The following is a 57,671-nucleotide window of genomic DNA, read 5'->3' as shown; positions in this document are numbered from 1 at the left end:
ATACTTCCCTGTACCAGAAGTAGTAGGTGTTAAATTAACAGGTGAACTTCCAAACGGTGCTACAGCAACTGACCTTGCTTTAAAAGTAACTCAAGTTCTTCGCAGTCATGGGGTTGTAGGGAAATTCGTTGAGTTCTTCGGACCAGGAGTATCAGTACTGCCACTTGCAGACCGTGCAACAATTGCAAACATGGCCCCTGAATACGGTGCTACTTGCGGATTCTTCCCAATTGATGATGAATCACTTGCATACATGCGCTTAACAGGCCGTGAAGAAGAGCATATCAATGTAGTAGAACAATACTGCAAAGCAAACGGTTTATTCTTCGATCCAGCGATCGAGCCAGTTTATACAGATGTAGTTGAAATCGATCTTTCAGTCATTGAAGCAAATCTATCTGGTCCAAAACGTCCTCAAGATTTGATTCCACTTTCTAAAATGAAAGAGGAATTTGTGAAAGCTGTTTCTGCTCCACAAGGAAACCAAGGCTTTGGCTTACAAGCGGATGAGCTTGACAAGTCTGCAACTGTTAATTTCCTAAACGGTGACGAAACTACTATTAAAACTGGTGCCGTCGCAATTGCTTCAATCACAAGCTGTACCAATACATCTAACCCATACGTTCTAGTGGGAGCTGGACTTGTTGCGAAGAAAGCAGTTGAATTAGGAATGGAAGTTCCTAAATTCGTAAAAACTTCCTTAGCACCAGGATCTAAGGTTGTAACTGGATATCTTCGTGATTCGGGATTACTTCCTTACCTAGAGCAAATCGGCTTCAACCTCGTTGGTTACGGTTGTACAACATGTATCGGTAACTCCGGCCCATTAAAGGAAGAAATCGAAAAAACAATCGCTGAAAACGATCTTTTAGTTACATCCGTACTTTCCGGTAACCGTAACTTCGAAGGACGAATTCACCCGCTTGTTAAAGCAAACTACCTTGCTTCACCACCATTAGTTGTTGCTTACGCTCTTGCTGGTACTGTAAATATTGATTTTGCAAACGAAGCAATTGGTAAAGATAAAGATGGAAATGATGTATTCTTCAAGGATATCTGGCCATCAACTGCTGAAGTTAATGATGTTGTTAAACGTACAGTAACTCCTGAACTATTCCGCCGGGAATATGCAAACGTGTTCGGTGACAACGAGCGTTGGAATGATATCAAAACAAGCAATGAGCCTTTATATACTTTTGATGAGGATTCTACTTACATCGCAAATCCGCCGTTCTTTGAAGGCTTATCACCAGAACCAGGTATCGTCGAGCCATTAGCAGGACTACGTGTGGTTGGTAAATTTGGTGATTCAGTTACAACTGACCACATTTCACCTGCAGGAGCAATTGGTAAAAATACTCCAGCTGGTAAATATCTGCTAGAAAAAGGCGTTGCAATCCGCGACTTTAACTCTTACGGATCCCGTCGTGGTAACCACGAAGTAATGATGCGTGGAACGTTCGCAAACATTCGTATTCGTAACCAAATCGCACCAGGAACAGAAGGTGGGGTAACTACTTACTGGCCAACTGGCGAAGTGACATCTATTTACGATGCTTGCATGAAGTACAAAGAAAACGGTACTGGATTAATCGTTCTTGCTGGTAAAGATTACGGAATGGGTTCTTCACGTGACTGGGCTGCTAAAGGTACAAACCTTTTAGGTATTAAAACAGTTCTTGCTGAAAGCTTTGAACGTATTCACCGTTCAAACCTTGTGTTAATGGGTGTGCTTCCACTTCAATTTAAAGATGGCGAAAGCGCTGAAACACTTGGCCTGACAGGTAAAGAAACCATTGATGTTCAAGTAGACGAAAATGTAAAACCACGTGACCTTCTAAAAGTAACTGCAACGGACGAAGCTGGTAACAAGAAAGAATTTGAAGTTCTTGTTCGTTTTGACTCTGAAGTTGAAATTGATTACTACCGTCACGGCGGAATTCTTCCAATGGTTCTACGTGAAAAATTACAAGCTTAATATTGAAGAACACCATGCCAGCTGGCATGGTGTTTTTTATGGGAGAAATGATTGACAAATCTAATGATCCTCCAATAAACTAATACTAACAAACGAAAAGGAATGGTAAAGAGGCATGAAGTTATAATCTTATTTTTCAGACATGATTCGAATAACGAAAAATGTTGAACCTGAAGAATAGGATTCGTCTGTCCTTTTTTATGTCCTGATCGTATATGCCAATAAAACCTTTAAAAGGTTTATTTGTTGATTCATATTAACGGCAAATTGTGATCATTTCTAAGACATAATCTCTCTTCAGGTTCAATTGAAGGGAGTTTTTTTATGCAATCAAATCAAAAAACAGTCATTAAAGTAATCGGCTTAGAAAAAAGCTTTCATTTAAGAAAGGTATTCGAAAATATCCAATTTGATATAAAGGACGGGGAAAGGATTGGCCTTGTCGGGTACAATGGTACAGGAAAGACAACTCTAGCCAATATCCTTTTTGGAAAAATAACACCCGATAAAGGGATCATAGAAAAATCAAGCGAGTTAACAATAGGCTATCTATCGCAGTCGATTGATTATGAGATAAGTGATTTTCATCAGTCATTATCAGGAAGCACAACGAAAGAATTATTTCAGCATGCTAATGAGTTAGGTCTTCAAAAGGTCTATGACTGGGAGGAAGACCGATTAAATCATTTAAGCGGAGGGGAAAAATTAAAACTGGCACTCTCGACGGTTTGGGCATCAAAACCTGACTTCTTAATTTTGGATGAACCGACAAATCACTTGGATTTTCATGGGATTCAGTGGCTGGTAACCGAACTAGAAAAATTTCAAGGACCTGTCTTAATTATCTCTCATGACCGTCATTTTTTAGATAAAACAGTGCATCGTATTTTCGAAATTGAACATGGCAAACTCCACTTTTACAATGGAAACTATAGTGACTATCGTGATGAAAAACAACATCGGGAGGAGAATCAGCGCCATCAATATAGCGTCCAGCAACGGCAAATAGAAATGGTTGAATCACAAATGGAACAATTAAAGTCATGGTCGGAAAAAGCCCATCGTGATTCAACCAAAAAGGGATCAGGACCCAGTAAAAGACAGAATGGTATTAAGGAATACCATCGGGCTAAGGCTAAAAAAACAGACAATCAAGTAAAATCAAAAATGAAACGTCTGCAAAATGAGCTTGAAAAAAAAATTGATAAGCCGTTAGATGAAGTCCAAGTAAGGTTCCAGTTTGACACTCAAGGGAAGAGAGGCAAACGGATTGTCGAGGCCAAACGCCTAAATAAGTCGTACGAGGATCGAACGCTCTTTCATAGCTCTAACTTCTACATTAATCATGGAGAGCGAATGGGACTCTTAGGGGAAAATGGCTGCGGGAAAACGACATTAATTAAGATGATCCTAGATCAAGAGACGTATACAGATGGTAATCTATGGAAGAGCGACTCGATAAACGTTGCTTATTTAAGTCAGGATGTTGATGATTTACCTGACGATAAAACGGTGATGGAGGCTTTAGGTTTCACAGATAGGGAAGATGTGTTAAAAGCACGGACCTTGCTCGCCAATTTGGGCTTACAAGACGCGTTCGTTACTAAACCAATTAGGACTTTGAGTTTGGGCGAACGAACAAGAGTAAAGCTAGTCGATATGTTAATGAAAGAATACGATGTTCTTATCCTAGACGAACCGACGAATCATTTGGATTTGCCGAGCAGGGAGCAGCTGGAAAAGACATTAGCAGAGTTTAAAGGGACAATAATAACGGTTTCCCATGATTATTATTTCTTAAATAAATTATGCGACCGGCTGCTAGTATTTGAAAACCAGCAAATTAAACGGGTAGAAATGACACCAGAGGAATATTTTAATAAAAAAGTAAAGAAAGAGGATAATCAAGAAGAAGCATTATTAATCATTGAAAACAAGATCGCGGTGATTTTGGGAGAATTATCATTAATCGATCAAAAAGATCCTAAATATCTTGTATTAGACCAAGAATTTAAAGAACTTCTTAAGCAAAAACGGAATTTAAGCAATTAACAACGAAAGAGAGCAGGGATATCTGCTCTCTTTTGTTGTTTTCCCTCGATAATTGATGGTTTATTTGTGAAATAATCGGATTTATTTGCGGAAATAGCCTGTTTATTTGCGAGAAAATGACTTTTATTTACGAATCCAAAAGTTGATTATTTTTCATTTAATATGGTAAGCAGTTCTTTCTCTTTTTCCGCTCTCATCCCCGATTTCCACTCATATTCCGTCAAATGGCGAGTTTTCTCCCACTCATAAATATCAGCGATACTTTCCTCAAGCTTTCTAAAGGAAAGTCCACTCTGAATCGCTTTATCCACGTTGATGGAGAAAGCACCTTTCCAAGGCTCTTTAGTCTCAGGTGATAAAGGATAATTCTCTGGTACCCAGAGAGGCATCTCTGTCCAAGGGGCCACTTTTTGATCCAAAAGGAATTTCTCATCTGTCCAAACCACTTCTGCATTTGAATCAGTCACTTTGATACATGCGTCGATAAACTCTTTCATCGTTAGAGAATAATCAGGCCCTGTTGCATTAAAGGTTCCTGTGGAATCCTGCTCTTCCATATCGAGGATCCAATTCGAAAGGTCTTTATTGTCAATAACCTGCACACGTCGATGAGGGCTCCCGGGCACCATAACCTTGCCGCCTTTTGCTATTCTGTTAATCCAATAGGGAACACGGTCGGTATAATCATTCGGCCCAATTAACTGACCCGCCCGCACGTTTAACACTCGTCCAGGCATATTACTTTCAGCTATCTGTTCACATAACGCTTTAAAATGTCCATAATAATCATAAACCGGCTCGTCTGAATCCATTGAAAGTTTATTTGCTTCCTCAAGTGACATTTCTAAAACAGAGTAGCTTTCATCTAAATTTTCTGGAACCCAGTCTTGGTAAACGGATATACTCGAGATGAATGTATAATGTTTTACGCGATCCTTCAATAAATTGGTTGTATTTTGAACCGTATATGGAATAAATCCGCTTGTATCCAAAACAGCATCCCAGTGTCGGTTTTGAAGCGCTTTCAAATTACCGAACCGATTACCAGTAAGGACTTCAACGTCTTTTATTCCTGGATTTTGAATTCCGCGATTAAAAATCGTCACTTCATGATTTCGCCTCAAAGCCTCTTCCACAAAAGTTCTCCCCAAAAAGCGACTTCCACCTAAAACAAGAATCTTCAAAAGAATCCCCTCCAGTCTTGTTTATATTTTAACAAATTTTCGCGCAATTTAGTTAATATTTAAGAATTCCATCTTATAAAAATGAAAGTATTGCATATGTCATGGATATTGTTAAAATTACATAGGTAGAAGTTGAAATTTAATACATAATAGAGGTTATCTAAGCAGAAGGGATGTTTCTCCATGGAAAACACATACTTACAATCCGTTTCTTATGAAAACGGAGTCCTTAAAATACTTGATCAATCCAAAATTCCAAATATAACAGAATTTCTTGAAACGACCAAAATTGAAGACGCCTGGGATGCAATAAAACAATTAAAAGTCCGCGGTGCCCCAGCGATTGGAATCGCGGCAGCATATGGTTTAGTGCTTGGTATAAAAGATGCACCTGAAAATTCCTTTGAAGATTTTTATGCTCATTTTAAAAAGCAATCCGATTATTTGGCCACTTCACGACCTACCGCAGTTAATCTATTTTGGGCACTAAAACGAATGAATGACAGAGCCTTAAAAGAAAAAGAATTACCGATCCATCAAATCAAAGAAGCACTAGAAAATGAAGCACATACTATTCGCAATGAAGACGAAGAAGTTTGCCGTACGATCGGGGAGCATGCATTAAACCTTTTAAAGGATGGGATGGGAGTTCTCACACACTGCAATGCGGGCGGCATCGCAACAGCAAGATATGGAACAGCCCTTTCTCCGCTTTATTTAGCAAAAGAAAAAGGCTGGGATATAAAGGTGTTTGCGGATGAAACAAGACCGCTTTTACAAGGTGCTCGTTTGACAGCTTGGGAGCTTATGCAAGCTGGCATTGATGTCACCCTAATCACAGACAATATGGCAGCAATGGTCATGCAAAAAGGCTGGGTTGACGCTGTTATCGTCGGTTGTGATCGCGTAGCGGCAAATGGTGACGTCGCCAACAAGATTGGTACATACGGTGTAGCATTATTAGCGAAGGCCCATAATATTCCGTTTTACGTAGCGGCACCGCTCTCTACCCTTGATTTAGAAACTATGACAGGTGCTGATATCCCAATCGAGGAGAGAGATGCTTCCGAAATAACTGAAGGATTTGGAAAAAGGACAGCCCCTGAAGGTGTGAAAGTATTTAACCCCGCATTTGATGTCACTCCTAATGACTTGGTTACAGCCATAATAACCGAAAGGGGTATAATAAAAGGAAATTATCAGGAAGAGCTTCACAGACTTTTTATATCCTAAAGAAAAGAAAGCAGTGAACCTAATCGATGAAATTGTCAAAAAAAATATTTTAGCTGAATTGAAAAAACATCTATAAAAACATGTAATCTTTGTGAATTGTCACAGTTTCGGCATATCCAAGTTTTGTTTCACCTAAGTTTATAGTGTAAAATCGAAGTAGCAGAGTATGAAGTAAAGGAGGATTCGGGGATGATTAAAAAAGTAATTGCTGCTGTAATATTAGTTACTTTACTTACAGTAGCGATTGTTCAGGCAATGGATAAAAAAACAGAAACTCCCGAAACTACAAGTCAAACAACAGCTGGTAATGAAGGACTCGCTATAGGAGCAAAGGCACCTGATTTTGAACTTAAAACATTAACAGGTGAGACCGTGAAACTCTCCAATTTAAAAGGAAAAAAAGTTATGCTTAACTTTTGGGCAACATGGTGTCCGCCTTGTAAAGCAGAAATGCCAGCTATGGAGCAATTTTCCAAGCAAATGGAAAAGGATATCGTAATTTTAGCGGTTAACATTGATCCACAATTAGATGTCCAAGGATTTGTTGATGAAAATAAAATTACTTTTCCAATCCCTCTTGATGCCGATGATAAAGTAAATGAAAATTATCAAGTACTTTCCATTCCAACTACTTATTTTATTGATAGTAAAGGGATGATCCAGAATAAATATGTCGGTGGAATGAAACTTGAAGATATGAAAGATTTTACAAATAAACTAAAATAAAACAAAAGACGTTGGATTCCTCCAGCGTTTTTTTCTTTTATAATAAATATTTAAAAAACGATATAATTTTCAAAAAGTTGTAATAATTGCAACCGTTTCCGGGCATAATAACTGTTACAATAGGAAATAAGGACGGTGATACCGATGAGAAAACCTAGAAAACGCTCGTTTGCAGAGCTTGTATCTGAAAATAAATCACAACTTTTAAAAGATCGTGCTGCAATTGAAAAAATCGAACAACGCTTGGAAGAAAAACGTCTCGGTAAAGCAGAATAACTAAAAAAGATTACCAATTATGTTTTCCAACCTTATGGAGAAAATGAAAGTAAGGAGGGATCATGACATGGGTAATCCGAAAAAAGATAGCAAACATTTTGTACCTAGCCATACTGGCACACAACCCCGAGGGTTTAATGGGAATAAGGGGAAGAAAATGAATGATACATCAGGGCAGCATGCCCAAGTAATTCAAACAAAAGGTGAATAGGTATAGATTATAAGACTCAATAGGCGAAAGCCTCTGGGTCTTTTTTGTTTAAAAAATTTTTTTAGTTTAATTTTTGGAGTCAGTAACAAACTATATTTGTACCAATTACACCATAGGAGGAATTATGATGGCCTATAATAACAAACCGAATCCAGATGATCGCAGCGATAACGTTGAAAAGCTTCAAGCCATGATTCAAAATACGGAAAATAATATCGAAGCAGCTGAAGAATCTTTAGCATTAACAGACAGTGAGACACAACGTCAGGAAATTGAAGCAAAGAATGAACGCCGACGTGAAAGCATCGACTCATTCCGTTCAGAAATTAAGGATGAGGCGCATAATCAAGAAAGCTAAAAAAGTGGGAGACCTGTTCATTATGGACAGGTCTTTTTGTTTAGTTATGGAGCGACTGTTATGGTAAGATAGAAGGGAAATTTTGAAAAAGAAGTGATAACCTTGAGACAACTAGTAAATCAACTTACACTACATGATAAATTAAAGCAATGGGAAATTGAATTGAACGAAAACGGGTCCATTTCAAATGAAAGTGCATTAATTTCCGCTCTTACGTACGAATCCAATCCTGTCATCCTATCAAAGTTATTAACACTTGCCGCATTGTCACGGATTGGTCGAAATAAAAAGGATAAAATGGCAGCGGTATGGCTTGAAAGAGCGCTTAAACTATTTCCTGATAATCAAGCCGCAAAAGAATATATGATGCAATCGGATTGGAAAAAGATGGAGGGTTTACTTTCGCAGCTTACCTTTCCTGCAATGAGAGAAACAGATAATCGAACAGCCAAAAAGAAAACAGCGGAACAATACATAGAAGTGTGTCAGAACTTTTTAACGGATGCCGATGAGATTCACCAGGTTTTAGAAACGAAAAGAGAGCTTTCCTCAACATTAGAAAATAAGGATTTATTCCAAAAACATCAGCTTCTTTCCGGGTTGTTGTCTTCTGCCATAGACGAAACAGGAAACTTATTAAAGGCAGCTGAGGAGTACGATCAATCGATTACAGGTGTTTTTCATACTTCCACCTATTATGATGACTTGAAATTGCACTTATCTAATTTAGAGGAAATTAAAGCTACTTGGCAAAGGGAATTTATTGAAGAAGAAACTGAGAGTCTTCCTGATCGAATCAACGCCTTGGATCAACTGAATGAAATGATTGGGATGGAGTTTGTTAAAAATCGGGTCAATGATTTTTACCGATTTTTAAAGTACCAAAAACAGCGGAAGGAGCTCGGTTTTCAAATAAAGGACGAATTGAGCTTGAACATGATCTTAACCGGTAATCCGGGTACAGGAAAAACAACACTTGCCAGGCTACTTGCGAAAATTTATCACGAATTAGGTGTCTTGCCTCGTGAGGAAGTAATTGAGACGGATCGTTCGCAGCTTGTTGGTTCATTTGTCGGCCAAACAGAAGAAAACGTCCGAACGGTTGTAGAGCGCTCTATTGGCGGGGTGTTATTTATTGATGAGGCTTATAGTCTAAAACGTGAGGGGCAGACAGGCAACGATTATGGTCAAGCGGCGATTGATACACTGGTTTCGCTTATGACAGGAAATGAATATGGCGGGAAATTCGCGGTTATTATGGCAGGCTATCCCGAGGAAATGCGCTCCTTTCTAGATGCTAATCCAGGTTTACGAAGCCGTTTTCCTCAGTCCAATCTCATTCATTTGCCAAATTATTCGACTGAAGAGTTAATAAGCATTGCAGAACATGTGGCATCAGATAATGATTACTTCCTTAGCGAAGAAGCAAAAATCGAAATCAATCATCGTCTTGATCGTGAACGGGTGGATGATTCCTTTGGAAATGCAAGAACAGTCCGCAATATTGTCTTAGATGCGATTTTTAAAAAGGGCTCTGACAAGGAAGTAAATGATGATAACATCTTAGATTATATGTTACTGAATAAAGAGGACTTTCTTTTAGACAAAGAGGAAAGTGTAGAGTCTCCTTATGAAAAATTGGATCGACTAATTGGGTTAGGCTCATTAAAGGTTGAGATGCGGTCCCTTTTCAAGTTTGTAAAAATGCAGCAGTACCGGATGAAAAATGGGCTGCCGCCAGTACCTATTCAGCTTCATGCTGTTTTCACAGGAAATCCTGGTACAGGAAAAACAACCGTAGCTAAGATTTATGCGGAGCTTTTAAAGGAATGTGGCATTTTAAAACGTGGGCATCTTATCGTAGCAAGCAGGGCAGATTTTGTAGCCGGATATGTAGGTCAAACGGCAGGGAAAACAAAGAAAAAAATTAAGGAAGCGCTCGGTGGTGTCTTATTTATTGACGAGGCCTATTCCCTTTTCAGTTCGACAACAGGTGATTTTGGTAAAGAGGTCATAGATACACTTGTTGATGAAATGACCAAGCATAATGAAAACCTAGTCGTTGTCTTGGCAGGTTACCCACATGAAATGGACTTGCTCCTAGAAAGCAATCCTGGTCTTCGCTCCCGCTTTAAAAAGTTCTTTTTATTTCTTGATTATTCACCAGAGGAACTGCTTGAAATCATGGCGGTCTATGCTAATAGTTTTCAATACCACCTAACAGGGGAAGCAAAAGTGCTGTTACTCCAAAAGATGGATGAAGAATCCTTCAAAGGGAATGGCCGTTTTGCAACAAACATGGTGGATGAAATGATTCAAGCACAGGCCTCAAGATTAATGGATGTTGCAGAAGATGAAGATCTTTTTGAAAAGTCCCTGCTGCTTGAAGTAGCAGATGTAATAAAGGCAATCAATAAAATGTAAAATATGATCACGAAAGGGTCGTGACCCGTGGAAAATTTATTTATTTCGACTAGAGAAATTCAGCTCTATTATGCTGATACAGATATGATGGGTGTTATTTACCATGCTAATTATCTAAAGTTTTTTGAACTTGGCAGAACAGGATTAATTGAAGATATTGGATACAATTATCTTGCCATGGAGGAGTCAGGCTATTTTGCTCCTGTTTATGACGTTCAAGTGACCTACAAAAAACCGTTACGCTATGGTGATAAAGGGTTTGTAAAAACATGGGTAGAATTAAATAATGGCATCAAAACTGTTTATGGATATACGATTGTAAATGGCGATGATGAAATATGTGCAGAAGGAAAAACAACCCATATTATTGTTAAAAAGGATAATTTTAGACCGTCTTCATTCAAAAAGGCATTTCCTGAATGGTATTTAAAATATGAGGAAATTAAGAAAAAGGACTAAAATTCTTACATTTATCGACGAAATAATTTATACATTGAGGTGTCTTGATTGGCCTTTGGAATTAAAAAACAGCAAATAAGCGAATGGAAAAGAAAAATTGACAACGGAGAAATTGCGTTTTTAACCCATTATTGGCTTGATGATCGCTTTCCAGGTTCAAATACAGTCACTAAGGTGGGCTGCAATGACCTTGTAAAATTAGCAGTTTGGGGCCAAAAACATGGGTTAAGGAAAGAATGGATCCATTATCGGAAGGATGGTTATTCGCATTTTGATTTAATAGGTGAGCGACAAAGAGTTATTTTACAAAAAGAAGGTTTGTTTGAACATATATGGCAAAAAGAAATCCGTCCACTTGAAGAGTAACCACTCTAAGAGTGCGGATTTCTTTTTCGATTAGGAATTTCGGAAAACTTAAACGGGAATCATATCCCATCCGGATACTATTAATAGGATCGTGATCAAGGTATGAACAATGAAAGCTGGAATGATACTTTTAGATGAAAACGTAAATAATCCAAATATTAATCCTAGAAAACTATAAAGAATTGATATTAAGATTGAAAATCCAAACATGGTCGTATGTAAGCCAAAAGCAATGCTGGTGACGATCAAACCTAATCGTTGATTGGTTATCGTAATCAGTTTATAAAGAAGTATTCCGCGCCACAAAACCTCTTCTAGCAATGCATTGATGATTGAAAACAATAAAATGAATAGCAAAGGATGCCATTGAACTTCATCTTTTTTTATCAAAAGTATCCCAATAATAGCCAGTATTGAAAGAAGGCAAAGGATAAGAAAAAATTTTCTTAATGAAAAAGCGATGTTAAAAGGGAGTTGAATTTCTCCTGATAGTATAGGTTTTTTTAAAAATGGACTAATTTCTAGTTTAAATTTCTTAATAACATAGCTAATAATAATGATTGGAATTAATAATAACAACTGACTAGACATGACAAGCGAATAAGGTGATAAACGAAAACTTTCTATGAAGTTATCCATATACACTAGCAATAGATTACCTAAAAAAAATGATATGACCATCCAGGCAAATAAGCGTTTCTCTTCCTTAAAAAAAGCAACTAATAATTATAAAGTAATCAGAAAAACAAAAAAAGGAGTGTAATAACCTCTTGCAAAAAAATAGGTCATGGTTAAAAATAAAAGACTTAACAAGATACCTTGTCGATTAATACCTTCCATCCGCTTTGTTCCTCCTACCATTCTTTTATGAGTAAAAAGGCCCCGCTTTACCGGAGCCATTGTTGCATATGTGTTTGAATTTCTTTAAATTTCGCATTAGCATTTCGAAGACCAAATGATCCTGCTTTCTCTAATGGAACCACACGGAAATTATGATTCTTTTTACTTGCGACATAGGTTGGGTAAAAAGCCGGGTTAGAAAAATCAATGGTGGTTCCTTTTTCTGATACATGTTTTGTAATATCAATGGTGGTTAAACCGCCTATATCTTTATAGTCGCCATGTTGGGCGGAAATAAAATTCCCTAATGAATAAATGACAAACGTTCGTTTGCCTTCTGCTGTTTTTATCCATTCCATTGGCTGCAGGACATGGGGATGAGAGCCAAAGATGATGTCGACTCCTTCATTAGCAAGAAATTTTGCTAGGTCTTTTTGTTCTTTTGTCGGCATTCGCTTGTACTCATTACCCCAATGGATGCTCATGACCACTACATCTGATTGTTTTTTGGCGCGATGAATTTCTTCTTTCATTGATTCGCGATTAATCAGGTTGACGAGAAAATCTTTTCCGTCTGGTATGGGGATTCCGTTCGTTCCGTAGGTATAGGAGAGAAATGCAATCTTAATCCCATTTTTATTTAGTATCCTCAAATTTTGGCGGTCCTTTTCATCAAGGAAGCTTCCCACATGTGGCAGTCCAATACTTTCTAAATAAGCGGCTTCCGACTTAATCCCTTTTTCGCCTTTATCCAACGTGTGATTATTGGCGGTTGATACGATATCGACCCCAGTATGGACGAGTGCATCTGCTACCTCGTATGGGCTATTGAACCTTGGATAACCGGAAAGACCCAGTGCTTGTCCCGCCAACATACTTTCTTGGTTGGCCGTTAAAACGTCTGGCTTTTCTAATAGTGGTTTCACATTTTCAAACATAGGTTCAAAATGATAGGAAGCTCCATTAAAGGCATCTTTATAAACTTTGTCGTGAATAAGAATATCCCCTATGGCACCAAGTGTTACTTTTTCTGTTATCTCGTGATTGATCAATAGTAAAGAACGTGGCTTATGCACTTTTGAAGGATAAACTTTTTCGTCTTCATCTGAATGTTGACTTTGTTGAATTAAGAGATATGAAGCTAATCCGACACATGCAACAATAATTAAAACTGAAGGTATAATAGCATTCCGTTTCATAATTACTCCTTAATAGGCGCTTGTTTTTTATGTAATCCCTTTTTTAGACTGTTAGTTATACTATATTATATACTTCTATAATTTTAAAACTATTTAATAAATTAAAAAGGAACCGCTATAGGTTCCTTTTCATTATAACCATTTAATTTTCGGTTCCGTTTTATTAATAATTCTTTTAATATTGGCCCGGTGCCGGTATATCACAAACGATGCTAGCAGAAATACTACGATGAGCAAGGGGATGTCCCATTCACGAATAATACCAGTAACAATGGCAAACAGAACAGCTGTAATTCCTGCGATCATCGAAGATAAGGAAACATATTTTGATAGGTATAAGCTGATAAAAAAGATAACAAGGACCGTGATAAACATATAAGGTGCATAGAACAATACGACACCACCTGAAGTAGCAACGGCTTTTCCGCCACGAAACCCGGCAAAAATCGGATAGGTATGACCGATAACAGCCAATACTCCAGCTAGTAATGGATTCACATCGACATGAAAAAGATAGGGCAGGGATGCTGCTAATGTCCCTTTCAGTATATCAGCAAGTGTCACCGCTATTCCCGCTTTAACACCGAGTGTCCGAAACGTATTTGTTCCGCCTAAATTTCCGCTCCCATGCTGGCGAATATCTGTTTTATAAAATACTTTTCCGATAATTAAACCAGAGGGGATTGAACCTAGTAAATACGCAAGAACCAAAACTAAAATAATTTGAACCATTAACAAATTCTCCTTCAACAAAAAGATCCAGTCCTTCTATTTTACCATGTAATATAGAAAAAACACCACGCTTTTCCTTTTCTGTCCAAAGTAAGTACAAATAGAGTCAATTTTATTACGAAAAAAAGGAGAATTTTCAAACCCTTTGTTAATCCATTGAAAGCAAAGTATAGGGACAATATAATTTAGATAAAATCATATAAAACATATAAAATGGCATATGGATATCCGAATGAATATAGCCAAGTTGTCCTTAATCTTTTTACAAATACTAGGGATGCATTTGTTCAAAACGCAATAAATAATCGAAAAATACTTATCAAAATAGATGAAACGGATAAAGAAATATCGGCTGAATTTATCGATAATGCTGGTGGAATTGAACCCTCACTGCTTGAGAAAATCTTCGAACCTTATTTTACTACAAGACATCATGGCACCGGTTTAGGACTTTATATGGCCAAGAAAATATTGGAGAACATGGACGGAAGTGTCTTGGCAGAAAATACTGGTGATGGAGCTCGATTCTTCCTTATCGTTCCAAAGGTAGCAGCCGCGGTCAAACCGAAATTTTTATCCAGTTAAAGAATATTTTATGCAGCCTCTTCTACCAGGGGTTTTTCTGTTAAGAACTTTTTATTATGTATTTTTTGAAAATATAGGTAAAATAATGATAAAAGGGAGTGAGACATATGAGCATTGAAAATCCAGGTCGTAATGAAATTGGGACAATATTAAAAGAGGCAAAAAGAATCGCTGTTGTTGGTTTGAGTGATAATCCTGAACGAACATCCTATCAAGTTTCTGCTGCTATGCAAAAAGCGGGTTATGACATTATTCCAGTGAATCCTACTGTCGATCAGGTTCTTGGTGTCAAGGCAGTTGCATCTCTGAAAGATATTGAAGGACATGTAGACATTGTTAATGTTTTCCGCAGGTCAGAACAATTGTTCGATGTAGCCAAAGAATTTGATGAGATCGATGCCGAAGTATATTGGGCGCAGCTTGGACTAGAAAATGATGAGGCGTATGAGTTTTTAAAAAACAAGGGCTATACGGTTATTATGAACCGCTGCATTAAAGTCGAACATGCGTTAACAAAAGCATAATGTTTACCATAAAACTGCTAATTATTAGCAGTTTTTTTCTTTCAATCCCCCAAAAACCGCTAGATAATATTATTACAAAAATAGGTTGTTTCAAATTACGTATTTGCCAAATTAAAATAAATCGCTACAATATAGCATAGACGCCGCAAGATTTATGATAAAATAAGAAGCGGCAAACATTGGTTCTATTTTAAAATATAAAAAGATAATAAAAAGATGACTAATCAATTAGTTCATGAAGCAATTAGAAGGATACTTCTTTTTGTAGGGAATGAAAGGGGTATTTTAGTGGCAAGGAATCAGCAAGCTTTTGATTATAATGATGATGCCATACAGGTACTAGAAGGTCTAGAGGCGGTTCGAAAGCGTCCAGGAATGTACATTGGCAGCACCGATTCACGCGGTCTTCATCACCTCGTTTATGAGATTGTCGACAATTCTGTCGATGAAGCACTTGGAGGATTTGGTGATCAAATCATTGTAAAAATACACAAAGATAATTCAATTAGTGTTAATGACCGAGGGCGCGGCATGCCTACTGGTATGCACAAAATGGGGAAACCGACACCAGAGGTTATTTTAACAGTGCTTCATGCCGGCGGAAAGTTCGGCCAAGGCGGATATAAAACAAGCGGCGGTTTGCATGGTGTTGGTGCATCGGTAGTAAATGCATTATCTGAATGGTTAACTGTCACGATTAAAAGGGACGGTTTCGTATATGAACAGCGCTTTGAAAATGGCGGAAAGCCAGCAACCACTCTCGAAAAAATCGGCAAAACCAATCAAACGGGAACAACGATTCATTTTAAGCCAGATCCGACCATTTTTTCGACGACTACTTACAATTTCGAAACATTATGTGAGAGGTTACGAGAGTCAGCCTTCTTGCTAAAAGGATTGAAAATCGATATTATCGATGATCGTAATGATTTCCATGAAGTCTTTCATTATGAGAATGGGATTGAAGCCTTCGTTGCTTATTTAAACGAAGAAAAGGATGTCCTTCATCCGGTTATCAGCTTAGAAGGATCTCAGCATGGAATAGAAGTGGATTTTGCGTTTCAATTTAATGATGGCTATTCCGAAAATGTCCTCTCCTTTGTCAATAATGTCCGTACAAGAGATGGCGGTACCCATGAAGCAGGGGCAAAAACAGCAATGACAAGGGTATTTAACGATTATGCCCGCAAGGTTTCATTCTTAAAAGATAAAGACAAAAACCTTGATGGTGCAGATATCCGCGAAGGTTTATCGGCAATAATCTCCGTTCGAATCCCGGAAGAACTACTTCAGTTCGAAGGACAAACAAAGGGGAAATTAGGAACTAGTGAGGCTAGGTCAGCAGTCGATGCTGTTGTTTCTGAACATCTCTCCTACTTTCTTGAAGAGAACCCTGATATTAGCTCCCTTCTTATCAAAAAATCGATTAAAGCCTATCAAGCTCGAGAAGCTGCTAGAAAAGCGCGTGAGGATGCTAGGAGCGGTAAAAAACGTAAACGTTCGGATGCCGTTTTGTCTGGTAAACTAACACCTGCCCAATCACGTAATCCGCAAAGAAATGAACTATACCTGGTGGAGGGTGATTCTGCGGGAGGTTCCGCAAAACAAGGGCGTGACCGCCGCTTTCAAGCCGTACTTCCACTTAGAGGTAAAGTAATCAATACGGAAAAAGCAAAACTCTCTGACATTTTTAAAAATGAAGAAATCAATACGATCATCCATGCAATTGGCGGTGGGGTCGGTACGGATTTTAATGTAGAAGATATCAACTATGATAAAATTGTCATTATGACGGATGCTGATACCGATGGAGCACATATTCAGGTCTTATTACTTACCTTCTTTTATCGATATATGAAGCCGCTCCTAGAAGCAGGCAAAGTGTTTATTGCCCTCCCGCCGCTTTATAAAGTGAGTAAAGGGACAGGCAAAAAGGAAATTATCGAATATGCTTGGAGTGATGATGAGCTCCAGGGTGCCCTGAAAAAAGTGGGCAGAGGCTATATTATTCAGCGTTATAAAGGACTTGGCGAAATGAATGCCGACCAGCTATGGGATACAACAATGGATCCAGAAACACGGACATTGATTCGTGTAAAAATCGATGATGTTGCACGAGCAGAACGCCGCGTTACTACACTTATGGGCGACAAGGTTGAACCGCGCCGTAAGTGGATCGAAAGTAATGTAGCATTTGGTTTAGAAGAAGATGACACCATTTTAGAAAATGAAAATATTACGGTCTCCGAGGAGGATTCTGAAGGATGAGTACAAATGAAAAATTCCGTGACTTGCCTCTAGAAGATGTAATTGGTGATCGTTTTGGCAGATATAGTAAGTACATCATTCAAGAACGTGCCCTTCCGGATGCACGTGACGGCCTAAAGCCTGTACAGCGAAGAATTCTTTATGCGATGCATGTGGAAGGAAATACGTTCGATAAAGGCTTTCGAAAATCAGCAAAAACCGTTGGTAATGTCATCGGTAACTACCACCCACACGGTGATACCTCTGTTTATGAGGCAATGGTGCGGATGAGTCAGGACTGGAAGGTTAGAAACGTCCTCGTTCAAATGCACGGAAACAACGGTAGCGTTGATGGTGATCCGCCGGCAGCTATGCGTTATACTGAAGCAAGGCTTTCAGCGATTGCTGCTGAATTAATGCGTGACATCGAAAAAAATACCGTTGAATTTATTCCTAACTTTGATGATACATCGAAAGAACCAACGGTCTTGCCAGCGATGTTCCCGAACCTTCTTGTCAATGGTTCGACAGGAATTTCAGCAGGTTACGCAACGGATATTCCCCCGCATCACCTTGGAGAAATCATTGACGGAGTAATCAAGAGAATGGATCAACCGGATGTATCTGTAGACGAACTGATGACCATCATTAAAGGGCCAGATTTCCCTACAGGCGGTATCATTCAAGGGATTGATGGGATTAGAAAAGCCTATGAAACTGGTAAAGGGAAAATTATCGTCCGGAGCAAAGCAGAAATAGAAGAGGTTCGTGGCGGTAAGCAGCAAATAGTCATTACCGAAATACCATATGAAGTCAATAAAGCCAATCTTGTTAAAAAAATGGATGAATTCCGTCTCGATCGAAAAGTAGAAGGAATTTCAGAAATCCGCGATGAAACAGACCGAACAGGCTTAAGAATAGTCATTGATTTAAAGAAAGATGCCGATGCAGAAGGTGTCTTGAACTATTTATACAAAAATAGTGATCTTCAAGTAACCTACAATTTTAATATGGTTGCCATCTATAAAAAACGTCCAAAATTAATGGGACTAAGAGAAATGCTGGACGCTTATATCGAACACCAAAAAGAAGTTGTTACAAGAAGGTCGCAATATGACCTTAATAAAGCGAAAGAGCGTCAGCATATCGTTGAAGGATTAATGAAAGCTTTATCCATCCTTGATGAAGTAATTGCCACCATCCGTGCATCCAAGGATAAACGCGATGCGAAAGATAATTTGATGGCAAAGTATGGTTTCACAGAGCTCCAAGCCGAAGCGATTGTTTCCTTACAGCTTTATCGCTTAACAAACACCGATATCACTGCACTTAGGCAGGAAGCGGAAGAATTAGCGAAGAAAATTGACGAGCTTACTAGTATTTTAGCAAGTGAGAAAACTCTTTTCTCTGTCATTAAAAAAGAATTAAAAGATGTGAAGAAACGTTTTGCAGATGCGCGTCGTTCTAAGATTGAAGCTGAAATCGAAGAATTGAAAATCAATCTTGAAGTTACCGTCCCTAGTGAAGACGTGATTGTAACGATCACAAAACAAGGGTATGTAAAACGGACGAGCCCACGTTCATATGCAGCTTCCAATGGTCAGGATTTAGCAATGAAAGATTCAGACCGTTTGTTAGCACAGCTTGAAATGAATACAAAGGATGTCCTTCTCCTCTTCACGAATAAAGGAAATTATTTATTCTGCCCTGTTCATGAGCTTCCGGATATCCGTTGGAAAGACCTTGGACAGCATGTCGCGAATATTATTCCAATTGAACGTGATGAAGAGATTATCCAAGCGATTCCGGTTAAAGACTTTGAGGCAAATCTATTCCTTGTCTTTGTCACGAAAAATGGCATGGTCAAGAAAACAGAGCTTAAACAATATAAAGCACAACGATATTCCAAACCGCTTGTTGGCATCAACCTTAAGGATGATGATCAAGTAACTGATGTTCATATAACTGATGGAACGAAAGAATTATTCTTAATCACCCACTTCGGTTACTCCTTATGGTTTCATGAAGAAGAAATCAGTATTGTCGGTGCACGTGCTGCCGGAGTTAAAGGGATGAATTTAAAGGATAACGATTTTGTCATTGGCGGAAAAATCATTCATCCAGATAGTAATGAAACGATCGTTATTGCGACGCAGCGTGGAGCTGTGAAGAGGATGAAAATGAAAGAGTTTGAAAAAGCAACTCGAGCCAAGCGCGGGGTTGTCATTATAAGAGAGCTTAAGTCAAATCCACACCGAATCACCGGATTTGTTATTGCTAATGAGCAGGATATTATTTATCTCCAAACGGAAAAAGGACATATCGAAACACTTCATACAGTAGATATTCACTTCAGTGACCGTTATTCGAATGGCTCGTTTATACTTGATGAGGATGATAACGGCAAGGTAACCACTGTTTGGAAAGTAGCAGCACCTGAAAAACCAAATGAATAATTTTTTGTGGACTCTCTAAAAATAAGAGAGTCCCTTTTTCATCTTTTTTCCAAAACTGGACATACTAACTAATAACAGAGTTGGGAGGGTTCATGGATGAAAAAAGAGATGCTTCTGGTGATTGCTTCGTTTTTTCTCATGTCACTTACTGCGATTACTGGGGTTTATGCAATTGAAGAAACTACAAAAACGGTCACCATAACAAAAGAGCAAGAAGATATTACAGGAGACGAAAAGGAGGAAGAAATCCTTTTAAAGGGTGCTCCTTATCAGAAAGAAGATACATTTTTAGAGAAAATCTATATTGAAATTGCCGCCTCCAATGGAAAGACCTTTTCATTCCCTTTGGAAAGTGGTGCTAAGGCGTCACTCCTGCTAGTGGACTTAAACCATGATGGGGTGAAAGATTTATTTGCAAGTGTGTTAACCGGAGAAAATGAGCGGATTGTCCATAACTACTCTTACTCAATGAAGGATTTTGTCCATACGAATTTGGCCCTGCCTGAGCCGCTTGAAATGGATAGCCATTTTTTAAATGGGTATAAAGCTGAAATCAAACTTGCTAAAACAGGAAAATTCTATCGGTTTGATTTAAAGGACCGTCAAAAGTATTATAAAAAGCTCGGTCTTTATTATAAAGGAAAATTAAATGAGCCTACAGAACTATCCGTAAACCCTTTTAGCAGTCTCCAACCGATCCATTTAGAGGGCAATAAAGTGGGATTACTGGGGGAGCAGAGGGTTACTGGAATCGCAAATGCGGACCTTATTGCATTGGTTAAATCTACTTGGTTGTTAGAAAAAGGGCATTGGAAGCTTATCGGCACGGTTGTTAATAAAGAAATCAATAAATGATCGCTAAACACAGGATTCCCTGTGTTTTTTTTTGCAAAAATTTGACGGAATTTCCAGTCGGGAATATACTTATGTTTGCTTAACAAGCCAAATGATCTTTTTTATAAACTTAATACATATATTTGTTCATATTTAGTTCATAAAAATAGGATAAAGTTACTCGTATCAATTATTGAAAACGGAGTTGAGAGATGTTGATCAAATTAACCAGATTTCTAAAACCATTTCAATTACCCATCTATTTGGTTTTAGGCCTAGTGCTTTTACAGTCATTGTCAGAACTTTATTTGCCAACGTTAATGGCTGACATTGTTGACAAGGGTGTCGTGACTGGTGATACCAACTACATATGGAAAATCGGTGGTTTCATGCTGCTCGTCGCGGCAGGAGGGATGATTTGTTCCATTGCTGCGAGTTTCTACTCAGCAAAAGCTGCATCAGGGTTTGGAAAGCTATTGCGGAGCAAAATTTTCTCCCACGTAGGAAACTTTTCACTGCACGAGTTTGATAAACTTGGAACTGCTTCATTGATTACAAGAACTACCAACGATATTACTCAAATCCAGCAAGTATTAGTAATGATGTTACGAATGATGGCGATGGCACCGATGATGTGTATTGGCGGTATCATTATGGCCTATTCAAAGGATGCCAAGCTAACGTTAGTTCTTGCTGTCGCTTTGCCAATTCTCGTACTGGCGATCGTCATAATCGCAAGAAAAGGAATTCCACTATTTAAAGCAATGCAGGTAAAATTGGATAATCTCAATCGTGTTTTACGAGAAAACTTAACTGGTATTCGTGTTATTCGCTCATTTAATCGAGTGGAGCATGAGAAGAAACGTTTTGATGAAGCCAACTGGGATTTAACCCAAACAGCTATTAAGGTAAATAAAATCATGGCTGCAATGATGCCAATTATGATGATTGTACTTAACCTCTCAACTGTAGCGATTGTCTGGTTTGGCGGACTACGGATTAGCAATGGGCATATGCAGGTCGGTGATATGATGGCATTTATCCAATATGCCATGCAAATTATGTTCTCATTCATCATGTTGTCCATGATGTTTGTGATGATACCAAGGGCATCAGTATCTGCTGTTCGAGTTAATGAAGTGCTTGTGACGGTAGCCGATATTAAGGATCCATCCTCGTCGTTATCAGGAGAAGGCACAAAAGGTCACGTGGAATTCCAAGAGGTAACATTCAGCTATCCTGGAGCGGAAATGCCAGCTATTTCAAATATTTCTTTCTCGATGAAACCTGGTGAGGTAACAGCTATTATTGGTGGAACAGGCTCCGGAAAGTCGACACTTATTAACTTGATTCCGCGCTTTTATGATGTCGATAGTGGTAAAGTTCTTGTTGATGGAATCGATGTAAGGGAAATGGCACAAGAACAGCTTAGGGAAAAGATTGGGTTTGTCCCACAGCAATCAGTACTATTTACCGGGACAATCACAGAGAACATTCGTTATGGGAAAGAAAATGCAACGGCAGAAGAGGTCGATCATGCTGCCGAAATTGCCCAGGCGAAAGAATTCATTTCAAACATGCCAGAAGGTTTTGATGCGGTAATTGCCCAAGGGGGAACAAATGTTTCCGGAGGACAGAAACAGCGGTTATCCATCGCACGAGCCCTCGTTCGAAAGCCGGAAATTTATATATTTGATGACAGCTTTTCCGCATTGGACTTTAAAACAGATGCCAAGCTTCGTGCTGCATTAAAAGGTGAAACTGGCAATTCAACGGTATTAATCGTGGCACAACGAGTAAGCACCATTATCGACGCTGATCAGATTATTGTGCTAGATAATGGTGAGGTTACTGGTATCGGGAAACATAAAGAATTGATGGAATCGAGTGCGGTTTATCGCGAGATTGTGATGTCACAGCTGTCAGAGGAGGAAATCGCATGAGTAAGGAACCCAAAAATCAAGAATCTGGGGCGCGCAAACTTGGCCCTGGTGGTGGATTTGGTCCGATGGGAATGGGCATGCCTGTCCAAAAAGCAAAGAATTTTAAAGGAACGCTAAACAGATTAATCAGCTATTTGAAGCCTTATAAATTACAGCTTCTTTCCGTATTAATTACTGCTATTATCAGTACGATTTTTGCAATTGTCAGCCCTAAAATAATGGGGAAGGCAACCACAAAATTATTTGAAGGTTTGATGATGAAGCTCAGAGGAGTTCCTGGGGCTAAAATAGATTTTGAGTATATCGGTCAAATTATTATTTTACTAATAGGTCTTTATATATTGAGTGCGATTTTTGCCTATTTACAACAATATATCATGGCTGGTGTCGCACAAAAGACAGTTTATAATCTCCGTAAAGAAGTGGAAGAAAAGCTTAACAGGCTGCCGTTAAAATACTTTGATTCACGTACCCATGGGGAAATTCTAAGCCGTGCGGTCAATGATGTCGATAATATCAGCACAACCTTACAGCAAAGTTTAACCCAGTTGATTACCTCAGTGGTTACAATTATTGGAGTAATCATCATGATGCTATCAATCAGTCCATTGATGACATTGATCGTGATTGTGACACTGCCGTTAAGCGGTGTAGCGATTGCAAAAATCGCCAAAAAATCACAACTGTATTTTAAAGGCCAGCAAAAATCACTAGGCGAGCTAAATGGTCATGTAGAAGAAATGTATACAGGACATAAGGTAGTAAAAGTATTTGGCCATGAACAGAAATCGATTGACAAATTTGAAGGAATTAATGAAACCCTCTATCAATCAGCCTGGAAAGCACAGTTTGTTTCTGGAATGATTATGCCGCTTATGTCATTTATCAATAATATTGGCTATGTCCTTGTATCCGTCGTTGGTGGAATCTTAGTCACTAAAAAAGCGATTGAAATTGGTGATATTCAGGCCTTTATCCAATATGCGCGGCAATTTTCTCAACCAATTGCACAAACAGCGTCGATTGCCAACGTGATTCAATCAACTATCGCAAGTGCCGAACGTGCGTTTGAAATATTAGATGAAACTGAAGAGGTCCCAGAAGCGGTTGCTGCAAAAGTGATTTCTACTCCGAAGGGTGAAGTAACATTTGAACATGTTACTTTTGGCTACGAGGAAAATGAAATCTTAATCGAAGATATGCAAATTGATGTGAAATCTGGCCAGACGGTTGCAATTGTCGGACCAACAGGGGCAGGGAAGACCACACTTATTAATTTGTTAATGCGGTTCTACGAGATTCATTCCGGTCGAATTTTGATTGATGGTATTGACACGAGAGATTTAAAAAGGGAGCATCTAAGGAGTTTATTCGGTATGGTGTTACAGGATACCTGGCTGTTTAACAGTACGATTTTTGATAATATTGCGTACGGAAGGGAAGGGGCAACAAAAGAGGAAGTGGTGGCAGCGGCCCAAGCAGCCAATGCGGACCATTTTATTCGAACTCTTCCAGACGGTTACGATACGATTTTGAACGAGGAAGCATCCAATATTTCTCAGGGCCAAAAGCAACTGTTAACTATTGCCAGAGCGATACTCGCGAATCCAGCGATTCTAATACTTGATGAAGCAACAAGTAGTGTAGATACCCGCACAGAGGTACAAATTCAAAAGGCGATGAACCATTTAATGAAAGGGCGCACAAGCTTTGTTATAGCACACAGATTGTCGACGATTCGTGATGCCGATTTAATCCTTGTGATGAATAATGGAAGTGTGATTGAAAAAGGAAATCACATCGAATTACTTGAAAAAGGCGGCTTTTATGCAGATCTGTATAATAGTCAGTTTACTGGAAGCAATTCGATGAAAAATGTAGGATAAAAAAATGCGTTTGGAGAGCATATGAGCTTTCTAAACGCATTTTTAATTTTGCAAAGTGAAAAATATTAAAAAATTTTATTCCGTCTCATTTTCTTAAGTATACTTTGCAATTGAGATTATTTCATTTTTTTGTTACATAATAATATTATGTAAACTGATAAAATAAAAAAATAACTGCCTTTTTACAGACAGTCATTATTAATCCAGTTGTTCTTTTGGCATATCCATTTTATCAACAGCAATTTTTAAATCATCATTTTTAATATGAGTGTAAATCATTGTGGTTTGGATCGATGAATGACCTAATTGACGTCTTAATTTAGGAACATCATTGATTTCAGCATGGTATCTGGTCGCAAAGGAATGCCTTAGTTTATGTACGGATAATGATGGTTTACCGAATGCTGTGGCATATTTTTCAATTAATTTTTCAACAGATCTTCCCGTTAATCTTCGTGATTTTCCTTTTGGTCCAATGAGTGCAGAAATAAACAACGCCTTATTGGTCTTATCAACCTGGTACTTAGCAGATCTAATCGACAGATATTCTTCCAGATCAGCCATTGCAACCTGACTAAAGAAGACAAATTGTTCTTTATTACCTTTTCGAATGACCCTTACACAATACTTACTAAAATCGATATCATCTAATTCAATCCCTACTAATTCCGAAAGACGAAGTCCAGAACCAAGGATTAATGACACAATCGCCGTATCACGTTCTTTATTTAATTGATAAAAGTTAAAGATTTTTTTGTTATTTTTGTTGATTTCGCCATAATCATTAGCAACAAAGAGGCGAAACTTCTCATATTCATCGCCAAGAAGGATTTTGCCTTCCATTTTATTTGCTTTTGTTTCCATGCTGTCTTTTACTTCATTAAATTCAATTTTTGCCATGACATTTCGATTAATGTATGGCTTTAAATCCGGTGTTTCAGCAATGTTTTGCATGTAATTAAATAGTGATTTTAATGCAGATAATTTCCGGTTTACGGTGAGTTCTTTATTATTTAATTGATAATGGAGATAGTTTAAAAAACTTTCAACCTCTAAAACTGTCATTTGCTCCAGACGTTCCAAAGGAATATCTTTGACGTTGCCAGACACTAATTGCTCGCTGATCATCCAGTTGAAGAAGATTTTATAATCATGACAGTAATTATATAAGGAAGCCGTCGAAAGTTTTCTGAGTTTGTGGTTTATGTATTCATCAACATACCACGGTAATTCGTTAAGTATGGTTTGCAATTTTTTATAATTTGTTAGTTTATCCTGATTTACCATAAAATCACCCCACTTCTATATTTTACATAATTGAGTTTATTACGTCAAATTTATATTTTACGTAATTATGTAAAATGAAGTTCATGACCTCCCTTTTTCTTTGCAACAAAAAGTTTTGTCCAGCGACACAAATCTACCTTCAATTGCGACATAAATATGCCTACATGTGACACAAATATGCCTACATATTCTACAGCGAACCAATTTTTATAGATGAATGATGACACAAATTACCCCACAAAATATACAGTGCGTCACAAATCTGCCTTCATAAGCTACTGTGCGACACAAATGTACCTACATCGTAAACGACCCAAATGTACCTACATAAATCAAAGTATGAAATAGATGTAATGTTTTGTAAAATGACCACCCCCTTTCTTAAACCTTAATCTTTTCACTTATTATGTATTCATAGAATTTTCGCTGGATAAAATAATCTGCCAAATAAGAAATCAGTTTGTTTTTGCCCTTTTTTTGTTCCCCCTAAGTTAGGACAAAAAATAAAAAGCCTACCATCTCATACTCAAAAGAGACGACAGGCTTACCCACGTGGTACTACTCTAAATAAACATAATCGATCGACAGCTGCTATATCTATGGATTAATTACCTTGTTATCTTTTTTGCTTTTCGCCTTTAAATGACATATCAGATAGCTCCATTTCAATGGGAAAGTTGTTAGCTTCTTTATTATTATTAATTGGTAAAAATAAAGGGGTGTAATTTATATTTTGTTTCAAATACCGATTATCATATTTAACATTTGCATGATTATCTATATTTAAAGATAATCTTACTTTCTCATTTAGATAACATAGTGGGTTTTTGTTTAATCCACTTAAAACCTTCTCTTTTTGTAATTACTGTTTTGTCAATTGGATAACTAACAAATGATATTATTATAATAAGGAGATTCCTTAATAACCTCCCTAATCATATTGATTATTTGATTCATCTAAAAGATCAATTAATTCTGATTTTCTACTTCTATGTCTTTTAAAAGGCACGAGTTTTGGCGTAGTTTTTGAATTATAGAAAGGACATATACTATTATCAATAGAAAGATTGGAAAATAAATTATTCCAAATATAGAAATTTGCAAAATCTCTTTTTTTATTTGGAAACGATATTAATACAACTGGATTATTAGCAAAGTCAGAAGGTAATATATTATATAAATACCGTTCATTTACTAACTCCTTGGAGTGTTCTATCCACCTACAAAAATGGTTAAGAATAAGATGTGCCATTACTCTGTTTATTACTCTTGAGGTGATTGTATATTTTTGAACTAAAGATAAGCCAGGAAACCTAAATAATTTATTAGAGAGATCAGTTAAGTATTCGTAATCTTGTATCGAAGCAACAACTGCATCTCTGTGTAACCAATAGCTAATTGCTTCTATATCATTGTCAACCCTCCAATATTCATCTAACCCTTCAACATGCTGCCTCCATTGAACATAGGCTATTGCAAACGGACATAAATGATCAGTTGGTTGCTTCCTTACTAAATATTTAATGCAATTTTTATGGCCTTTGAGAAGCTTTTTTCGAATGTGTCTTGCTATTGCTTTATAAACTGAAATCGAAGAGGCATGTATTTTTCTATAGACTGCTGCTGTTTGGTAGGTATTATTTACACTTGGATCCCCATTCGCTGTTAATACGGTTTGTATGTTTGTGTGCTTTTCTGAAAACTGATAATCATTTATTACTGTTATAAATTTATCTATCAGGTTACAATCATAAACACTTTTAAAGATGCTATCGCTAAATTCAATGTTCTTTAACTTTTCACGCTCAGTATTTGACAAGTTTAGCCACATTTGAAGATTACTAGAACTAATTTTAATAGGGTAATTTTCAACATTATTAAATAGCCTATATCTGAGGTTTTCTTCTGATGAAAATAAATAGCCGCATTTGCACTGAAAAGGTTTTAAAAAATATTTATCATTCAGCTCATATGGAATTATCACTTTACAATTAGGGCATTTATTTTCCAGTTCCTCATAATGAAAAGGACATTTGTTTAATAAGTTAAATTGATGAAAAATACTATGGTAATGTTGATTAATACATATGGGACAAAAATTTAATTCCTTCTTCAAAAAGAACCCCTCGTTTTTTTTAAAACCGCATACTAATTTTTGTAATTGTGTTTTGGTGACCTCTTTAATTGGTATTCCAAGAATATGCTTGGTTAAAGAGTCATCAAACGCACTTAATGTATATAAGTCCCTGTTTTTCCTACTCCAAATATTACTCTTTTTTTGTTTTATAGCAGTTGTTCCCAATATTCTAAAAACATCCGAATCAGTAAAAGAATTAAAAAATTTAAACTTTTCGAGTATGCTCCAGGCGGATTCGTAATTAGAAATCCACCTAGAATTCCATATATATTCTTTTTTTAGAACGGAAGTTTCTATGTTTAACAATTTTGTCAAAAACTCATCCACTCCCTTTTAAACAACTGGATTGAAAAGTTGTTCAACATAACCTGAATATAAAATGCTTTCTTCCAATTGGTCTTTAGTTAATTGATCAATATCCTCACCATCTGCTCCATAATGTATGAGTAAATACTCTATGGTCGATGTCAAGTATTGCATTGGAATTTCAATAGGTCCGTATATTTTTTCTCTTTGCCTTATATTATTGAAAGCTTCGAATAAATCTTCGGCATACTGATACAATCTAAAACCGTTTTCGTATAATTTTGGAAAAAAATATTGAGTATAAGTACAGCCGCTGTCATTAGGGTATTCAGACTCCTCGTCATACCCTGTTATACAAGTTTTTAGATCATCAATATTTTTTATACCACTAAATTTGTGTTCATGTACCATAAAACGACCGATTATTTGAGATTTGCTTGCATTTTTAAGTGCCCCTTTTTTTCCTTCTAATTCCTCTTCTTGGCCTACCAAAATCACACTCATGTCAATATTAACTCGATCAAGCTCATTATAAACATCCATTAACCATCCGAAATGACTATCATGTAAATGCTGGGCTTCATCTATAATCATTACGATTCTTTTTTCTTCAGAAGACTGTCCTTTATAATACAGATGATTGAAAAGTCGATCTCTTTTGGCACTTGCTGTACCACGAGATGGCTCACTATGATTAACATTTCTAAGCAAATCTTCAAAAAAGACGTTTTCATTTGCAGTTTTATACTGGCGACAAATAATTAGAAAAATTTGCAGTTTTGAGCCCAATTCGATTGGGAGTTGCTGCATCATGAGTTTTATTGCTCTTGTTTTGCCAATCCGAGGTCTTCCGTAAATTAAACCACCAGGTGTTCGTTTGCTCAACCACCAAATAACTTTTTCGTACATCCGATTAATTTCATTGGTAGCTAACATATATTTTCCAGTATAAATTGGATGTGATCTTGGCTCAACAATGGGTCTATCCGTTATTATGTTTGTACCCAATCCTTTCACACTCCTAAATTTAATAATTATATGTTTTAAAAAATTTACGGGTAGTAGGTTCTCTTTTTGTATTCTGTGCTTGTCGTTGAGGTAAATGATTTAATGTTGTTTCTGGAGGTTTAGGAGGTGTTTGCTCAACTTTTCCTAGGTATTCTTTTCTTAAGTCTCTTTTTTGAGCAGCGAGTTCATTCCTCGCCTTCCTGCTATTTTTTGCATTTTTTTCTAAATACGTAAGGAAGATTTCAATGGGGTCATCTTGGTCAGTAAAATGAATCAATTTTTTCTTTTTGAGTTTGAAGATTTCCTTTCGAGTTTTAAGGGAATGCTTTCTAATTCCCCATCTTCCTTGAGCTTGTAGAAATCCTAATTCTGATCCGTCTGGAAGGTATGCCCGTATTACTCGTAGGTCATCAATATTTACCAATAAATTAAGTTCTGTTCCAATCAACCATGCACTTTGAGAAAGTACTTCATTTTTATAAACGGCATTCTCGAAGTTAATATAAGGTCTTCTTCCAGTTTTTATACTTCCCACAACCGTTCTCTTTGCTTGAATTTGATAAAAAGTTGCTTCGTTTCTTTTACTTTCTTCTAAAAATCGAATAGGTCCTCCTTTTAGAATGTATTGGTCCATCGCATCAAGCGGCGATATAAAATTAAGGGATGTATTAGGTTCACCGTTATACTCAGCAATTAGTACCTCTACTAATTCTTCTAATTCCATTTCCGTACACTCAAATGCTATTGCAGCTTCTTTTGCATTTTGCCGTTTAGGATCATTCGGATTGCTGCCAGTTGTGTTAGGTAATCTATGGAAACCGTTTACTTCTAAAATACCAAAAAATCGTTCTATAAATGGTCTTCGAACGGGAGTGGCAACAGGTCCTGCATTAACTGAACAATTCACTACGTTTATAAGTCTATCTTTAACTATTTCAGCTAAGTTTGCCTTGGCGTTATCATACAAAAGTTCATCCCATACCGCCCATTTACATTGTTCAAACTTTGAGGAATGGAACCCTCCAGTTGGTGATATTTTTAGGCCAGGTATCATAAAATGAAAATCCTCTTTTGGAACAACAGCGTTTTTTATACAACGTAAAACATCCTCAGAAGAGTATTCCTTCCGTATACAAATGTGGTACCCTAAAATTAACTTTGTTGCTTCGTCTATAATGGACAATAACCAAATGCGGTCAGTTATCTGTACGTCCTCTGTTCCATCGGGATTTTTTATTTTAATGGCCATCATCAAATCAATTTTATGGCCATCAAATTCAACCCTTTGAAAAGGCCTAGTTACTGGATCATTTTTTTCTCCTATCCCAGTTGAATTTGCCAGGTTTAATGCAGAATCACCATAACGTTTTGCACCCTGACTAAAATGCTGTTTTTCAAGATTTTTAACATACCTCTCTAAAGCCCTTTTTCCTCGATCATTTGTGATAAGCGGATATTGGTCATTTTTTATTCCTTCTTTGCGGCAAAAATCAACAAACTTTTTATGAAGATTCTTCTTACTAATGTTATTATCCCCTAGATTTTTCCCCCTCCCTAAATATGTGTTATCAATGAAGGTTTTTATATTGGAATATTTGTTTAAAAATAATGTAAATGCACCAGTCATTGTTTTTGTCAATCAAAAAGTTGACCACCTCGCTAATGAAAAAATTGACCACCCACAGTCATAAAGTACCCCCAACTTTAGTGGTAAAGTTTTTGGTTAGCGAAGTTGGGGGGATGATACTATTGTATTTGGGATTTTAATGATTCTTTAAATCTGTAGCTATCACCATTCATGACTAGAATGTGAGAACGGTGAGTTAAGCGATCGACTAGTGCAGCAGTCATTTGTTCGTCACCAAAAACTTGGGTCCAATTAGAGAATTCAAGATTACTAGTTATAATCATGCTTCCTTTTTCGTAACGAGAAGCACAAAACTGAAACAACAGTTGAGCACCAGCTTTACTAAAGGGGATATATCCGACATCGTCTAGAATAATTAAATCGGCCTTTAGCCAGCGCTTTTCTAGAGCTAATAGTTTCTTTTCAGATTGTGCCTCAAGAAGTTCATTACATAGCTGTGCTGCTGACCAAAATTGAACACTATTTAATAAAAATTACCGAAGATAAAAATCCTAAACATCATAATCAACAATTGCCTTATTTAGATGACCTTGAATCAAAGAATTTTAAGCCTGCTCCAGAATTCAAAGAGGATTTTGGTGAGAATTCTAAAATTTTTGTATTTAAAAACACCCCTTTCATGGTTTTTGATTGGTTGTTTGATTTTTATAACTATCCATTGCCTAAGAATGAAATAAGAGGTATTAGAACTTCTTTCAACAATTTTATTCGCCACAATGAAATAAAAAATTTCAATGATTTTATTAACTGTAAGAAAATTCGGGATTCTTTTTATGACAGTGTATACTCTAAAAATATTAAAAAATACACATTTATTAATAATAATAATATTAGTCTTTGCATGATGCATGCCCCTGTGCGAGTTTTGTCATGTCAAGAGAAAAGTGCTACCCTATTAACTGGTGACCTAAACTTAGAAAAAAATGATATATTTATCAATTTTAATGAAAAATATAGTTATATAAAATTTAAATTAAAAGTCTTTTTTATTCCACATCATGGTTCTAGATTAAACTGGAATGATAAACTGGTGTATTACTGTAAAAACACCTTATCTATTGCTACAGTAGCATCTAGCTCTAAGTATGGACATCCTGATTTTGAAGTGATTTCAAAAATCTTTTTATCCAAAAATGACGTTGTATGTATTACTGAAGAATTTGATAGTTATAAATACATTGTAGATCAGAAGGCACCTGTTTCAGCATTAAGCACGAAACCAGGATCAACTAAAGGGAAAAATGATTGGGGTTGGTATAAATCTGATGTACAAGTTAGATTAATATCAACAGATTCAAGTGGATCTGGTGTGGCTAACACAGAATACCGTATAAATAGTGGGACATGGAATCCTTACAAAGGGGCCTTTACTCTAACTACGGATGGAACGTACACAATCGATTATCGAAGCACAGACAATGCTGGAAATACCGAACTTTATAAAAGAAAAACGATTAAGTTGGATAAAACCGCACCCACCTTAAATATTATTCTAGACAAAACATCATTGCCAGCCAATCAAAAGATGGTTCCAATTGCTGTTAAAATTAATCGTCTCGATGCCACATCAGGTATTGATTCCGTAGTGTTAAAATCCATTACAAGCAACGAATTACTTCAACCTAATAATATTATTCAAAAAGCAAATTATAATAAACCTATTACTGGTTTAGCTGATTCCTTTGAACTGCTTGCTGATCGATTAGCTAATGGAAATGAACGAGTATATACGATTACTTATACAGCTACGGATAAGGCGGGAAATGTGGCAACTGAGAGTGTTACCGTAACAGTATCATGACCAATCTAATAAATAAATTATATAGTGAATAAGACAGATGAATTGTGGAAGCAATAGTAATGAAAAAGGTACAATAATACAACAAAAGAAAAGGAACCATACTGGGTCCTTTTCTTTTGTTGTTTATGTCTTTAAACAAATTAAAAAAGAGTAAATAAAAGACTCTAACTAGGAAATATATTCAACGAACGATGGGATACGTAATAAACCCTGTTTCGTATAATTTCTAAATTTTACTTTACACTGTATTTCTGGCTTGATGAAAACAAACTTCTTATCTTCTCCGATTATTAAATCTTGGTATCTAGCATAGAACTTCATCTTTTCTTTTTGGGTAATGAATTCCATTATACCTGAAGGTTTTAGATTATCCCCTTCATAAGTGCTTAATAGAAGGCCAAAATCATCTTTCCTTAACCCTGTTATATAGACATCTGCATATTTATAATTAATCACTTTTAACCAGTCGTGCGTTCGCTTGTTAACTTGGTACGTAGAATTGGCCTTTTTAAGCACTATACCCTCTAAATCATGCTGCTGAACAAGATTAAAGTACTCTTCCCCATGTCCAACCATCCACTGCACCATGACGATTTCATTTGATTGAGGTAAGAAAGATTCCAAAAGATTTTTTCTTTCTACTAAAGGCAGGTTGGTAACTTTGTCTCCTGCATAATAAATAACATCAAAAACACAATATTGAAACCTAAGATTAGACTTATTAGACTGAAACCTCTCCATTGCTGCCTCAAAATCAGGCTTTCCATCTTGGTCTGGTACGATAAGCTCCCCATCCAAAACTGTCCCATCAGGAATGTCAGCGTCTAGTAACTCAGGAAACCTTCCTGTGACCTCATTATAATGTCTCGTATATAATCGTACCTTTCCATTAAACTTGGAAAGTATTAAACGAATCCCATCTAATTTCAATTCTGGGCTCCATAAAAATGTAAGGAAAATTTATAGAATAAATAAGAAGATAATGCACTAAAAGTAACGAGTCAGCACTTGGGGAGTAAGAAAGATCTCTTATTTAGGGTCCTGAAAGTGTTTGCTCTGAGTTCGTCCCGATATTGCAACCTAAGTGAAACAACTGATATTAGTAATGGGGGTTTTATCAACAAAGGGTCTTCATCTGTTGACCCTTTGTTGTGAGGATTAAAATTGTTTACTTAAGCTCAGGCATATTAGAAATAACTCATCGAATCATATGACTTGATGCATTCTTTTATAATTTATTATACCATTCATCATCAACAGATTCTAACCACTCAGTTTCACCTGGTGTCATTGCTAAGTGTACAAACCAACTGTCTTTTGTGGCACCATGCCAATGTTTTACATTCGGCGAAATGTTGACCACATCCCCTGTTTTGAGTAAACGAGCTGGTTTTCCCTCTTCCTGATACCAACCTTCACCACCAGTAACTAACAAAACTTGCCCAACTTTGTGTGAGTGCCAGCTATTGCGAGCTCCTGGAGCGAAGGTTACATTACCGATCGCTGTATTTAGCGGGGTTGGATCGGTAAAAACCATTTGTAAGTAAGCATCGCCTATAAAGTTTGCTTCAACTTTTTGTCCTAAAGGAAAGATTGTGCTATTTTTTAATTGTTCATTTTTCATTTTTTAATTCCTGCCTTTTTTTAATGTAAAAGGTTATTAATCCCGTTTTGTATCATACTTCATCCATAACCCACCATCGTCCAGTTTTTCTATTTCCTTTAAAAAGAAATTTACTGGTTTGGGTTTATTGAGAAAAGAACTCGTTTCAAATAGCGTCACAGAGTTAGATGCAGCATCTGCGATTGGAACTAAAACGAGGCTTAATTCATCAATTAACCCTTCATTTAAAAAGGAGCCATTTAGAAAGCCTCCACCTTCTAACATTAACTTATCGATGGAAAATAGCTTTTTTAGCTTTTCCACTACTAGACTAAAGTTTAATCGCTCTTTTCCGCCGAAAATAAAAGAAATTCCTATCTTTTTTAGATGTGCCAAATATGCATCAGATACTTGCTCCGTAAGGACTTCTACTATATGGTCCTCCGATCTGTACTCATTCCATGGTTTAATTGTATTTTCCGTCCATCCTAATTTCCCAGAGGTGTCCACTGCTACGACATATGTTTTAGCATCTTTATTTGCTACGTAATCAATTCTAGGGAACGTCTCAATGTTTTCTTGTGCTAAATCTAATATATTTCCGAAAGTAAAGTGTTCCTCCATGGTAACCCTGCCACACATCCATGCTTCGCTTTCGTATCGTCCATGTATTTTTTCGTATTCATCTGTAAAATATGCTGCTCGTTTCACTTTCAAATAATCTCCAATGATTTTCCCATCCAATGAAGTTAGCATGTGACAGATTATATATGGTCTTTCCAATGTCATTACCCCTTCTTCAGCTTTCCAACTAGTGATGGATAAAAGCTCACACCTTAATAAAAGGTTGATTGAAATTTACTGGGGACTAAAATGCCTCATTTCTAATTGAGACAGCATTTTGAGATTCCTTTCATTATTCTTCTGGTTTTAGTGGTCCATAAAAATAGGAAGCCGTCGCTCCACCGTCAATAAGGAAATCAGACCCTGTGATGAAAGCTCCCTGCGGCATCATCAGCAGCTCAGCCACATTTGCAACCTCATCAGCTGTTCCTGGTCGTCGGGCAGGGCACTTGGCAAACATATTCTTATAGAACTCTCCTCTTGGACCATTGAACTCGTCTATAGCCAATGGCGTTACGATAATCCCTGGAGAAATGGAATTGATACGAGCGTCTTTTTCTCCCCAGCGTATAGATTCAAACATAACACGCTTTACATTGCACCGTTTCGCCATTTGATAAGCGTGCAACGTATCCTTGATATTTTCTGGCCGAAGGATTTCCAAACTAAGGAGTTCTTCAGTTGGTGTCGTTGCTAGTTGTTCATCAATTTCAACTCCCAATTGAGGCATTCTATGTCCAGACTGACTGGATATTGTTACACCAACGCCTCCAGGAGCTATGACCTTTCCTACTTCCTCCATCAATACTGCAGTTCCGTACAAATCCACCTTCAAAATTGTTTCAATAGGTGCCTGACTAGGTGATACGCCAGCTGCATTGATAAGAGCAGTGATTTCACCATACTTCTGACCTTCTGCAATCAAATTTAAAATAGATTCTCTGGAAGAAATGTCCGTTTCGACAGGTACCCCATCAAATCCAGCTTCTTTCATAATTTTTGTAATAGCCTTGGCATTATCTAGGTTCTTATCACCAACAATAATTTTCTTACCAAAACCGATTCTTCTAGCTATCGCCATGCCAATCTGTCCAGCACCTGTCCAAAGTACAACATCTTTCATTGTATTTCCTCCTTATTTTTATTCTAGGTTCAAGTTAATTTAAAATCGTCTTACCGTTCCTGTGATGTTGGACGGATGATCATTTCATTAATTGCTACATCAGCTGGCTGTTCAATAGCAAAAGCAATGGCACGGGCTATTGAATCAGCATCAATCGCACCTTCATAGATTTTATCGATACCTGGTTTCAGATCCATATCTGTAATTGAATTTGTTAATTCAGTCGCAACTGCTCCTGGTGAGATAATGGTGGAACGAATATTGTTTCCAGCCTCTTCTTTACGAAGACCTTCCGAAATAGCACGTACAGCATGCTTCGTTCCAGCATAGACAGTACTACCAGCTCCTACAACGTGCCCTGCTACAGAAGAAACGTTAATAATATGACCTGATTTTTGTTCCCTCATCGTTGGAAGAACAGCAGCAATAGCATAAAGTACGCCTTTGATATTTACATCTATCATCTTGTTCCAATCATCCACCTTTTTCTTATAAAGAAACGAATGTGGCATGACTCCTGCGTTGTTGACTAAAACATCTATTTTTCCAAACTCTTTAAGAGTTAACTCGGCCAGCTCTTCCATTTGTTCATGAGAAGTGACATCTGTTATCTTATAAATTGCTTGACCACCACTATTTTGAATCTCTTCTTGCAATTTCTTTAAACGATCTTCACGGCGAGCTGCTAAAACCAATTTCGCACCCCTAGATGCAAGTTCCTTTGCAGTAGCCTCGCCAATCCCACTAGAAGCACCAGTAATGATAACAACTTTTTCTTGAATATTAGACATATTACATACCATCCTTTCAACAAAAAATAAATATTAATACATTAATGAACTCACGTCTATTATTATAAATAGATATAGGATACTTACAATTGTTAAATCAACGCAAATTGTTAATTAGTGAACAAATCAATATAAACTGTTAATTATCTTTTAAATATTTGGTGACTTTTCATGACTTAAGTGAATAGAAGAATCCAATATTCAATAATCATAAAAAACTGTAATCCTAACTTATTGACGTAAGAAAACCGCCTCTACAAAAGCGGTTTATTTTCCAAAGAGTCATTATCGTCTTGCATATATAGTAGTACGTTTAAATGGTACTTTTGCATTTGGAACATTTAAAGCATCATTCATAATTGTATTTTATTGATTAATAAAGACCACTCAATCTTTTCTTGAATACACCAAATGATTCCAATTAACAATAATAGATTTACCTCTATCATGGTTTGTATACATATGATAATAAACACTTTGATAAGATTTGTTCATTATTAGACAAAGTAAATAAATTTATCAATTATCTTTAAGAAAGTTTGTTGATTCTATATTGTATAAAGCGGAGGAAAGCAAGGCAGTGATAAGATTAAGACACTTGATTCCCCAAGTTTTAGTGCTATATTTTTTAATAAAACACTGGTTTATCGCCTTCCGTATTTGGTTTACTAACACCCCAACTGCGACGAACACCCCATTCTGGAGATTCGGCTATTTTGACAACCAAAGCGGCAATACTTTTGCGGGAAACCTCGGTTCCCAAGAGAGGTTCACCCTTTTCCGTTATTTCGTAATCCACTTCGTTTTTGTTGGTGAACCAAGTACATCTTAAAATAGTATAATCAATATCTGAGGCTTCAAGAACGCTTGCGGCTTTCCGCCAATGTTCCATTCCTTTGCCAACCATATACTTATTCCATTCCCCGAACTTGCCAGGTACTTCATCATAAATTCCTAAAATATTAATAAAAATACCCCTTTTAACACCAGTGGCATTCATTGCATCGATTATATTTTGAGTTTTTTGAACAATATCAGAGCCACCAATATTAGCATACACAACATCTTGCCCAGCCATCGCTTCTTTCAACTTAGAAACATCATTCACGTCACCTTCTATGACACGTTCCCGACCTAGATCAACGATTTTTAGTCTTCTTGAGTTACGTAGATAAAGTGTCAACTGAGCATCAGTTTCCTTTAGAAATAAATTAATAGCATTACGTGCAACTTGGCCATTTGCACCAAGGATTAAAACATTAGTCAACATAAACCCTCCTCCATATTTTCAGAGTGTAAATTGATGAATAAGCTGCCCTATAAAAAAGTCGAGCAACGCATATTAAGTTTTTTTCTTTTTAAAATTTATCATTATTTATCATCCATTATTAATTGCCGACTTGGCATTCGTTGAGAACGAACGAGAAAGAATAAAGAGGACAGCAGCACACACGACTGATGCTGCACTAATCCAAGTGATTGCCATAATCGTTAAACTTCCAACAGCAATTCCTCCGATACCTGCTCCCGCAGCAAAGCCAAGTTGAACGAATGAACTGTTCAGACTAAGGACAATTCCAGATGCTCCTGGAGCTAGCGACACTAGATTAAAGTTCTGAACCGCCCCAAACGTCCAACAAGCTATCTCCCATAGCATTAATAGGATAACGGTGGCAACTACCCATCCAGAACCACCAAGGGACAACAATACCATAGCAAGAACTTGGATGAACATAGATCCTATAAGTGTGCGGAATGCACCAATTCGATCTGCAAAAAGCCCGCCTGTTTTGGAGCCAATCACACTTGCAATGCCCATTGCGAAGAGAATGAAACTTATTTCAAACTTTGGCGGAATAACAGCAGTCAGAAAGGGTGTGATATACGTATCAATAATCGAAAATCCAATAAAAACAAATAAAGTGACACAAAGAGTGACTGCGAGCTGCGGATTTTTCAAGAAGGCTAGTCTCTCGCCCAGAGATATGGCTCCTCCGCCTTCCATGTCTGGAATCGTTCGAGCGACAACGAAAAGTGCGAGTAAACAGAAAATGCCGATAATCCAGAAGATTGTCTTCCAATCATATGACGCAGCAATAATGCGTCCGATGGGAACTCCAAATACAAGGGATGAGCTAAATCCCATCGAGATGTTGGACATCGCCCCTCCTTGCTTCCCAGGGGCAGCTAGCTTCGCAGCAATGTCATAGGCTGTGACAATAAACATTCCTGTTCCGACCCCCATTATGACACGAGCTGCCATTAGTAAACCGAAGCCTGGAAGAGTGATCGTTGATATGATGCCAATCAATATTATGGTAAGAGCCAATAATAATTGCTTTCGTTGTTTCATTTTTGCAATAGCAATCATGACAATAGGTGTTCCGATTGCGTTAGCGAGTGCGAATGCAGTAACTAGCTGTCCTGCAGTGGGTATTGAGACATTTACTGAATGAGCAATTTTATCTAACATACCTACTATTCCAAATTGCGAAGTGCCTACAAAGAAGCTAATGAGTGTCAGCATGTATATCTTCCAAGAATTATTCATTAATGTTGTATTTCAACTCCTTATTAATCATTATTATTATGTGTTTCAACTTCGCTTTATAATGATGTCCCAAATGAAACGCATTCCATTTCCATACCAAAGATGGGTCAACCAATTGATTAACCCATCTTTCATTAGAGTAGACTATTACAATGTAGACATGTCGATAACGAAACGATAACGTACATCACTTCGAAGAACACGCTCATATGCTTCGTCCACTTGTTCAGCATTGATTACTTCAATCATTGGTGCAATGCCATGCTCAGCAGAGAAATCCAGCATCTCTTGTGTTTCCCTAATTCCACCAACATTCGAAGCGGCAATACTGCGACGGCCAGCGAATAGGGAGAAAACATTGTACTGATCTGGCTTGTTTGGTAAACCTACATTTACAAGTGTTCCATCTACGTTAAGAATGGATAGATACGCATCAACGTCGATATTCGCAGACACTGTGTTTAAAATAAGGTCAAATTGTCCTGCCAACTCAGTGAATGTAGCAGGATCACTGGTTGCATAATAATGATCTGCTCCAAAACCAAAGGCTTCCTCTTTTTTATTCATAGTCTGGCTTAGGACAGTAACTTCAGCACCCATAGTATGAGCGAATTGTACAGCTAGGTGGCCAAGACCTCCCATTCCTACAATCGCTACCTTTTTACCTGGGCCGACATTCCAATGTTTCATAGGAGAGTACGTTGTGATACCAGCACACAATAATGGGCTTGCCACAGCTAAATCCAAGCCGTCAGGAATAAGGACAACAAACTTGTCCTTTACAACGATTTTTTGACTATATCCACCGTATGTTAGTTCACCATCGTAGCCAATTGAATTAAATACTACGACAACACCCTTCTTACAAAATTGCTCCTCACCTCTAAGGCAGAATTCACATTCTCCGCAGGAGTCAACAAAGCAGCCAACACCAACACGGTCACCAACAGCGAATTTTGTAACTTCTGATCCTATGGCTGTCACAACGCCTGCAATTTCATGACCAGGAACCATCGGGAATACGCCCCTGCCAAAATCATTGTGTGCATTATGAATATCGGAGTGGCAGATTCCACAATACTTAATATCTATTAAAACATCATCTGGCCGTAAGTCTCTCCGTTCAATTGTCGTCTTTTCAAATGCTGCTTTTGCATTCGGAACACTTAAAACACGAGTCGTAATGTTTTGATGATTATTACACATGAGCACAACACAATCCTTTCCTGTTAAAACTAAAAAATTAGAGTTACATTAATTATTATTTGGAATATAAACACCCATACCTTAATGTACATCTGTTTATTATTATAAATAGATTCATCATGCTTACAATGGTCAAATCAATGGACATTGTTAATTAATGAACAAATCGATTTTAATTGTTCATTAACTTTAAGAAAATTTTCGTTAACCAAATTGTCTTCATACGCAAAAAGAAATGGGCTACCAATACGTAGCCCACTATGCTAAAAATTATCAATTAATCTTTTTGTTTAAATTGCCTGCAACTTAGTCCACTTTTCACTTATATATCTTTGGACGAAAATCATCGCCTTGACAATCCAATCAATAAACATAGCTACCCAAGTACCGAACATTCCCATGTGGAAATAGATGCTGAAAAGATAAGCCAACGCAATACGACAGAAAAACATGGATAAAATCCCAACGTACATCGGGAATTTGGCATCACCTGAAGCACGGAACGATACAGGTAAAGTGTAAGCAAGCGGCCAAATGATGACTTCAAATGCTGCATGCCACCAAACGATTTGTGTAGTCAATGATCTTGCAGTCTCCGATAATCCATAAACATTTAATATTGATGGGAGTAAAGCAAGTACCAATGCACAGCTTATTACTTGTGCAGCATACACAATACCCGTAATCTTTTTGGTGAAATATTTAGCCTGTTCATAATCCCCTGCACCAACACATCTTGCTATAATAACAGTCAGTCCAAGCCCAATTGCCATACCTGGCAGGACTTCAAACATCACAATAGTGCCTCCCACCGCATTAGCTGCAATAGCTGCCGTACCAAAAGTAGAAACAAGGCTGAGTACAACAATTCTTCCGAAATAGAACAAGCCGTTTTCTAATCCATATGGAACACCAATGCCTAAGATTTTTTTAATCATTGACCAGTTAAATTTATGCTTTAAACTTTTCTTTATATATAGTGGCTGCTTTTTGTTAAAAGCCAATGTAATAATAATTGCTGATGCCGCAACACGTGATAGAAGGGTTGGTATCGCAACGCCTTCCACTCCAAAGTGGAAGCCATAAATAAGAATGGCATTCCCCAATGCGTGAGCAATGTTCATGGCCAACATTACAAACATGGGCAGTTTTGCATTACCCATCGTTCGAAATATAGCAGCTCCAGCATTATATAGGGCAAGGAATGGAATAGATATAGCAGTGAACATCAGATAAGTATTTGCACTTGTACGTACTTCATCAGAAATCTCCCCAAACAGTCCATTTAATATTAGTGGTTTGATTAGATAGATAATCAGCATGATGATAATAGAAACTGCACCAGCAAACCATACCAGTTGATTGGCCGCTTCTCTTGATTCTTCCATCTGCTTTCTACCCATGTATTGTCCCGCAATTACTGCCCCACCTGTTGCTAGAACAGCAAACAAACTAATAAGCAAAGCCATAACAAAGTCTACAAGGGAAACCCCAGATACTGCAGATTCACTTACGTGGGCTACCATAATGGAGTCTGCCAATCCCACCAGATATTCTAAACCTTGCTCTATAATAAGTGGCACAAATATTATGAATAAATCCCTATTTGTAAATAACTTTGTGGATGGCAACGATAAAGAATTCTGTTGCAAGTTAATCCCCCCGATTTTATTGCATATTTACATAACTCTAGTTGTTTTTAAATTAAATATTGATTCATTAATGAACAACTGTATATAATTATAAACGGATATAGGATGCTTACAATTGTTAATTCAACTCAATATGACTAGTAATGAACAAATCAATTAAAATTGTTCATTATCTTTTAAGAAAGTTTGGTGAACCTTAAAATGCCTAAAGTAGATAGAAGAATAGCCAAAAGCCAAGAAGCCATAAAAAAAGCCTTGATTGAGCTAATGGCTGAAAAAAATTTCGATGACATTACCATTCAGGACATTTCCGATCACGCAAATGTTAGCCGAGGAACCATCTATCTTCATTACGTGGATAAGTTTGATCTGCTGGATAAGCTCATTGAAGAACATATTAACGAAATGGGAGAAATCTGCGAAGCGACCTCCGCTGCAGAATATACAGAAGCGAATCTGCCTTGGTTTGAATACCTTAAAAGTCATTATTTATTCTTTTCAACGATGCTAGCGAGCAAAGGTGCTCCTTCTTTCCGTAGTCAGTTCCATAAGTTTCTCATTGGAGAGTTCAAGGATGAAGTGGATACAACAAAAGGAAAAAACCAAGGATTAAATGAAGATGTAATTCTTCAATTTATTGTTACTTCATATGTTGGGATTGTGGAATGGTGGATCACCAATGGGATGCCTTATCCACCTCAAGTCATGGCAGAACAGGTGGGACTTTTGTTAGAGAGGAATCTATAATAAGCATTGAGTGATTCCTCCTAAAAAATGACTATATCGAGTTTTTTATAAAAGAAAAACCTAAATCACAAAATAGGAGACTTCAAAAGCCTCTCTTATTTAGCGATTTAGGTTTTGTCTGAATGACCAGTAACAATCCATTTGGTTTTGCCTGTATCGATTTAGTATTTTGAACTTCTATATATAATTATAAACAGAAACAAAATGCATGCAATTGCCAAATAATCTTGTTTCGTGAAATAATTTACAAATCAATTAAATTTGTAAATTATCTTTCAATTAGCTTATTTTAATTAGAAATGTGTTTCGTCAATATCGATTTTAGATAAAGCTAAATTTAGGTTATCTAATTCTTCTTTTGTTAACTCTATATCAGCACCGCCTAAGTTTTCTTCCAGTCTGTGTAATTTTGTAGTACCTGGGATTGGAATAATAAATGGTTTTTGAGCTAATTCCCATGCTAATACAACTTGGGCAGATGTTGCATTCTTACTTTCAGCAACTTCTGCAATTAAATTTAATAACGCTTTGTTATTATTAATGACTTCAGGTTTGAATCTTCCCATGAAGCTTCTAAAGTCGCCTTCTTCATATGTTGTATCTTTTGTATATTTTCCACTCAAGAAACCATTTCCTAATGGACTGTAAGCAACAAAAGAAATCCCTAACTCTTCACATATATCAAATAATTCTTTTTCAGGTTCACGCCACATCATGGAGTATTGATTTTCTATTGCAGCAATCGGACAGACGGCATGTGCACGTTTCATATAATCAATGGGTGCATTCGATAATCCCCATGCTTTAATTTTTCCTTCTTCCATTAATTCTTTCATCGTTCCTGCAACTGCTTCTGGTTCTACATTAGAGTCAATACGATGTTGATAATATAAATCGATGCAATCTACTTTCAATCTTTTTAACGAACCCTCCACTTGTTCTCTAATGGATTCTGGTGTGCTATTTAAGATATGTTGAGGGCGTTCATTTACAATTTCTGTCCCAGTGATTCCAAATTTAGTCGCAATCACAACTTGTTCTCTTACTAGTGCAAGTGCTTCGCCCAGTAATTCTTCATTGGATTCTCCATAAACAACAGCAGTATCAAAGAAATTACAACCTAGTTCAACAGCTCTACGAATCAATTTGACCATTTCTTCACGATCAGCAGGCTTTCCATAAGCATGATCCATTCCCATACAGCCTAAACCAATCGCAGATACTCTTAAGCCGCTGTTTCCTAATTCTCTCATTTTCATTTTACTCATCTCCTAAAGAAGCATTTTCTGCCATGTGTTTAAATCATATAACCCCAAATAGCATATTTTAAATGTCGATAATCAAAAAGGAAGCAATACTAGCTCCCTTTTCGCTTCAGTCTTTATTGTTTATCTGACTAGTCCTGTTATCATTTCAACCGTTTCAGGAGCGTAATGTGAGAAGAATAAACTTTGTTCTTGATCTAGTTTCGCAATTTTATCCATGTCTTCGTTTGATAAAGTAAAATCAAAGACATCAAAATTTTGAACCATTCGTTCTTTTGTTACCGTTTTAGGAATGACAACAACATTCCGTTGAATGAGATAACGTAGGGCCACTTGAGCAACCGATTTACCATATTGCTCACCAATCTCTATTAGAGTTTCATTGTTAAAGAAATCATTTCTTCCTTCTGCAAAAGGCCCCCAAGACTCAATTTGAGTCCCGTATTTTTCCATTATTTTTTGGGCTTGTTTTTGTTGGTTAAATACATGTGTTTCGACCTGGTTTACCATTGGAGGGATTTCACTAAACTTAGCAATATCAATGAAACGGTCAGGGTAGAAATTACTTACACCAATTGCTTTGATTTTTCCCGCCTTATAATACTCTTCCATAGCACGATAAGTACCATAGTAATCATTAAATGGTTGATGAATCAACAGTAAATCAATGTAGTCTGTTTGCAACTTTCGTAAAGACTCTTCTATTGATGCTTTAGCTTGCTCATAGCCAGCATTAGAAATCCAAACTTTGGTTGTAATGAAGAATTCTTCACGAGGTATGCCACTTTTACGAATCGCATTTCCTACAGCTTCTTCATTCCCATAAGCTTGAGCAGTATCGATAGAACGATACCCCACTTCAATTGCTTCACTCACGACACGTTCACATTCTTCAAGCTCAGGAATTTGATACACTCCAAAACCTAAAATTGGCATCTTAATTCCATTAGATAAAGTAACAGTTTCCATTTACAGATTCCTCCTATATGGGATTACTAACTTTTGGCTTCCATGCAATCAAAAATGACTCTTAATTTTGTTCCCATCGATTTATTAAGTAACATCTGTGTATAATTTTAATACAAATATGAGATGCTTCAATGGTTAAATTCGGACGATTTGTTTATTAGTTCACAAATCCAATAAAATTGTGTACTAAATATAATGAATGCTATTCCTCAATCATTTCAATATAATCTTCTCATTCCTCGTTCATTAACTTTAGGAAAGTTTTCTTTTCCTACTAATACTGCCTTATAAAAAACTTTGTTCAGAGCCTATTTCCTTTATTCTTTTTTACAGACCCCGTAATAATCCCTGAAAGAATAACGAGTAGAATCGTTACGATAATTAAAGAGAAATATGTCTTCGTGAAATTAGATAGGAATCCGCATATCACTAGAATTATCCCTCCCACTACTCTGTAATATGGGACTTTCCTAGTTATATACCAGAGATACCATCCCTGCGATATAAGGTAGAGGATGGGACCACCAAACAGAAGAGTGGTCATTGATGCCGATGCCCCCGAATAAGGGTGCTCAATCACCAACTCAATTCCTACAGCAAACAAAATTAAACCTGCAACAGTTACTATTAAACCGTTCATCGCAAGTCTTGCAGCTAGAATTGGATTTGTAGTTTCCTCAGTATAATGTAGCACCAAATGTTCTGATCCACCGAAGTAAATAGCCCATAACGCTACAATCGATGCGATAGAACATATTCCTGTAAGCAGCGTGATATGATTAATTGGAGCTGCTGATATGGCTCTACCCGTCGTTACAACAATCTCTCCCAGTGCAATAATTAAGAAAAGCCTACATCTTTCAACCATATGTTCCGCATCAAATTCTACATTTTCGGATCTGAGAACACGACCAGGTAATGGATGGGCAAACCACGTTCCTAAGATGTCAATTCCTGCTGCAATGCCCCACCATATAAGCCTCTCTTCGCTATCTGCAAACGAACCTATAATCCAGAGTGGTGTAGTAGCAAGAATCCATCCAAGCATTCTTGAGTAATGAGCTTTAAGACCAGTTTCAGCAAAAGTGGTAAATAATCCATTTCCTATCTGACATACTAGAAACGGAGTTACAAATGTCCACGCCTCTACTCCAAATGCACGATGTATTGAGGCAAACATGAATAGCCCTAAAAGCATCACGATAAGCATCATCCACTGAGTCTGAGTCTTTCCGACATGTATGAATGTGGCTCCAAAGCTCGTATATGACCATACATTATATACCGCAATCAGCAGGGCTATCATTTCCGCCATACCATACCAGTTGAGATGAAGTAGTAAATGTTCTGACAGCTGGGACAATGCAAACACAAATCCCAAATCGAAAATCAGTTCAAGAGGTGAAATCTCATACTTATCTGTGGATGTTTTTACATTATCCTGCATTAACTCAATTTCCTCCTGTTAAGTAGAAAAAAAAATAATAACTAATTGTGGAATAACAAGTTAATGTTACCCCCATTATCACACTGATATGCAGAAATCATAAACCCTATTAAATCCTTGTCACCATTGCGACTGAACAAGGTTTTAATAGGGTTCCCATTTTTTGAAATGTTAAATTATGCCGTTGTTATCTTATTATCTCTGTTTTTTATCTACTTGTTGCAATAGTCCTTACAGGATACCAATTGTCTCCACGTTTCTCAAAATGCATTTTCATTTGCATACTCCAAGTGTTTCTAAAACCATAAATTTTAGCATCAAGTTTAGTATCACAAATAAGAGTAGCAGTATTACCTTCTATTGTAATTGTTGTTTTTTGCGGCATGGTTTTGTAGTATTTCATTTGTTCATTATCTATTAGTTCAAGCCATTCTCGCTTAGGTTGATGATAACCAGTCATGTGAACTAATACATAATTGTCATCAAGGATGTTTTCCAAGCCTTGAGTATCTTTATTAACCATTGCAGCATCAATCTGTTGATAAATTGCTAGGATTTTTTGTTTATCTTCACTCATTTTTTTTTGCAACCTCCTAAATAACGTTTTTTTATCTATTGAGAACTTGCTTATTATTCGTGCTGTTTTCGTCTTCCATTCTTTCACTCATGAACGGTTCGGATACAATAACTTTCAATAGCTGGACTTAGTGTAGACAATATAAATAAATTCAGCATCGTTTAGCTAAAATATACCTTTCGATACTCGACAACTTAAAATACTATACAATTCTTTTTCTGCTTTTTACTGCTCTATGTGCTACAACATTAGGCTTAGATTGAGTAGAGTTTAGTTTTCTTTTTAAAGGCAAACAAATATTGTTGGATTTAGTGAACGCTGCATTCTGTTCTTTACTTCCATCATCCCTTTGTGAGAACATCTTTTTAAACAAGATGGGTGTTACTACACAGGAGATGACGGCAACCAGAATAAGGGTCCCACTCATCTGCTGGGTGATTACGCCTATTCTTTGTCCAACCGTAGCGGCAGCAATTACAACCGAAAGAGTTGAAGTCAGAAGAAACCCTGAAGAAATAACTGTCTTTATGTCATACCATTTTCTTAGAAAAATCGCTGGGATTAATTTGGACAATAACAGTGCAATAAGAAGAAGTGGTATAAGCATCAGCATTTTTTTCTCACTCAACAATGACCATAAATCTAATTTCACACCAATCATCACAAAAAAGATCGGGATGAAAAATCCATACCCAAATGAGTCTAATTTAAGAACCATTTCCTTGTTAGGCGACAGCAATGATACAATTACCCCTGCCAGAAACGCCCCTAGGATGTTTTCAGCTCCAACAATTTGAGAAATAGCGACAAACGCAATTAATAAGGTAAATACTGCCCTTGTCCCAATCTGTGTCGTTCCTGCTGCCAATACAGAAAAGATTTTTCGCTTCTTTAACCAGTTGGCGATAAAATATAGCCCAGCACCTACAGCAAACAAAATAAGAAGCGTCCAGGTATGTCCACCATCTTTACCAAATAGAGACTCAAACACAGCAAGAGAGATCATTGTAACCAGATCAGCAATAACTGCAATAAGCAAGATAATCTGGCCAATGTTCGTTTTCATTAAATTCGCTTCTTTTAATGTAGGGACAACAACCCCAAGAGAAATCGATGAAATAATTAAAGTCATTAGGAAAACATTATGAATAAAGCCCGCTAGAACAAATAGAAAGGATAATCCAAAGGAAACAATAAAAATCCCAGCAAAAATGATGCTTGAAATTAGAAAGGTATTCGGTTTAACTTTCTCCTTTCTTAATTTCTTGCCTTGTTTCATGGAAAAGCCACGAAAGTCAATTTCAAGTCCACTTAAAAACATAAGAAATAAAAATCCTAGAGTAGAAAGAATTCCGAGCCATGTGTCTTCATGCACAAGATTAAATCCACTCTTTCCTATAATTAAACCCATAATAATTTCTGCAACCACTACGGGAACAAATTGTAATTTAAAACGGTGCAGCAAAATAGGTGTTAAAAATGCGACAATACTTACAATTAAAAGTGAGATAATAGAACCTTGTTGTTCCATCCAATCCCTCCTCATCAATTTTAATAAAAAATAAAAACACACGAAGAAAATAATACTCGCATGTATATTATTATAATCATATGCAATATATCTACAATTACTAAATAATGATGATTCGTGTAATAGTGCACGAATGGATTGAAATTGTGTATTTTGGAGGGCTATACCAGAATTAAGAGTTCAAAGTTACCCAATTCAAAATAACCTTTGTTTGAATATAACTTAATTTATAGATAGACGTGTCTTGGGGTAGATTTGAGGAAATTGAAAAACGTACGACAATAATAGGGTCAACCAATAGAATTAATTGGTTGACCCATCTTCATCTGTTAATGGTAAAAAAACAATCGTTAAAAGTTACAGAGTAGACATGTCTATAACGAATCGATAACGTACATCACTACGGAGAACACGCTCATATGCTTCGTTTACTTGGTCAGCACGAATTACCTCTATTTTAGGGGCAATGCCGTTTTGAGCTGCAAATTCAATCATCTCTTGTGTTTCCCGAATCCCACCAACATTTGAACCAGCCATGCTACGGCGACCCATGATTAAAGAAAACACATGGTATTTTTCAGGCTCTGCTGGTGCACCTACGTTAACGAGTGTTCCATCTACTTTAAGCAATGATAAATAAGCATCAACGTCAAGATTTGCTGAAACTGTATTTAAGATAAGGTCAAACCGACCAGATAACTCAGTGAATGTAGCTGGGTCATTAGTTGCAAAATAATGATCTGCACCAAAACCAAGGGCTTCCTCTTTCTTATTCATCGTCTGACTTAAGGCAGTTACTTCAGCACCCATTGCATGAGCAAATTGGACCGCAAGGTGTCCAAGACCTCCCATTCCCACAATGGCAACCTTCTTACCTGGTCCAACGTTCCAATGTTTTAAAGGAGAGTATGTGGTGATGCCTGCACACAATAACGGGCCTGCAACATCAAGTTCCATCGCATCTGGAATACGGATAACGAACTTTTCCTTTACAACGATTTTTTGGCTATATCCACCGTATGTTAGTTGACCATCGTAGTCTAACGAATTAAATACCATGACAACGCCTTTTTTACAAAATTGCTCCTCGCCACTTAGGCAGTATTCGCATTCTCCGCAGGAGTTAACAAAGCAACCAACGCCAACGTGATCACCAACAGCAAAATTTTTTACTTCTGATCCTACTGCTGCCACGACCCCTGCAATTTCGTGACCAGGAACCATCGGAAAGATCCCAGTTCCCCACTCGTTATAAGCAAAGTGAATATCAGAGTGGCAAATACCGCAATACTTAATATCAATTAAGATGTCATCTGGTCGTAATTCTCTCCGCTCAATAGTAGTCTTTTCAAATCGTGCTTTTGCACTTGGAACACTTAAAACATTAGTTGTATGATTATTGCACATAAATGAAGACACAATCCTTTCTTATTAACATAATTTACAAAATCTTATTACGATTCTTATTCGGGCTTGTTCACACCCAAGCTGCTACGAACTTCTAATCCTAGCGTTACAGCCAATTTAACAATCAAATCTGCAATACTTTTTCGTGATACGTCAAGCACTTTTTAATGTATTTTTATAACTTCACTTCAACACTTTTACGGGAGGTGTTGCTAAATCCTAAAGAACCAACTGAAATAATGAGTGCGATTAAGGCTGATACAGCCCCTACCCAAGTGATTGGTTGCATTGTACTTCCTGTTGCAACCCCTCCAATACCAGCTCCCGCCGCAATTCCAATCTGAATAATAGTCATGTTTAGACTTAGCAAGATACCAGATGCTTCCTGTCCAATTGTGACTATTTTGAAATTCTGGGTAGTCGAAAATGTCCATACAGCGATTGACCAAATCATAATTAACACGATGGAGATAATTACAGAATGAGCAAACGCCATCAAAACGATAGACAAAACTGTTAGGACTAAAAATTGGACAGAAAGGCTGCCAAAGAGTGTACGATCGATGCCAATTCGATCTGCCAGGAATCCCCCAAGTTTTGATCCAACTAAGCTAGCAACACCTAACGCAAAGAAAATAATGCTGATTTCTCCTTCTCCCATATGCAAAACTGAAGAAAGAAATGGGGTCATAAATGTATTGAATACCGAATAACTAATAAATCCAAATAAGGTAACTCCGATAGTTAACGCAATGACTGGTCTTTTTAAAAGTCCCATTTGCATTCTAAATGGGATAGGCTTTGCTGCTTCTGTGGTTGGAATCCAACGTGCAATAGCAAAGATCGCCAATAAACTTAATAAAGCAATTCCCCAAAAAATAACTCTCCAATCGTATGCTTGAGCCACAATTCGACCAATTGGAATACCAATGATAAGCGAAGTACTAAAACCCGCAAAGACAGTAGCTATCGCACTACCTTGACGGTTGGGAGATGCTAGTTTTGGTGCAACATCCATGGCGGTGATGACAAATATGCCAGTTCCTACGGCAAGTACAACACGTGATACTATTAAGAAGATGAAACTAGGAAGTGCAGCTGTCATAATACTTCCTAGTACAAGGATCGCTAAAGAAATCATTAATAACTTACGCTTATCCATTTTCGACAATGCCATTATCACCAATGTTGGTCCAAACGCATAAGCAATGGAGAAAACTGTTATAAGTTGTCCTGCTGCTGAAACCGATATATGTGCTGAGTCAGCCACTTTATTAAGGATCCCCGCAATAACGAACTCGTTCGTACCGACGAAGAATCCAATGAAGGCTAACATATAAATTTTCCAAGTATTACCCATATTTTTTTCTGTTCTCCTTTTCCTTTATTGAATCTATCTATCTTTTAAAAAAACTTAAAACAATATTTTGCTCAGCTATTTCCAGAAAAAATGACTGGATAGTATTTTACTATTCCCAGTCATTTTCAGGTGCTGTTGGTACAGCAACCAAACATTAATCCTTAATCTTTAAACAACTTAGCTTTGTGATGTTCGTTTATAATTAATCGTAAAGTGAGAAATAAGTGTCTTGACTATGCTTATTCAGGTTTATTTACACCCAAGCTGCTACGAACTTCCAATCCTGGCGTTACAGCCAATTTAACAATCAAATCTGCAATACTTTTTCGTGATACATCATGCCCTTTGAATGGTTCGCCTTTTTGAGTTGTCTCATAGTCAATTTCATCCCTATTGGTAAACCATCCAGGTCTCAAAATCGTATAGTCAAGGTCTGAGGCTTCAATGACCGCAGCTGATTTTCGATATGGATTTAAGATGCTACCATGACTTTCTCCTGGGACTTCATTATATATGCCCATTGAACTAACCCAAATGAGACGTTTAACACCTGTATCGTCCATTGCATCCACAATTGTTTTTGCCATTTGTTCCAGATTACCTGCAAGATTGGCATAGACAACATCCTGTCCAATCATCGCCTCTTTTAGTTTTTCAAGGTCCATAACATCGCCTTCAATTACTCGGACACGATTTGTATCAATGTTTCTTAGTCTGCGTGAGTTCCGTAAATAAAGCGTCAACTTTGCATCGGCTTCATTAAGGAACATATCAATAGCTACACGAGCAAGTGACCCGTTTGCTCCAATGATTAAAACATTCGTCATATTTAAACTTCCTTTCATACATTCTAAAGTTGATTTTTACATTCGCATTATTATTAAGAACTCCCTAGTATTAGGACTAGGGCGTTCTTAGAGATTCCTTCTGTTCAACCAAGTCTCGTTATCCAATATTTTTAGTATAAACAGCCTTCTAATCCTCTGATTAAAGAATATTGATCTATGGTGGTAATACAATTAGAAAGTCATACCTAGCACTGGATGTGGAACATATGGCTCTTCAAGCATCATAATTTCTTCAGGTGTTAATTTAAGAGAAACAGCTGCTACCGCATCTTCAATATGGGAAATTTCAGTCGTACCGACAATTGGAGCTGTTACTGGTTCCTTCTGAAGTAACCATGCAAGTGCGATTTGTGACATAGGTACACCACGTTTTTCAGCTATTTCAGTTAGACGTTCAACAACTTGTCGGTCAGCCTCTGCTGTTACAGAATAAATAGCTTTTCCGATGACATCTACTTTAGCACGCTCGTCCATTTCACCCCAAGGCCTTGCCAATCTTCCTGCAGCCAACGGGCTCCATGGCATCACACCGATTTTATCTTCCTTACAGAGTGGCAGCATCTCTCTCTCCTCTTCACGGTATAAGAGGTTGTAATGGTTTTGCATGGTTACAAACTTGGTCCATCCGTTACGCTCAGAGACATTCTGTGCTTTTAAGAACTGCCAAGCAAATATAGTAGATGCTCCTATATACCTCGCCTTACCAGCTTTCACCACATCATGCAATGCCTCCATGGTCTCTTCAATCGGGGTATTGTAATCCCAGCGGTGGATTTGATAAAGATCTACATAATCAGTTCCCAGTCTTTTAAGAGTTTTATCAATTTCACTCATAATATGCTTGCGGGAAAGACCAGCACCATTTGGACGATCATTCACTGGGTAAAAAACCTTTGAAGTGATGACAATTTCATCCCGATTGGCATATTCATTTAATATTTTTCCAGTAATTTCTTCGCTCGTTCCAGCTGAATAAACATTCGCTGTATCAAAAAAATTGATCCCTAACTCAAGGGCTTTTTTAATCATAGGACGACTTTGCTCCTCATTAAGTGCCCAAGGAAAAGCTCCCCGTTCTCCTATACCAAAGCTCATACAGCCAAGACAAATCCGAGATACATCCAAGCCCGTATTTCCAAGTTTCACATATTCCATTTAATTGTTCCTCCCTTTCCTCCACGTATTATTTAGTTTCGATTTATTAATAAGGTAAATAACTATGGTATGTGCTTTTTAATCTCCAAGTTATAAGCAATTAGCTTTGTAATGTTCGTTTGTCATTAATCGAAAAGTGAGAAATACGGGTCTTGATTAACCAAGTTCCGTTTTGACGCACATACTCATCGTCATATCGAATACTGCTATCGGTGATGACTTCTTTCCCATCTTCTTCGCTCACTAATTTAACTTGGCAGTAGGCAATACCTGTGGCAGTATCGCCATCAATTTTGACAACTTGTTGTCCGTTCATATGAAATGAACGTTTAACATTAGCTGTGAAACTTGTGAATACTTCTTCCAGTTGTTTTGTTCCTGAAATATCAAACAATAAATTATCACCCATATACACTTGAACTTTGGTATCAGGTGTAAATAAAGGCATTTGACCTGGGATGTTTTTTTCATCGGCCAAATTTGAGAATGTATCAACTAATTCTTTTAATTCTGATTTTGCTTGTAAAATTTCTAATGACATGGAATTTCCTCCTTATTTTTAATTTCTGTTCCTGTGATTTCTAGCGAGCTGTTTAGAACAGAAAATTGTTTTCTTATTCCTCTATCTTGATGCCATTAATAATTCACATTGATAAATTATGTGACATCTGTAAATAATTATAAACAGAAACAAAATGTCTACAATTGTCAATTAACCTTGATTCGTGAAATAATGCACAAATCGATTAAAATTGTTCATTATCTTTTAGAATGTTTGGTGACTACCGCATGTCTAAGGTGAATAGAAAAATCAAATTAGCTTTGTAATGTTCGTTTGTCATTAATCGAAAAGTGAGAAATACGGGTCTTGATTAACCAAGTTCCGTTTTGACGCACATACTCATCGTCATATCGAATACTACTATCGGTGATGACTTCTTTCCCATCTTCTTCGCTAACTAATTTAACTTGGCAGTAGGCAATACCTGTGGCAGTATCGCCATCAATTTTGACAACCTGTTGTCCGTTCATATGAAATGAACGTTTAACATTAGCTGTGAAACTTGTGAATACTTCTTCCAGTTGTTTTGTTCCTGAAATATCAAACAATAAATTATCACCCATGTACACTTGAACTTTGGTATCAGGTGTAAATAAAGGCATTTGACCTGGAATGTTTTTTTCATCGGCCAAATTTGAGAATGTATCAACTAATTCTTTTAATTCTGATTTTGCTTGTAAAATTTCTAATGACATGGAATTTCCTCCTTATTTTTAATTTCTGTTCCTGTGATTTCTAGCGAGCTAGTTTAGAACAGAAAATTGTTTTCTTATTCCTCTATCTTGATGTCATTAATAATTCACATTGATAAATTATGTGACATCTGTAAATAATTATAAACAGAATCAAAATGTCTACAATTGTCAATTAACCTTGATCCGTGAAATAATGCACAAATCATTTAAAATTGTTCATAATCTTTTAGAATGACTACCGCATGTCTAAGGTGGATAGAAAAATCAAATTAGCTTTGTAATGTTCGTTTGTCATTAATCGAAAAGTGAGAAATACGGGTCTTGATTAACCAAGTTCCGTTTTGACGCACATACTCATCGTCATATCGAATACTGCTATCGGTGATGACTTTTTTCCCATCTTCTTCGCTCACTAATTTAACTTGGCAGTAGGCAATACCTGTTGCAGTATCGCCATCAATTTTGACAACTTGTTGTCCGTTCATATGAAATGAACGTTTAACATTAGCTGTGAAACTTGTGAATACTTCTTCCAGTTGTTTCGTTCCTGAAATATCAAACAATAAATTATCACCCATGTACACTTGAACTTTGGTATCAGGTGTAAATAAAGGCATTTGACCTGGAATGTTTTTTTCATCGGCCAAATTTGAGAATGTATCAACTAATTCTTTTAATTCTGATTTTGCTTGTAAAATTTCTAATGACATGGAATTTCCTCCTTATTTTTAATTTCTGTTCCTGTGATTTCTAGCGAGCTAGTTTAGAACAGAAAATTGTTTTCTTATTCTTCTATCTTGATGTCATTAATAATTCACATTGATGAATTATGTGACATCTGTATATAATTATAAACAGAAACAGAATGCCTACAATTGTCAATTAACCTTGATTCGTGAAATAATGCACAAATCGATTAAAATTGTTCATAATCTTTTAGAAAGTTTGGTGACTACCTAATGTCTAAGGTGGATAGGAGAATACTCAAATCTCAAGAAGCGATAAAAAAAGCTGTTATTGAACTGATGTCTGAAAAAAATTTTGATCAGATTACCATACAAGAAATTTCCGACAGAGCAAATGTCAGTCGAAGAACCATCTACCTTCATTACCTGGATAAATTTGATTTGCTGGATAAACTAATTGAAGAACATATCAACGAACTAAAGGATTTGGCCGAATCCGCATCTGATATGGATTTTATCGATGGGAATCTAATCTGGTTTGAATACTTTGAAAATCATTATTTATTCTTTTCAACAATGTTAGCCAGTAAAGGAGCCCCTTCTTTCCGTAGGCAGTTCCTTGAGTTTGTTATCGAAGGTTTAAAGGGAGAAGTAAATGTAACAGAAGGAAAAAATCACGGTATAAATGAAGAGATAGTTCTTCGATTTATTGCAGGTGCTTATGTGGAATTAGTGGAATGGTGGTTTATTAATGGAATGCCTTATACGCCTCAAATAATGGCGGAACAGGTGGGCATTTTAATAGAGAGAATTGTATAGTTTAAAAAATCCAATAACATAAAAAACCCTAATCTCCTACTTTAGTTAGGAAATCAGGGTTTTGCTTTCAAAAGAAACATAGTTCAAACACTATTACTTAGCCATAAAAAATGCCATTAACAACTAAATGAACGTATTTTGTGCATTTCCAATAGACTTAAATTGTTAATTATCCACCCATTCTAAAATAATAAGCTGCCTATTGACAGCTTATTTAATTCCTTATTTAGAAAGTTGTTTTATAGGGCTATTCATGTAGGTTCTTAGTATAATAGATGATAAGCCTAATAACAAAAATAGCGATCCCACTAATAATACGTACTGTACACCCATTCCTGATATAATTAACCCACTTACTGCAGTACCAATTGTTATTCCTAAGTTACCGCAAGTTAGAAACAATCCATTTGCGAAATCAGGAGCTTCAGGAGCTGCAGACGCAATCCAATATTGACTAATATTATTTCCTATAGCAAATAATACTCCCCAAATCAAAACAAATATTATAGCTATGGGTCCAATGAAATTAGTCATTAAGAATGCTAAAATGTAAACTAATCCTAATACGATTGGGAAAGTTACTACAGTTTTAAGAGTGTTTTTAGCAAGTAACCTCCCCGCCACGATGTTTCCAACAAGACTGGTTATACCAAAAAGGAATAATACCAAACTCAAGGTTTTCCCAGATATATGAGCGAAATTTTCAAGATACTCAGCAACGTAACTATAAACCCCAGAAACTGCTGAATTAATAAAAATGACAGTAGCAATTGATAACCAAATAATAGGTTTTTTTAATACACTTACTTGTGCTCCGTAAGAGATTCTATGCTCTACGGGCATAGATGGTACAAAAAGCAAGGTAACTATGAATGCAATGGCATTAACGATAGCAAAGAATGACATCGCCATTTCTAATGAAGCTACATTCGCTATAAAAGTAACAATCGGTACACCAAGGATCATACCAGCAGAAACTGCCATCATTATTTTAGATATAGATTTTCTTGCTTCTTCTGGGGTACCTGATGTAGCGGCCACTGTCAAAGCTAAAGAGATATAAATTGGGTGAAAAAAAGCAGGAATGACACGGGAGATTAATAAAATCGTAAAGTTTGATGTAAGCATTGAGACAATATTTCCTAAAATGAAAATGCCAAGTACAAGTAACATGACTTTTTTGCGGTTTATACCAGAAAACATTAACGGCATCGTGGGACCAGATATTGCAACAACAAGTGCAAAAAGACTTACAAGCAATCCTGCTTTAGACACACTGATATGAAAGGTGTCAGCAATTACAGGTAATATACCAACAAACCCCATTTCGGTACTTAAGATACCAAAAACCCC

49 protein-coding genes and 2 pseudogenes (2 of these 51 only partly in view) are annotated in these 57,671 nt (G+C 36.9%); 20 read left to right on the top strand and 31 right to left on the bottom strand.

The genetic code is table 11. The features are described 5' to 3' along the window. Nucleotides 1–1,978, top strand: partial view of an aconitate hydratase AcnA gene (gene acnA, locus J7E63_RS14545; protein WP_215013442.1) — the 3' portion only. Its footprint begins 728 nt before the window's first position; the window shows 1,978 of its 2,706 coding nt (coding positions 729–2,706); its start codon lies off the left edge, out of view; it ends in the stop codon at nt 1,976–1,978. Between the two features lie 324 nt (nt 1,979–2,302). Then, nucleotides 2,303–4,030, top strand: coding sequence for a ribosomal protection-like ABC-F family protein (gene abc-f / locus J7E63_RS14540; protein WP_215013433.1), 1,728 nt, complete (start codon nt 2,303–2,305; stop codon nt 4,028–4,030). Between the two features lie 146 nt (nt 4,031–4,176). Here abc-f and J7E63_RS14535 read toward each other — a convergent pair whose 3' ends face one another. Then, entirely contained in the window at nt 4,177–5,214 is a 1,038-nt protein-coding gene (locus tag J7E63_RS14535; RefSeq protein ID WP_215013431.1) for an NAD-dependent epimerase/dehydratase family protein, read from the bottom strand. A 183-nt stretch (nt 5,215–5,397) separates the two neighbouring features. Between J7E63_RS14535 and mtnA the strand changes: the two genes are divergently transcribed. From mtnA to J7E63_RS14495, 8 genes are all read left to right on the top strand, one after another. Beyond that, nucleotides 5,398–6,447 carry an S-methyl-5-thioribose-1-phosphate isomerase gene (gene mtnA / locus J7E63_RS14530; RefSeq protein WP_215013429.1) on the top strand — a complete coding sequence of 350 codons (1,050 nt, stop codon included), beginning with the start codon at nt 5,398–5,400 and terminating at the stop codon, nt 6,445–6,447. Nucleotides 6,448–6,636: 189 nt separating this feature from the next. Then, entirely contained in the window at nt 6,637–7,173 is a 537-nt protein-coding gene (locus J7E63_RS14525; protein ID WP_215004269.1) for a redoxin domain-containing protein, read from the top strand. Nucleotides 7,174–7,317: 144 nt separating this feature from the next. Next, nucleotides 7,318–7,449, top strand: coding sequence for an FbpB family small basic protein (locus J7E63_RS14520; RefSeq protein WP_088087694.1), 132 nt, complete (start codon nt 7,318–7,320; stop codon nt 7,447–7,449). 67 nt (nt 7,450–7,516) lie between these two features. After that, nucleotides 7,517–7,660 carry an acid-soluble spore protein N gene (locus tag J7E63_RS14515; protein ID WP_098260605.1) on the top strand — a complete coding sequence of 48 codons (144 nt, stop codon included), beginning with the start codon at nt 7,517–7,519 and terminating at the stop codon, nt 7,658–7,660. Between the two features lie 124 nt (nt 7,661–7,784). Continuing rightward, entirely contained in the window at nt 7,785–8,018 is a 234-nt protein-coding gene (gene tlp / locus J7E63_RS14510; protein ID WP_373408494.1) for a small acid-soluble spore protein Tlp, read from the top strand. Between the two features lie 102 nt (nt 8,019–8,120). Next, a complete protein-coding gene (locus J7E63_RS14505; RefSeq protein ID WP_251033539.1) occupies nt 8,121–10,442 on the top strand; it encodes an AAA family ATPase in 2,322 nt (773 codons plus the stop codon). 27 nt (nt 10,443–10,469) lie between these two features. Beyond that, on the top strand, nt 10,470–10,901 hold the full coding sequence (locus J7E63_RS14500; protein ID WP_215013420.1) for an acyl-CoA thioesterase: 432 nt from the start codon (nt 10,470–10,472) through the stop codon (nt 10,899–10,901). A gap of 48 nt (nt 10,902–10,949) precedes the next feature. Continuing rightward, a complete protein-coding gene (locus J7E63_RS14495) occupies nt 10,950–11,267 on the top strand; it encodes a hypothetical protein (RefSeq protein ID WP_215013418.1) in 318 nt (105 codons plus the stop codon). A 48-nt stretch (nt 11,268–11,315) separates the two neighbouring features. Here the strand turns inward: J7E63_RS14495 and J7E63_RS14490 are convergent, their stop codons facing one another. From J7E63_RS14490 to plsY, 3 genes are all read right to left on the bottom strand, one after another. Continuing rightward, a complete protein-coding gene (locus J7E63_RS14490; RefSeq protein WP_215013416.1) occupies nt 11,316–11,657 on the bottom strand; it encodes a CPBP family intramembrane glutamic endopeptidase in 342 nt (113 codons plus the stop codon). Between the two features lie 497 nt (nt 11,658–12,154). Further along, complete coding sequence (locus J7E63_RS14485; protein ID WP_215013414.1) at nt 12,155–13,306, bottom strand: CapA family protein; 1,152 nt, start codon at nt 13,304–13,306, stop codon at nt 12,155–12,157. Nucleotides 13,307–13,438: 132 nt separating this feature from the next. Further along, nucleotides 13,439–14,038: a glycerol-3-phosphate 1-O-acyltransferase PlsY gene (gene plsY, locus J7E63_RS14480; RefSeq protein WP_215013412.1), complete on the bottom strand. Its 600-nt coding sequence runs from the start codon at nt 14,036–14,038 to the stop codon at nt 13,439–13,441. A 213-nt stretch (nt 14,039–14,251) separates the two neighbouring features. On the opposite strand from plsY, the gene J7E63_RS14475 reads away from it, so the two are divergent. The 7 genes from J7E63_RS14475 (at nt 14,252) to J7E63_RS14445 (ending at nt 24,513) form a co-directional block, all read left to right on the top strand. Continuing rightward, entirely contained in the window at nt 14,252–14,623 is a 372-nt protein-coding gene (locus J7E63_RS14475) for a sensor histidine kinase (RefSeq protein ID WP_215013405.1), read from the top strand. A 107-nt stretch (nt 14,624–14,730) separates the two neighbouring features. Beyond that, entirely contained in the window at nt 14,731–15,147 is a 417-nt protein-coding gene (locus J7E63_RS14470; RefSeq protein ID WP_215013403.1) for a CoA-binding protein, read from the top strand. Between the two features lie 288 nt (nt 15,148–15,435). Next, nucleotides 15,436–17,415, top strand: a complete 1,980-nt coding sequence (parE, locus tag J7E63_RS14465) for a DNA topoisomerase IV subunit B (RefSeq protein WP_168244058.1) — start codon at nt 15,436–15,438, stop codon at nt 17,413–17,415. Next, nucleotides 17,412–19,850 carry a DNA topoisomerase IV subunit A gene (gene parC / locus J7E63_RS14460; protein ID WP_215013401.1) on the top strand — a complete coding sequence of 813 codons (2,439 nt, stop codon included), beginning with the start codon at nt 17,412–17,414 and terminating at the stop codon, nt 19,848–19,850. Before parE ends, parC begins: the two co-directional genes overlap by 4 nt. 96 nt (nt 19,851–19,946) lie before the next feature. Beyond that, entirely contained in the window at nt 19,947–20,705 is a 759-nt protein-coding gene (locus tag J7E63_RS14455) for a hypothetical protein (RefSeq protein ID WP_215013399.1), read from the top strand. 194 nt (nt 20,706–20,899) lie between these two features. After that, on the top strand, nt 20,900–22,627 hold the full coding sequence (locus J7E63_RS14450) for an ABC transporter ATP-binding protein (RefSeq protein WP_215013550.1): 1,728 nt from the start codon (nt 20,900–20,902) through the stop codon (nt 22,625–22,627). Then, nucleotides 22,624–24,513 (top strand): ABC transporter ATP-binding protein, encoded by a 1,890-nt coding sequence (locus J7E63_RS14445; RefSeq protein WP_215013398.1) that lies wholly within the window; start codon nt 22,624–22,626, stop codon nt 24,511–24,513. Before J7E63_RS14450 ends, J7E63_RS14445 begins: the two co-directional genes overlap by 4 nt. 198 nt (nt 24,514–24,711) lie before the next feature. Here J7E63_RS14445 and xerS read toward each other — a convergent pair whose 3' ends face one another. From xerS to J7E63_RS14420, 5 genes and pseudogenes are all read right to left on the bottom strand, one after another. Then, nucleotides 24,712–25,800, bottom strand: coding sequence for a tyrosine recombinase XerS (xerS, locus tag J7E63_RS14440; RefSeq protein ID WP_215013396.1), 1,089 nt, complete (start codon nt 25,798–25,800; stop codon nt 24,712–24,714). 931 nt (nt 25,801–26,731) lie between these two features. Next, nucleotides 26,732–28,252, bottom strand: a complete 1,521-nt coding sequence (locus J7E63_RS14435) for a hypothetical protein (protein ID WP_215013388.1) — start codon at nt 28,250–28,252, stop codon at nt 26,732–26,734. Between the two features lie 18 nt (nt 28,253–28,270). Further along, nucleotides 28,271–29,251: an ATP-binding protein gene (locus tag J7E63_RS14430; protein WP_251033538.1), complete on the bottom strand. Its 981-nt coding sequence runs from the start codon at nt 29,249–29,251 to the stop codon at nt 28,271–28,273. A 19-nt stretch (nt 29,252–29,270) separates the two neighbouring features. Continuing rightward, on the bottom strand, nt 29,271–30,890 hold the full coding sequence (locus J7E63_RS14425) for a hypothetical protein (protein ID WP_215013386.1): 1,620 nt from the start codon (nt 30,888–30,890) through the stop codon (nt 29,271–29,273). 107 nt (nt 30,891–30,997) lie between these two features. After that, nucleotides 30,998–31,300 (bottom strand): annotated as a pseudogene (locus J7E63_RS14420) (ATP-binding protein); the annotation flags it as partial. Nucleotides 31,301–31,335: 35 nt separating this feature from the next. On the opposite strand from J7E63_RS14420, the gene J7E63_RS14415 reads away from it, so the two are divergent. Beyond that, nucleotides 31,336–32,700, top strand: a complete 1,365-nt coding sequence (locus J7E63_RS14415; protein ID WP_215013384.1) for an OmpL47-type beta-barrel domain-containing protein — start codon at nt 31,336–31,338, stop codon at nt 32,698–32,700. A gap of 168 nt (nt 32,701–32,868) precedes the next feature. On the opposite strand, the gene J7E63_RS14410 is transcribed toward J7E63_RS14415, so the two are convergent. The 9 genes from J7E63_RS14410 to J7E63_RS14370 form a co-directional block, all read right to left on the bottom strand. Continuing rightward, nucleotides 32,869–33,630, bottom strand: coding sequence for an ATP-dependent DNA ligase (locus J7E63_RS14410; protein WP_251033537.1), 762 nt, complete (start codon nt 33,628–33,630; stop codon nt 32,869–32,871). A 298-nt stretch (nt 33,631–33,928) separates the two neighbouring features. After that, nucleotides 33,929–34,324 (bottom strand): cupin domain-containing protein, encoded by a 396-nt coding sequence (locus J7E63_RS14405; protein WP_215013382.1) that lies wholly within the window; start codon nt 34,322–34,324, stop codon nt 33,929–33,931. 36 nt (nt 34,325–34,360) lie between these two features. Next, a complete protein-coding gene (locus J7E63_RS14400; RefSeq protein ID WP_215013381.1) occupies nt 34,361–35,086 on the bottom strand; it encodes a RibD family protein in 726 nt (241 codons plus the stop codon). A 133-nt stretch (nt 35,087–35,219) separates the two neighbouring features. Beyond that, nucleotides 35,220–36,050 carry an SDR family oxidoreductase gene (locus J7E63_RS14395; RefSeq protein ID WP_215013379.1) on the bottom strand — a complete coding sequence of 277 codons (831 nt, stop codon included), beginning with the start codon at nt 36,048–36,050 and terminating at the stop codon, nt 35,220–35,222. A 50-nt stretch (nt 36,051–36,100) separates the two neighbouring features. Then, complete coding sequence (locus J7E63_RS14390; protein ID WP_214999165.1) at nt 36,101–36,841, bottom strand: SDR family oxidoreductase; 741 nt, start codon at nt 36,839–36,841, stop codon at nt 36,101–36,103. A 628-nt stretch (nt 36,842–37,469) separates the two neighbouring features. Next, nucleotides 37,470–38,111, bottom strand: coding sequence for an SDR family oxidoreductase (locus tag J7E63_RS14385; protein WP_251032837.1), 642 nt, complete (start codon nt 38,109–38,111; stop codon nt 37,470–37,472). Nucleotides 38,112–38,219: 108 nt separating this feature from the next. Next, nucleotides 38,220–39,368, bottom strand: a complete 1,149-nt coding sequence (locus tag J7E63_RS14380) for an MFS transporter (protein WP_251033536.1) — start codon at nt 39,366–39,368, stop codon at nt 38,220–38,222. Nucleotides 39,369–39,539: 171 nt separating this feature from the next. Beyond that, on the bottom strand, nt 39,540–40,598 hold the full coding sequence (locus J7E63_RS14375; RefSeq protein ID WP_215013375.1) for an NAD(P)-dependent alcohol dehydrogenase: 1,059 nt from the start codon (nt 40,596–40,598) through the stop codon (nt 39,540–39,542). A gap of 290 nt (nt 40,599–40,888) precedes the next feature. After that, nucleotides 40,889–42,250 carry an MATE family efflux transporter gene (locus J7E63_RS14370; protein WP_215013373.1) on the bottom strand — a complete coding sequence of 454 codons (1,362 nt, stop codon included), beginning with the start codon at nt 42,248–42,250 and terminating at the stop codon, nt 40,889–40,891. Between the two features lie 201 nt (nt 42,251–42,451). On the opposite strand from J7E63_RS14370, the gene J7E63_RS14365 reads away from it, so the two are divergent. Then, nucleotides 42,452–42,997, top strand: a complete 546-nt coding sequence (locus J7E63_RS14365; protein WP_215013371.1) for a TetR/AcrR family transcriptional regulator — start codon at nt 42,452–42,454, stop codon at nt 42,995–42,997. A gap of 293 nt (nt 42,998–43,290) precedes the next feature. Here J7E63_RS14365 and J7E63_RS14360 read toward each other — a convergent pair whose 3' ends face one another. From J7E63_RS14360 to J7E63_RS14305, 12 genes and pseudogenes are all read right to left on the bottom strand, one after another. After that, the gene (locus tag J7E63_RS14360; RefSeq protein ID WP_215013369.1) at nt 43,291–44,256 is read right to left on the bottom strand and encodes an aldo/keto reductase; all 966 of its coding nucleotides are present in this window, start codon (nt 44,254–44,256) and stop codon (nt 43,291–43,293) included. Nucleotides 44,257–44,385: 129 nt separating this feature from the next. Beyond that, nucleotides 44,386–45,231, bottom strand: coding sequence for an aldo/keto reductase (locus J7E63_RS14355; protein ID WP_215013367.1), 846 nt, complete (start codon nt 45,229–45,231; stop codon nt 44,386–44,388). Nucleotides 45,232–45,532: 301 nt separating this feature from the next. Then, a complete protein-coding gene (locus tag J7E63_RS14350; RefSeq protein WP_215013365.1) occupies nt 45,533–46,678 on the bottom strand; it encodes a low temperature requirement protein A in 1,146 nt (381 codons plus the stop codon). 208 nt (nt 46,679–46,886) lie between these two features. Beyond that, on the bottom strand, nt 46,887–47,255 hold the full coding sequence (locus J7E63_RS14345) for a nuclear transport factor 2 family protein (protein WP_215013363.1): 369 nt from the start codon (nt 47,253–47,255) through the stop codon (nt 46,887–46,889). A gap of 208 nt (nt 47,256–47,463) precedes the next feature. Continuing rightward, nucleotides 47,464–48,786 (bottom strand): annotated as a pseudogene (locus tag J7E63_RS14340) (cation:proton antiporter); the annotation flags it as partial. Between the two features lie 357 nt (nt 48,787–49,143). Beyond that, a complete protein-coding gene (locus J7E63_RS14335) occupies nt 49,144–50,193 on the bottom strand; it encodes an NAD(P)-dependent alcohol dehydrogenase (protein ID WP_215013359.1) in 1,050 nt (349 codons plus the stop codon). 175 nt (nt 50,194–50,368) lie between these two features. Continuing rightward, entirely contained in the window at nt 50,369–51,553 is a 1,185-nt protein-coding gene (locus tag J7E63_RS14330) for an MFS transporter (protein ID WP_215013357.1), read from the bottom strand. A gap of 239 nt (nt 51,554–51,792) precedes the next feature. Beyond that, on the bottom strand, nt 51,793–52,380 hold the full coding sequence (locus tag J7E63_RS14325; protein ID WP_215013355.1) for an SDR family oxidoreductase: 588 nt from the start codon (nt 52,378–52,380) through the stop codon (nt 51,793–51,795). A 192-nt stretch (nt 52,381–52,572) separates the two neighbouring features. Then, entirely contained in the window at nt 52,573–53,556 is a 984-nt protein-coding gene (locus J7E63_RS14320) for an aldo/keto reductase (RefSeq protein WP_215013353.1), read from the bottom strand. 100 nt (nt 53,557–53,656) lie between these two features. After that, nucleotides 53,657–54,097, bottom strand: a complete 441-nt coding sequence (locus tag J7E63_RS14315) for a nuclear transport factor 2 family protein (RefSeq protein ID WP_088087117.1) — start codon at nt 54,095–54,097, stop codon at nt 53,657–53,659. A gap of 275 nt (nt 54,098–54,372) precedes the next feature. Then, nucleotides 54,373–54,813 (bottom strand): nuclear transport factor 2 family protein, encoded by a 441-nt coding sequence (locus J7E63_RS14310; RefSeq protein WP_088087117.1) that lies wholly within the window; start codon nt 54,811–54,813, stop codon nt 54,373–54,375. 269 nt (nt 54,814–55,082) lie between these two features. Next, on the bottom strand, nt 55,083–55,523 hold the full coding sequence (locus tag J7E63_RS14305; RefSeq protein ID WP_215013351.1) for a nuclear transport factor 2 family protein: 441 nt from the start codon (nt 55,521–55,523) through the stop codon (nt 55,083–55,085). 249 nt (nt 55,524–55,772) lie between these two features. Here J7E63_RS14305 and J7E63_RS14300 point away from each other — a divergent pair, with 249 nt between their 5' ends. Beyond that, entirely contained in the window at nt 55,773–56,318 is a 546-nt protein-coding gene (locus J7E63_RS14300) for a TetR/AcrR family transcriptional regulator (RefSeq protein ID WP_214999127.1), read from the top strand. 222 nt (nt 56,319–56,540) lie between these two features. Here J7E63_RS14300 and J7E63_RS14295 read toward each other — a convergent pair whose 3' ends face one another. Continuing rightward, a protein-coding gene (locus J7E63_RS14295; RefSeq protein ID WP_214999125.1) for an MFS transporter crosses the window boundary here: on the bottom strand, nt 56,541–57,671 show its 3' portion. It continues 42 nt past the right edge of the window; only the last 1,131 of its 1,173 coding nucleotides appear in the window; its start codon lies beyond the right edge, outside the window; it ends in the stop codon at nt 56,541–56,543.

Source organism: Bacillus sp. ISL-75 (assembly GCF_018613095.1).
The sequence above is the reverse complement of the archived record's forward strand: the minus strand, read 5'-3'. Positions and strand labels throughout refer to the sequence as shown.

Bases quoted from the DNA above. Each gene is read 5' to 3' on its own strand.
- J7E63_RS14355 (WP_215013367.1), bottom strand. From the start codon at position 45,231: ATGGAAACTGTTACTTTATCTAATGGAATTAAGATGCCAATTTTAGGT.
- J7E63_RS14320 (WP_215013353.1), bottom strand. From the start codon at position 53,556: ATGGAATATGTGAAACTTGGAAATACGGGCTTGGATGTATCTCGGATT.
- J7E63_RS14345 (WP_215013363.1), bottom strand. From the start codon at position 47,255: ATGAGTGAAGATAAACAAAAAATCCTAGCAATTTATCAACAGATTGAT.
- J7E63_RS14515 (WP_098260605.1), top strand. From the start codon at position 7,517: ATGGGTAATCCGAAAAAAGATAGCAAACATTTTGTACCTAGCCATACT.
- J7E63_RS14305 (WP_215013351.1), bottom strand. From the start codon at position 55,523: ATGTCATTAGAAATTTTACAAGCAAAATCAGAATTAAAAGAATTAGTT.
- J7E63_RS14445 (WP_215013398.1), top strand. From the start codon at position 22,624: ATGAGTAAGGAACCCAAAAATCAAGAATCTGGGGCGCGCAAACTTGGC.
- mtnA (WP_215013429.1), top strand. From the start codon at position 5,398: ATGGAAAACACATACTTACAATCCGTTTCTTATGAAAACGGAGTCCTT.
- J7E63_RS14300 (WP_214999127.1), top strand. From the start codon at position 55,773: ATGTCTAAGGTGGATAGGAGAATACTCAAATCTCAAGAAGCGATAAAA.
- J7E63_RS14455 (WP_215013399.1), top strand. From the start codon at position 19,947: ATGAAAAAAGAGATGCTTCTGGTGATTGCTTCGTTTTTTCTCATGTCA.
- J7E63_RS14385 (WP_251032837.1), bottom strand. From the start codon at position 38,111: ATGTTGACTAATGTTTTAATCCTTGGTGCAAATGGCCAAGTTGCACGT.
- abc-f (WP_215013433.1), top strand. From the start codon at position 2,303: ATGCAATCAAATCAAAAAACAGTCATTAAAGTAATCGGCTTAGAAAAA.
- J7E63_RS14390 (WP_214999165.1), bottom strand. From the start codon at position 36,841: ATGTCTAATATTCAAGAAAAAGTTGTTATCATTACTGGTGCTTCTAGT.
- plsY (WP_215013412.1), bottom strand. From the start codon at position 14,038: ATGGTTCAAATTATTTTAGTTTTGGTTCTTGCGTATTTACTAGGTTCA.
- J7E63_RS14360 (WP_215013369.1), bottom strand. From the start codon at position 44,256: ATGAAAATGAGAGAATTAGGAAACAGCGGCTTAAGAGTATCTGCGATT.
- J7E63_RS14395 (WP_215013379.1), bottom strand. From the start codon at position 36,050: ATGAAAGATGTTGTACTTTGGACAGGTGCTGGACAGATTGGCATGGCG.
- J7E63_RS14475 (WP_215013405.1), top strand. From the start codon at position 14,252: ATGGCATATGGATATCCGAATGAATATAGCCAAGTTGTCCTTAATCTT.
- xerS (WP_215013396.1), bottom strand. From the start codon at position 25,800: ATGGTAAATCAGGATAAACTAACAAATTATAAAAAATTGCAAACCATA.
- parC (WP_215013401.1), top strand. From the start codon at position 17,412: ATGAGTACAAATGAAAAATTCCGTGACTTGCCTCTAGAAGATGTAATT.
- J7E63_RS14335 (WP_215013359.1), bottom strand. From the start codon at position 50,193: ATGTGCAATAATCATACAACTAATGTTTTAAGTGTTCCAAGTGCAAAA.
- J7E63_RS14325 (WP_215013355.1), bottom strand. From the start codon at position 52,380: ATGACGAATGTTTTAATCATTGGAGCAAACGGGTCACTTGCTCGTGTA.
- J7E63_RS14520 (WP_088087694.1), top strand. From the start codon at position 7,318: ATGAGAAAACCTAGAAAACGCTCGTTTGCAGAGCTTGTATCTGAAAAT.
- J7E63_RS14350 (WP_215013365.1), bottom strand. From the start codon at position 46,678: ATGCAGGATAATGTAAAAACATCCACAGATAAGTATGAGATTTCACCT.
- J7E63_RS14330 (WP_215013357.1), bottom strand. From the start codon at position 51,553: ATGGGTAATACTTGGAAAATTTATATGTTAGCCTTCATTGGATTCTTC.
- J7E63_RS14315 (WP_088087117.1), bottom strand. From the start codon at position 54,097: ATGTCATTAGAAATTTTACAAGCAAAATCAGAATTAAAAGAATTAGTT.
- tlp (WP_373408494.1), top strand. From the start codon at position 7,785: ATGATGGCCTATAATAACAAACCGAATCCAGATGATCGCAGCGATAAC.
- J7E63_RS14405 (WP_215013382.1), bottom strand. From the start codon at position 34,324: ATGAAAAATGAACAATTAAAAAATAGCACAATCTTTCCTTTAGGACAA.
- J7E63_RS14375 (WP_215013375.1), bottom strand. From the start codon at position 40,598: ATGTGTAATAATCATCAAAACATTACGACTCGTGTTTTAAGTGTTCCG.
- J7E63_RS14365 (WP_215013371.1), top strand. From the start codon at position 42,452: ATGCCTAAAGTAGATAGAAGAATAGCCAAAAGCCAAGAAGCCATAAAA.
- J7E63_RS14380 (WP_251033536.1), bottom strand. From the start codon at position 39,368: ATGCTGACACTCATTAGCTTCTTTGTAGGCACTTCGCAATTTGGAATA.
- J7E63_RS14485 (WP_215013414.1), bottom strand. From the start codon at position 13,306: ATGAAACGGAATGCTATTATACCTTCAGTTTTAATTATTGTTGCATGT.
- J7E63_RS14470 (WP_215013403.1), top strand. From the start codon at position 14,731: ATGAGCATTGAAAATCCAGGTCGTAATGAAATTGGGACAATATTAAAA.
- J7E63_RS14310 (WP_088087117.1), bottom strand. From the start codon at position 54,813: ATGTCATTAGAAATTTTACAAGCAAAATCAGAATTAAAAGAATTAGTT.
- J7E63_RS14525 (WP_215004269.1), top strand. From the start codon at position 6,637: ATGATTAAAAAAGTAATTGCTGCTGTAATATTAGTTACTTTACTTACA.